The organism is Devosia sp. P3_B2 (genome assembly GCF_056402875.1).
On the sequence record NZ_JBFUGO010000019.1, the window covers coordinates 1 to 55,903 of the forward strand.

The following is a 55,903-nucleotide window of genomic DNA, read 5'->3' on the forward strand; positions in this document are numbered from 1 at the left end:
GCGGCTTGACCGGCGAACCGGTCCTTGCCGTGATGGTTTCCGCCTGAACTGCAGCGACCCGCAGCCCACCCGGTCTCCTCCGCACCAACCACTCGTCATGATCTCGCTTCGGTGCAGCGGATGGGTGGGAGAATCGCATGGTGGCGGAGCGGGGGGATAGATCGGCGCAAGATTCTCTTAGTGCATTGAGATCATTGGCATCGTGGCCAAAGTGCCCTGGGTCGAGATCGTGCCCCGCAACGTCCCCCCTCTTGGAATTTCTAAGGCTTAGCGAAGGGCTAAGCCCAATAAATTCATTCTCCCCCGCAAGGGGGGAGATGGGCATCGAGCTTGTGGCCGGATGGCTCAGATCACCTCGAGATAGTCGCGGCCCGGCAGGGCCTCGAACGGGGCGGTGGGGAGGGTCTGGTACCAGAACGCCACCGAGGCGATGTCGTCTTGCAGCGGCAGGTAGCGCCGCGAGTTGCGGTTCTCCGTCCGCCAGCCGAGCGCCTGGATGGTGACCTTGAGATCGCTTTCGAAGCGGATCGGGTCGCTGAGGTGCCAGCGGTACATGCCGAAGCGGGTCTGGCTGCGATAGGTGCCGTCGGGGCGCAGCACTTGCGGCAGGCCGGAATAGGGCGTCGAGAACTCGCGGTAGCGGCTGTCCATGGTGTCGTCGACCACGCCGCCGTCGAAGTTGTAGGCGCCGCAGAAATAGTCCTCGGTGCCGGTGCCGCAGATGGTGGGGAACTCCTTGTCCCCATCCATGAAGAACTTGATCTCGCCTTCGCCCCACCAACCGGAGTTGTTGACGCCCCAGGCCATGTAGGTGCCGACATAGTGCCCGCGGCCCTTGATGCCATCGAGGATGGTGTAGTCGGTGCCATAGGGCAGGGGGTTGGTGCGGCGGAACTTGGCGTGGAAGTAGGCCGCGTCCTCCGGCACCTCGGTCAGGGCGTAGTTGATCTGGTAGTAGATGATGCCGAAATCGTCGGGGTCGGTGTTCTCGATCTCGATGCGCGCGGCCTTGCGGAACGGCATCTCCCAGTAGCAGTTGAAGGCGCGGCCGGGGTTCACGCACACGGCGAGCGAGTTGATCTGCGCGAACTGGCCCCACCCCGAGCAGAAGAAATCGCCGAGCGGCGCTTCGACCGAGGGGTTCTCCTGGTCGTCCCACCACATGCGGATGATGAGGCTGCGCCAGCGCAGGTTCGCGGTGGTCAGCCAGATCTGCTGGATCGCGCCCATGCCCTTGATGTCGGCGAGGACGCGCGTTTCGCCCGGCTCGATGCGGATCGAGGGCGAGACCTTCCAGCCCTGGCCGCTGCCGTTGGGGCCGAGCCCCTTGGCGTGCACGGCGCCGGTGCCTTCGGTGGCCGTGCCGCCCTTGCCCTTTTCGCCAGTGAAGTTCTCGGGCGAGATGGAGCGGGTCTTGGCGGGGGACAGCCGGTAGAGGTTAGAGAGGTTGACGCCGAGGCCATTGAAAGAAGTCATGTTGGGATCCGTTGGAACAGAGGGTTTGGTCTCAGCCTTTGAGGCCTGAAGTCTTGATGGAATCCATGATCTGCCGCTGGAAGATCACGAACAGGACGAGCATCGGCACCGCGACGATGGTCGAGGCGGCCATGGTGTAGTTCCAGCTGGCGGCGTACTGGCTCTTGAAGTTGGCGATGGCCACCTGCACGACCCAGAGGTTCGGGTCCGAGGCGACCGTGAGCGGCCACAGGAAGCTGTTCCAGTTGGCGAGGAAGAACAGGATCGCCAGCGCCGCGATGATCGGCCGGCTCAGCGGCAGGATGACGCTGGTGTAAATGCGCCAGTAGCCGGCGCCGTCGATGACGGCGGCTTCCTCCAGCTCCTTGGGCAGCGACAGGTAGTATTGCCGCAGCAGGAAGATGCCGAAGGCGTTGAAGATCGCCGGGATGATGAGCCCGGCATAGGAGTTCAGCATGCCCATCGAGCGCACCAGGATGAACAGCGGAACGATGATGACCGGGAGCGACACGAGGAAGGTCGAGAACATGGCGAGGAACACCACTTCGCGCCCCGGGAACTTCAGCCGTGCCAGGGCGTAGCCGGCCATGGTGTGGAAGAACAGCGCCACCACAGTCACCACCGCCGAGATGACGAAGGTGTTGAGGAGGTAGCGCCAGAACGGCACCTCGGTCAGCACGTAGACGAAGTTATCGAGCACGGGCTTGGTTGGGATCAAGTTGGACTTGAACACCTCGGTCGGGCCCTTGAAGGCGATCGACAGCATGTAGAGCAGCGGGAAGATCGCCATTACGGCGAGCACCACCGTCACCAGCATCCAGACTAGCCGGACGACGTTCGCCTGCGAACGGGAAAGGCTTGCGCTACTCATAGTCGAACCGTCCGCCGCGGGTGAGAAGGAAGAAGAACACCGTGACCACCATCAGCAGAACGACCAGCAGCGTTGCCAGCGCCGCGGCATAGCCGAAGGCGGAGTACTGGAAGGCCTGCTGGTAGATGTAGCTGATCAGCAGAGAGGTCGAGTTGGCCGGCCCGCCCTTGGTCATCACGTAGATCAGGTCGAAGGCCTGCGCGCCGGTGATGGCGGCGACCGCCGAGACCAGCAGCACGAAGAAGCTGGTGGGGCGAAGCAAGGGCAGGGTGATGAACCAGAAGCTTTGAGTGGCGCCGGCTCCGTCCATGCGTGCGGCCTCGTAATACTCCTTGGGGATGTCCTGCAGGCCGCCGAGGAAGATCAGCATGTAGAAGCCCATCAGGAACCACACCGCCGCGAGCGTCACCGTGAACAGCGCGAGGTTTGGATCGCCGAGGAATGAGATGCCGCCGAGCCCGATCGACGCGGCGAAGCGGGTGAGCACGCCGAGCTTGTCGACCACCATCAGCTGCCAGACCAGCGCCACGACGACGAGGCTGACCATCTGCGGCGCGAAGAACATCGAGCGCATGACGGTGTTGAACTTGCTGGTCCGTTGCACCAGCAACGCGAGACCGAGCCCGGTGACGTAGAGCAGGGGCACCAGCATGACGGTGAACTGCGCGGTGACGCGCAGCGACGACCAGAACAGGGGATCGATCCACATCTTGGTGTAGTTGGCGAACCCGACGAACTTGAAGCCGCCGAAGCCGTCGACCTCGAACACCGAAATGCCGAGCGCCAGGAGCATCGGCAGGCCGATGAACAGCGCCAGCCCGATGGCATCGGGCGCGACGAACAGCACGCCGGCAATTGCCTCGCGCTGCTTTGTGGTGAGCCGGATGGCAGCGGGCTTTTCGCCCGCCGCCGTGGTTGTGATGTCGGTCACTGGTCTGCCTTCAGAGGATCGGTGCGCCGGTGTAGGACGCGAGGAAGGCATCGAGCTGCTGGCTGGCAGCAGTCGCCGTCGCCTGCGGATCGGCACCGCCGAGCTGGGTCTGCTGGATGGCGTCGGAGATGATCTTGTAGACCTCCGGCGGCACCCGCGGCTCGGCCCGGGTTCCCGGATGGATCTGCGTGCCGAAGATCCCCATGTTGCCCTTGCTAAAGGCGTCGCCGCCGGCAGCCAGCGCCGAGTTGCGGGGCGGCATGTCGGACTTCGCTACGGTGCACCAATCGACCACGCGCTGCACCGAATCCGGCGCCATCGAGGCCAGCGCCCAGGCGATGAACTTCGCCGCAGCTTCCGGGTTCTTGCCCTTGGAGTTGGCAACGAAGGCCCAGCCGCCGCCGACGGTCACATACTTGCCGCCGGTCGGGACCGGGAGCTTGAAGATGCCGTACGGAACGTCGGGGGCGTTGTTGTCCATCGCCGAGATGCCCCAGATGCCGACGTTCTGCATGGCGCAGTAGCCGGAGCCGAGGTTGGCGACGATATCGCCGCCGCCACCGCCGAGCATCTGGCGCGGGGCAGCGCCGGAGTTGACCGCGTCCTGCCAGAGCTTCAGCGCCGCGACGGTCGCCGGCGAGTCGAAGGCGGACTTGCCTTCAGCCGACTGGAACTCGCCGCCGCCCTGCCACATGAACGGGTACCAGGTGAAGTTCTGGTAGTAGCCCGGGTTGGTCTCGAACAGCACGCCATAGCGCTCGGCCGTGGTCAGCTTCTTGCCCACTTCGAGCAGCTGGTCCCAGGTCTGGGGCACGTCGTTCTCGTTGAGGCCGGCGTCCTCGAAGGCCTTGATCGAGTAGTAGAAGGCCATCGGCTCGACTTCCATCGGCACGCCGAAGATCTTGCCGTCGACCATGCGGTTGGCGATGACGCTCTCGGGGAAATCGGCACGCGCCGCTTCCTCGATTGCCGGCGTCAGGTCCTGCAGCACGCCGCCATTGTAGTAGCGCAGGAAATCGCCGGGCGAGATGATGAAGATATCCGGGCCCTGGCCCGAGGCGAACGAGGTCGCGAGCTTGGTGCCGCCGATGTACTCGGAGCCCACCACGTAGTCGAGGGCGACCTGCTCGGACTGGGTGGCGTTCCAGTCGGCCACCATCTTCACGAACCAGTCGACCTGCGGCTTTACATCGCCGCCGGGGGCATAGAACTGCCAGAAGCTGAGCGTGTTGTCCTGGGCGAACGCCTTGCCGGCGAACGGCAGGGTTAGGCCGGCAGCGCCGAGTGCGGCGCCACCCTTGAGGATGGACCGGCGGGACCATCCCGACGGCATGTTGGACGTATTAGTCATCTCACTCCTCCCTGGAGCTTTCGTGTTGTCGTCCGGACGCGGCCACCTCCCCCGAAACGGCCGCGCTTACTGTTTCTCCGGTCGGCTAGGCTGACTCGAAGATGCGCAGCGCACAGGGGATGACCTCGGTGCGCGGCGGGCCGTCGAACTTTCCGTTGATGCGTTCGAGCAGCATTTCGACGGCGCGTCTTGCGAGCGCGGCTGGATTCTCGCCGGCCCGGGTGAGGTTCGGCCTCACGTATTCGAGCTGCGGCAGGTCGCCGAAGATGGCGACCGCGATGTCGTCCGGGATGCGGATGCCCCGGTCGTGGAACTCGGCCAGCGCGCCGGTGGCCATCAGGTAATTGCCGATGAACACGGCGGTCGGGCGCTGGTCGCCGGTGAGGCTGGCGATCCACTCGACCGCCTCGCGGCCGGAGGGCGGCAGGTAGGTGCCTTCGTGGCGCTGGGTCAGCCGGTCGAAGGCGACGCCGTGGTCGGCCAGCGCCTTCTCGAAGCCGTCGGCTCGCGCCATGGCGCTTTCGAAGTTGTTGGGGCCGGTGATCTGCACCACGCGCTTGTGGCCGCGCTCGGCGAAGTGCTTGCCCACCATGTAGCCGCCGCCGAAATCATCGACCTTGATGCTGTCGACGGCGTGGCTCGCGAGCTGGCCGATGAACACCACCGGGGTGTCGAGCTTCTGCAGCTCCTCGTTGATGCCATGCAGCGCGAAATCACCCACCAGCAAGCCATCGACGCGCTTCTTGTTGAGCTGGCGCAGGTAGTCGCGGCCATGCGTCTGCCAGTTCCCGCCCGGCACGTCGGTATTGTAGATCAGCGCGTCGAGCCCGGCTTCCTCGAGCGCCGCCTGCGCCGCCTTCACCATCTCGGTGTAGAACGGGTTGCCGATATCGGGGATCAGCATCGCGATCAGGTTGGTGCGGCCGGTGCGGAGGCTCTTGGCCTGCGGGTTGGGCGAATAGCCGAGCTCGTCGATCGCCGCCTGCACCTTTTCGCGCAGCGGCTTCGATACGCGATTGGCGTGGTTGATGACGTGCGAGACCGTGGTCCGGGACACGCCTGCCCGTTCGGCAACTTTTGAGATCGTGCTCATGGCGGCAACGGCTAGCACCAAACGAAAGGCGCATGCAAATGGATTTGTGAATGCATTTGCAAATCCATTCACAGCTGTTACGTTCGGTCTCGCCAGAAGACGGGGATAACCCCGCGACGGGAGAAATATCTGAACTATCACAATAGCTTAATCAGCTCACCCTGAAGTCGGACGCCGGTTTTTGGCGGTTTTCCGGGTGTGGATGGCATTTTCAACAGGGGACGCGGCAAAAACCCGCGATCCAGCACCGGCGAAGCTTTGTCGAAACGCCGGACAGAGGAGGGACGAGATGAAGAAATTACTGGCGGCTCTGCTGCTTACGGCGGGGCTGGTGTCGCCCGCGCTGGCCCAGTCGGACGAGGCGGGCAAGCTCCGCCTGATGACCTTCGGCGGCGAGGCGCAGCTCAAGTCGACGCAGGACGCGGTGGCGCGCTTCAACGCCAAGTACCCCAATGTCGAGGTCGAGATCGGCGTCGATCCGATCAGCGGCGGGTGGGGCGATTTCGTGTCGCGGGTGCTGCAGCAGTACAATGCCGGCGAGCAGTACGACGTGTATCACACGGCGGTCGAGACGCTGCAGAGCTTCGCGGCGCGCGACCTGTTCATCCCGCTCGACGACTACATCGCCACCGGCGACTTCTCGGACTTCGACGCGAAGCTGTTCGACCTGACCAAGTACAAGGGGAAGACCTACTTCATCCCCTCGACCTGGAACAACATCATGACGAACTACAACCGGACTCTGTTCGCAGAGGCCGGTATCGAAGCGCCCAGCAAGACCTGGACGTGGGACGAGTTCGCCGCGATCGCCGAAAAGCTGACCAAGCGCGACGCCAACGGCAACGTCACCCAGTTCGGCTACGAGGTCCCAGCGTTCTTCTTCGGCCTGATGCCGTGGTTCCTCTCGAACGGCACCTCGCCGGTGACCGAGGACTGGTCGGCTTCCAACATGAAGGACCCCAAGGTCGCCGAGACCCTGCAGTTCCTCTACGACCTGATCCACACCAAGAAGGTCTCGCCGGTGCCGGGACAGGAGGGCGTTGAGAACCAGTTCTTCGCCGGCCAGATCGCCATGATCTCTCGCGGCCACTGGATCGTGCAGAACGCGATTGCGTCGAAGCTCGACATGGATATCGCGGTGCAGCCGGGCAAGGTGAGCAACGACACGGTCATCGGCTTCGGTGCCTATGGCATCTCGTCCAAGGCGCAGAACCCGGAACTGGCGAAGGCGCTGGTCACGGAGCTGTTGTCCTACGAGACGCAGGTTGCCGAGGGTGATCTCGGCGGCGCGGTGCCGGGCCGCAAGTCGGCGGCCGAGACCGAGAATTTCCTGAAGTTCCCGCCGTCGGCGCCGCTCTACTACGAGACGCTGCCGACCACCCATGCGGTGCCGTCGCCGGCCAATTTCCAGGAAGTCGACCAGATTTTCATGCGTTACTTCAACGCCATCATGACCGACGAAATGACCATCCCTGATGCCGTCGCCAAGGCGGACCAGGAACTGACCCGCTCGTTCGAGCGCATCAAGCGCGTCACCCAGTAGTCCTCCCCCGGACTGCCCGCGCCGAACCCTCGGGTCCGGCGCGGGCACTTGATCTCTCTCCGGCCCGAGATGGTTATGGCGAAGCGACGACTATCCGACCTCCGCAAAGCGCAGATGCAGGCAGGCTACATCTTCGTCTTGCCCTCGATCCTGCTCTACGCAGCCTTCGTGCTGGCACCCGTCGTCATCACCATCATCCTCAGCTTCACCTATTACGACATCAGCTTCGGCGCCGACTGGGTGGGGTTCGAGAACTATGTGCGCTTCCTCACCGAGCCGCGCTCGCTCGAGATTTTCTGGAACACGCTGCGCTTCGCCTTCCTCGCGGTCACCTTCAACGTCGCGGTGGGGCTGATCCTGGCGCTGGCGCTGAACCGGGCGATGCCCAAATTCCTGCTCTACTTCTTCCGCCTCGCCTTCTTCCTGCCGGTGATCATCTCGGCGGCGTTCGTCGCGGTGGTGTGGAGCTATTTCTACAGCTTCGATTTCGGCGTGCTGAACTACTATCTGCAGCAGATCGGCATCCCGGCGGTGCCGTGGGTTTCGTCGTCGAAGGTGGCGATGACCTCGATCGTCATCATGGACGTGTGGAAGAACACCGGCTTCTTCATGATCATCCTGATCGCGGCGCTGCAGGGCGTGCCCAAGCCGATCATGGATGCGGCGTCGATGGACGGCGCGTCACCGTGGCGGCGCTTCAGCCGGATCACGCTGCCCTACATCTCGCCGGTGCTGTTCTTCTGCATCGTGTTCGCCTCGATCGGCGCGCTGCAGGTGTTCGAGTCGATCATGATCCTCACCGGCGGCGGCCCCGGCGACTCCACGCGGTCGCTGTCGATCTACCTCGTCGACGAGGCGTTCGGCAGCTTTGAGCTCGGCTACGCGGCCGCGGTCAGCGTCATCATGATGATCCTCGTCCTCATCATCACCATTATCCAGATCATCGGCTCGCGCCGCTGGGTGCGGGAGTAGCCGCCAATGAGAACCAAGACCATGCAGACGCGCGAAGCCAAGAAGTGGGTCGATCGCGCCATCATCGCGGTGCTGCTGCTGATGGGCATCGCGATGCTGATGCCGTTCTTCTGGCTGTTCTCGATGTCGTTCCGGCCAGCGGCCGAAGCCTACAAGATGCCGCCGAGCTTCTTTCCGCCGAGCTTCGATCTCACCAACTACCAGACGGTGCTCGACTCCTCGGTGCCGTTCCTGAGGATTTACTGGAACAGCCTCTATGTCGCCGTGCTGGTGACCATCGGCCAGCTCATCACCTGCACGCTTGCCGCCTTCGCCTATGCGCGGCTCCGGTTCCCCGGTCGCGACAGCCTGTTCTTCGTCATGCTGATCGGGCTGATGTTCCCGGCGCAGGTGACGATCCTCCCCATCTATCTCGGCTACGCCAAGCTTGGGCTGCTCAACAACCCGCTTGGGCTCGTGCTGATGGGGCTCACCTCAAGCTTCGGCGTGTTCATGCTGCGCCAGTTCCTACGCTCGCAACCGAAAGAGCTGGAGGAGGCCGCGCTGATGGATGGCGCCGGCTACTTCAAGATCTTCTGGCGCATCTCGCTGCCGCAATTGATGCCGGCGCTCGGGGCACTCGCCATCATCACCTTCACCGGGGCGTGGAACTCCTACTTCCAGCCGCGCGCACTGATCGAGTCGCAGGCGTCGATGACCCTGCCGATCGCGATGGACCTGCTGCGCGGCTACATGAGCCAGGGGAACCTCTCGGTGGTCATGGCCGCCATGAGCATGGCCATCCTCCCCGTCGTCCTCCTCTTCCTCGTCGCCCAGAGAATGGTGATCGAGGGCGTCACTTTCTCGGGCATCCGGGCCTGACCAATGGATTTTCAGATGACCAAGACCGATCCGCGTTTCATCTACGAAGGCGACCGCACGCGCCACATCGCCTTCCCGCTCGGCGGCATCGGCGCCGGTGGTCTCGCACTTTCCGGCAGCGGCCGGCTGGTCGACTGGTCGATCCGCAACCGCCCGGGGCTGCAGAGCTTCAACGGCTACAGCCACTTCGCCATCAAGGCGGAGGCTGGCGGCGAACTGCTCGATGCCCGCGTGCTCAACGGCCCCTATGAGGGCCTCCCCACCGGCTCGCCGACCACCCGGAAATTCTTCGACGGCTTCGGCTGGGGCGCCAATCGCAACACTCTGGCCGGCGTGCCGCACTTCGAGTCGACCACCTTCACCGGGCAGTTCCCCGTGGCCGAGGTGGCGTTCCACGACGCGACCTTCCCGGGAAAGGTGATGCTCACGGCCTGGAGCCCGTTCATCCCGACCAACGAGCGCGATTCCTCGTTGCCGGCGGCGATGTTCGAGATCGAAGTCACCAACACCGGCGGCGCGCCAGTCGACTACACCATCGGCGGCACGGTGGGGAACCACGGTTGCCAGAACGGCAGGCACAGCTATGCGGAGCAGGGCGGGGTGAAGTCGCTACTGCTCTCCGCCGCCGATGAACTGCCGGATTGGCAGTCGGGCGACGTGTCGATTGCCACCGATGCCGCCGACGTCGACCACATGGACTACCATTTCCGCGGCCAGTGGTTCGATGACCTCAACCTGTTCTGGCGCGAGTTCGCCCGGCCGGGTCGGCTGCCCGAGCGGCACTACGACAAGCCGCGGCTCAACAAGAACATGTTCGACCAGCCCGAGCACGGCACCATCGCCGCGCGCGTCACCGTCGCGCCGGGCGAGACCAAAACCATCCGCTTCGCCATCAGCTGGCATTTTCCAGTCGGGCAGGTCTACTGGCGGCAGGGGCAGCTGAACGGCGAAACCGGCACCTGGCGCAACTACTACGCCAGCCAGTGGGCCGACAGCCGCGCCGTGCTCGCCGAAGCCTTCGCGCGCTGGGATGAACTCCGCGCCCCGACCTTTGCCTTCCGCGATACGCTGTTCGGCACCTCGCTGCCGGTCGATATCGTCGACGCGGTGCAGGGTACGATGAGCATCCTCCGCACCGCCACGGTGATGCGGCTCGAGAACGGCGAGCTCTGGGCCTGGGAGGGCCAGTTCACCAACGAGGGCAGTTGCGAGGGCAGCTGCACGCATGTCTGGAACTATCAGCAGACGCTGCCCTACCTGTTCCCGGGCCTCGAGCGGACGCTGCGCGAGACCGACTACACCTACAACCAGCTGCCCAATGGCGGCCTCACCTTCCGGCAGATCATCCCGCTCGGCTCGGGCTTCTTCCCGCTCAACCCCTGCGCCGACGGCCAGTTCGGCTCGATTATCAAGACTTTTCGCGATTGGAGGATTTCCGGCGATACCGAGTGGCTGAAGGGTCTTTGGCCGAAGGTGAAGGCAGCGCTGGAGTATGCTTGGTCGACCGACAACCCGGACCAGTGGGACCCCGAGCGGACCGGCATCCTGTGGGGCCGCCAGCACCATACGCTGGACATGGAGCTGTTCGGGCCGAACTCCTGGCTGTCGACCATGTATGTCGCGGCGCTCAAGGCGGGCGCCGAGATGGGCCGGGCCGCCGGCGATACGGCGTTCGCTGCCGAGCTCGACCGCATGGGGCAGGCGGGCGCCGACTACCTCAACCTCGAGTTGTTCAACGGGCAGTACTTCATCCAGAAGACCGACCTCGGCGACAAGGCGCTGATCGAGAAGTTCGACAAGGCCTCGGGCAAGGTCGGCGTCATCGCCGACGGCTTCATGGAGACGTACTGGTCCGACGAGTACGCAGAGATAAAGTACCAGTTCAACGATGGCTGTGCGACCGACCAGATCCTCGGCCAGTGGCATGCCGACCTAGCTGGGCTCGGCAGCTTCCTCGACCCGGACAAGGTGAAGACCGCGCTGGCGTCGGCCTATCGCCACAACTACCGCGCCGAGTTGAAGGGCCACTTCAACCCCTGCCGCGTCTATGCCTATGAGGACGAGGGCGGGGTGCTGGTTGCGACGTGGCCGGAGGGCACCACCAAGCCGGCAGTCCCGGCGCCCTATTCGGAGGAAGTGTGGACCGGGCTCGAATACATGCTCGCCTCGCACCTGATCTTCCGCGGCCTCACCGACGAGGGGCTGTCCATCGTCCGCACGGCGCGCGCCCGGCATGACGGTTATCGCCGCAACCCGTGGAACGAGATCGAGTGCGGCAGCTATTACGCGCGCTCGATGTCGAGTTTCGCGCTGGTCAACGCCTGGTCCGGCTTCAGCTACGACCTGACCAAGGGGGCTATCGGCTTCGCGCCGCAGGACAAGGGCGACGGCAGCTGGTTCTGGTCGGTGGGCGAGGGCTGGGGCGTCGTCAGCCGCACCGGCAACCTCGTCCGCCTCGAGGTCCGCTACGGCAGCCTCGACCTGACCGATCTCACCTTCGCCGGCACCACCGCCCGCGTCGGCCGCAAGCTCGCGGCCGGCGACACCGCTGACCTGACCCTCGGAGGCTGATGATGGCCGAACTGCAGCTGCGGCAGGTCCGCAAGAGTTTCCAGACCCTCGAGGTCATCCACGGCATCGATTTGACCGTCGATGATGGCAGCTTCACCGTGTTCGTCGGCCCGTCCGGCTGCGGCAAGTCCACGCTGCTGCGGATGATCTCCGGGCTTGAGGAAACCTCCGACGGCGAGATCTGGCTCGATGGCACCCGCTGCGACCACCTGCTGCCGTCGGCGCGCGGCATGGCCATGGTGTTCCAGTCCTACGCGCTCTACCCGCACATGAGCGTCGAGGAGAACCTCCGTTTCGGGCTCGAAAACCAGAGGCTCGCGAAGTCTGAGATAGCGACCCGCGTCGACAAGGCCGCGGACATCCTGCAGATCAAGCATCTGCTGAAGCGCCGGCCAAACCAGCTTTCGGGCGGCCAGAGCCAGCGCGTCGCCATCGGCCGCGCGATCGTCAAGGAGCCGAAGGTGTTCCTCTTCGACGAACCGCTCTCGAACCTCGATGCCGAGCTGCGGGTGAAGATGCGGTCCGAGATTTCGGCGCTGCATCACCGGCTCGGCACCACCATGATCTACGTCACCCACGACCAGGTCGAGGCCATGACCATGGCCGACCGCATCGTGGTGCTGCGGGAGGGTGTGATCGAGCAAACCGGCGCGCCGGTGGAGCTCTACGCCCGGCCGCGCAACCAGTTCGTCGCGGGCTTCCTCGGGGCGCCGCAGATGAACTTCTTTGCCGCAAAGGTCACCGAGGCGGGTGAACGCCTCACCGTCGCCTTCAACACGGGCGGCCCCACCCTCAGCCTTGCCCGCCGCGAGGGGGCAGTGAAAGCCGGCGATGCCGTGACCATCGGCATTCGCCCCGAGCACCTGGTCCTCACCGCCAACGGATCGCTCGCCGTCGAGGTGGTCTCGACCGAAGTGCTGGGCGCCGAAACGGTGCTGCACGGCAAGACCCCCGGCGGCGAGCCGGTCACCGCCACGATGCGCGGCATCCTCGCCACGCAACGTGGCGACACGCTGCGCTTCGAGATCGCCGACGCCTTCACCCACGTGTTCGACTCCAACGGGCTGACCCTGCAGCCCACCCGCGCCTGGACCGACGACTACATGAAGAAGATCGCCTGATGCGCCTCCTAACCCTCGCCGTCGCCGCCCTCCTCGCCGCCAGCCCGGCCTTCGCCACCGACCACAGCGTCACTTCGGAAAAGGTGAAGGCGCTCACCGGCCCCAACGCGCTGGCGCCGATGAAAGGGCCGGACATCTGCGGCACCGACCTCGGCACCATGGCCGAGATCGACGGCAGGATCGTCATGGCCTTCGGCGACACCTTCGGCTGGAACGAGAACGCCTGCGTCCGGTTCGGGCCGAACTGGCGCTCCAATGTCCTCGCCTTCACCTCGGACCTCGATGCCTCCGATGGCATCGTCATCGACGACTGGGTGACCGGCGAGGACGGCAAGGCCGTGGAGATCGCCAGGGGCGCGCACCAGGATGCGTTCAAGGGCGAGCAGACCAAGATCCCGACGGCCATGGTGGCGGTCGGCGACAGGCTGTACCTCCACTACATGTCGGTGAATGGCTTCTCCTCGATGGGCGGCGTCTGGCTCTGCAACTGGTCGCGCTTCATCTCGTCGACCGATGGTGGCAAGACCTGGAGCCCAGGGCCCGAGGAGTTCGGCAGCTTCAAGTCGAGCTTCAACATGCTGGCGCTGTCGGCCCAGCCGGGCGCGGGCAATGAGGACGGCAAGTACGTCTATGCGGTCGGCACGCCGTGCGGTCGCTTCTCCGGCGCCCGCGTCGGCCGCGTCGCGGCGGATAAAGTGCTGGAGACCAAGGCCTGGGAATACTTCGACGGCACCGCCTGGGTCGCCGACCAGGCGCAGGCCGCCGAAGTGATCAAGCCCGGCGCCGGCGAGGGCTCGCTGGTCTGGAACCCCGGCATCAAGCTCTGGATGTACACGACGCTCAACGAACTCTCCGAAGCGATCGAACTGCGCTTCGCCGAGCGGCCGGAGGGCCCGTGGTCGGCGCCCGAGGTGCTGGCCCGCGGTTCGGACTACGCCCAGGCCTATGGCGCCTACATGACCCCGTCGTGGATTTCCGAGGATGGGCTGAGCTTCTGGTTCGTGATGAGCCAGTTCGGGCCGTACAACACCTACGTGATGAAGGCGACGCTGACGCCGCGCTGAGGCTCAGAGCACCATCTTCTCGATGGCCTCTTTCGACAGGCCGTGGCCGAAGCCGGGCTCGTCGCTGACGACGACAAAGCCATCCTTGGGAACGGCCATGCCGGGGTAGTTGTTGGTCTGCTTCAGCGGAATGCCGGGGGCGCCGCCGACGAAGTACTCGCCCCAGCGCGAGTTGGGCGCCGAGTAGTTGAAGTGCTGGCCGTAGGGCGTGTTCATGCCGGCGTGGCAGATCACTTCGAGGCCCGAGGCATCGGCGATGGCGGTGATCTTCTGCACCGCAGTGAAGCCGCCGACCCAGTTGATGTCGGGCTGGAAGATGTCGACGACACGATCCTTGGCCGCCTCGAAGAAGGTGTAGGGCGTGTACCAGTGCTCGCCGGTGGCCAGCGTCTGCCACGGTAGGCGTTCGCGCAGCGCCTTGTGCGAGGTATGGTCCTCGGGGATCAGGCAGTCTTCCATCCACTTGAGGTTGAACGGCTTCAGCCGGTGGGCGAGGCGCACCGCGAACTCGACATCGAAGGCCATCCAGCAGTCGAGCATCAGCTCGACATGCGGGCCGATCAACTCGCGCGCCTTGCCGACGAAGGCCTCGTTCTTGTCGAGGGCTTCGAGGCCGTCAGCGGTGCCGTAGGGGCAGGCGAGCTTGGTCGCCTTGAAGCCCAGCTCCATGTGCCAGTCGGTATCGTTGCCGGTGGCGTAGCAGAACTGCTTGTCGCGGGCGGCGCCGCCGGCGAGTTCGTATACCGGCAGCTTCAGCACCTTGCCCTTCAAATCCCAGAGCGCGAGGTCGATGCCGCTAATGGCGTAGGAGGCGAGGCCGGACGAGGAGTAGGGCGACGTGATGCGCATCATCATGTCCCACAGCTTCTCGGTGGCGAGGGCGTTCTCCTCGTGCAGCAGCGGGCCGATATGGTCGTTGATCAGGCTAATGGTCGGCTGGCCGTAGCCGGTGACGCCAAAGCCCCACGAACCGTCATCGGCGGTGACCAGCACGCCGACCGCCGGGAAGGCGTTGTTCCAGCTCGAGCGCAGCGCCTTGTAGCGCGGGTAGCGCGACATCGGGCTGGCGACTTCCGCGTCCTTGGTCCAGGGCGGCCGGCGCGCAGTGCTGGTTTCCTTGTCCTTGTCGTAGTTGCCGCCGGCAATCGGGTTGGTGATGGCAAAGGCTTCAATAGTTTTGATTTTCACGAACAATCTCCTGGTCGCCGTATGTCGAGGCGGACAGCTGCGCCGTCAGAAATCAGCTGGGAATGCGGTAGAACTTCCTCGAATTGTCGCGGAATAGCGCAGCCTTTTCGGCCTCCGATGCGCCCTCGGTGATCTTGGCGAATGCCTTCCACAGGGTCGGGAAATCGCTGGTCAGCTTGTCGACCGGGAAGTTGGAGGCGAACATCGCCCGCTCGGTGCCGAAGATCTCCAGCGTCTCCAGCACCAGCGGGCGGAAGCTCTCGGTGGTCCACGCCTTGTCGAGCATGCCGAGGCCGCTGATCTTCACCGCGATGTTCGGTCGTGACGCGAGCTCGCGCATCCCGGCCTTCCAGGCTTTCCAGCCGGCGAGGTCGCGGTCGGCCCACATGCCGGCGTGGTTGAGGATGATCTGGGTGTTCGAGGCGTCGGCGGCTAGCTTGGCCGCCTGGGCCATCTGGTGCGGGTAAAGCTGCAGGTCGAACGAGAGGCCGCGGCGGCCCAATTCCTTCAGCCCGCCGACCCAGCCCGGCTCATCCATCAAGTCGCGGGCGATGTAGTTGAGCTTGGGGTCGGCGTGGCGGTTCACCACCTGCCGGATGCCGCGGAAGATCGGGAAAGTCGCGTGGCGGTCGAGTAAGGCTGGGAAGTCCGGCGACGCAAGGTCGCCGTGCGCCACCAGGACGATCGGCACCGGGCTGCGATCGGCGACGGCCTGCAGCGTCTCCGATTCCTTCACCGGGTCGGTGGGGAAGGCCTCGACATGCACCGCGCCGGCGATCTCGATCTCGTTGCCGCCTTCTTCGAGGTACTCCTCGAGAAGGTAGCTGCGCGAGATCGCGGCATTGGCTCCGCCTTTGCCGGGCTTTTCGAAATGCGGGTAGATACGGGTCCAGAGGTCCCACAGGTGGATGTGCGGATCGATGACTTTCAGCATTTCGCCCTCAATGCAGCCAACATTTCTTCGACCGGCCAGGATTTCAGCCGGGCGTCGGGATGGGTCTCCATGGGGGACTCCATCCAGGTCCGTGGGTGGAATGTGGGCGTCGGAATAATGAACGCCCACACCAGAAGTGAGTCAACGGAGCAGCGGCTACAACTTACGTCTCGATGGAGCTAAATGTTTGTATTTATTGTATTACGTGCGGCCGAGCCGGACTGCCATTCGGCCATGTGGAACGCTTGCCGGATAAGTGACTTGCCGTCAAAGACGGTTGGTCAGGTTGCGACACCGATACATGCGAAGTACGGGACCAGCGCAGTCTGGACCTGGGCGTAGATCAGTGCGCGAGCCCAATCGGGCGACCGGGCTTCGAGGCGCTCGGCACGGGCGATCACCTCGGGCGCGAAGTACTGCTCGAGCAGCGGGGCTGCCGGCTTGGCGGTGGCGAGGCTGGCCAGCAGTTGTTCCACGGCTTCCACCGCGCGAGGCTGCGCCCAGTAGTAGCGGATGCGGTCGGCGTAGCTGAAGTGGCGCAGGAGCTTCAGGGTCGCGGCGTCGCCGGCGTAGTGCTTGGCCCAGTTCCTGGGATTCTCCAGCATCAGCGCCTCCATCACCGGGGCGATGGGCTTGCGCGGTGCATCGGGTGCGAGCCATGTCGCCACGCTGTCCAGCGCGTAGACCGCCCGGCGATAGGCGAAGGTGAGGGCGGGGCCGACTTTCAGCACGGCGAAGTGCCGCCGGGCGAGGGCCGGGAAGACGTCGGAGTACTGGTAGTCGGTCGAGTGGGCCTCGAAGCTCAGGCCGTCGTGGCCTTCAAGGACCGGGGAGAGCAGGTCGGGGGCGGCGAGGTCGAAGCGGTGGATGTGGTCGGGGGCGAATTCCAGGCCGGGTTGGACAACGAGGCCCACGGCGCGTTGCCAGGCGGTGTGATCGAGGCCTTGGGCGGCGAAGGCATCGTGGTGGGCGGCGATGGTAGCGCGGGCGTTGGCGGGCTCGGTGGGGGCGATGCCGATCGGGCCTTCCTCGGCGCGGGCGCCGCCGGGCGGGGGGACTTCGGTGCCGAACATGTAGCTTAGGGATGACGGATCGGCGGTTGCGGCCTCGCAGACGGCGGCGAGATCGGCGGCGCGGGCGGCACTGATGGTGTCGCCGACGGCTGCGGGCTCGCCGGCGCAACCCTCTGAACAATCGAGGTGAATCTTGGTGAAGCCGGCTTTGACGTAGGCCGCGACGAGGTCGCGGGCGTTGGCCATGGCGATCTCGGCGGGCTGGTCGCGCCAGACTTGTGGGCCGAGGTGATCGCCGCCGAAGAGGACGCGGTTGGGGCTGACGCCGGTCTGGGCGCAGAGGCCGTGGACGAAGGCGATGAAGTCGGGCGGGGTCATGCCGGTGTAGCCGCCGAACTGGTTGACCTGGTTGCTGGTGGCTTCGATCAGCAGGGGGACGTCCCACTCGTCGGCCAGCAAAAGCGAGGCGGCGACGACGTCTGGATGGGCCGAACAGACCGAGGGCAGGGCCTCTCCGGAGCCTTTGCGGTTGCGGGCGATGAGGTCGCGGAGCTGCTTCATTTGGTGCCTCGGGTGACCAGCATGGCGGCGCCGCGAACGCCGCTGGCGTCGCCGAAACGGGCGGTGGCGAAGGCTGGCTGGCGCACACCTTTGAGCATTCGCGGGGTGAAAGTCCGGGAAAGATTGGGCGCTAGACCATGAATGTTTGACAGTCCACCGCCGATAACCACGCAATCGGCGTCGATGGTGAGCTGGATGGTGTGGATGAGCTCGGCGAGGATGTCGAACCAGATGTCGAGCACCTTGCCCATCGCGACGTCGCCGGCTGCTGCCTGGGCGACGATGGCGGCCGAGTCGACTTCGGCGCCGGTGAGGTGTTTGGCGATGCGCGCCATGCCGGGGCCGGAGAGCAGGGTCTCGTAGCAGCCAATTCGGCCGCAGCCGCAGGCGAGGATGGGGAGGTTGTGACGGCGGACCAGTTCGGCGGGGAGGCCGAAGTGGCCGACTTCGCCGGGGAGGCCGTTGTGGCCGACCACCAGCTGGCCGTCGATGCATACGCCGCCGCCGACGCCGGTGCCGAGGATCAGGCCGAAGACGGTGCGGTAGCCCTCGCCGGCGCCGCCGTTGGCTTCGGACAGGGCGAAGCACTTGCAGTCGTTCTCGACCGGGATTGAGCGGCCGATGCGGGCCGAGAGGTCGGCGCTGAGGGTGTGGCCGGTGGCGGGGACGTTGGAGGTCATCGAGATGCCGGTGGCAGGGTCGATCAGGCCGGGCAGGCCGACGCCGAGGGTGACCTTCGCGCCAGCGGTCTCGTCGAGCCAGGTGACGGCGCCCTCGATGGCGTGCAGCAGGTCGTCATAGCTGCCCTTGGCGGTGGGGACGCGGCGGCGCTCGAGGACTTCGAGCTTGTTGTTGAACAGGCAGGCTTCGATCTTGGTGCCGCCGACGTCGATGGCGCCGAACACTTGCGGGCCGGTTTCGGGCAGGGGGTAGAGTTTTACGCCGGCGACGACGCGGGTGAGGTTGCCCGAGGCGAAGGGGTTGTCGACGGTCATGCCGAGGCGGTGGGACCAGATGACGGCGAGTAGCTGCGCCACCATGACGTAGAGCACGGAGGACCAGGCGTCGTTGCCGATAGAGGGGATGGCGATGTCGGCGCCAGCAGCCGGGTCGCCGAGCCGCGAGACGATGTCGGCGCCGAACTGCGCCGCGACTTCGGTGGCGAGGTCGGTGTCGTAGCGGTGGGTGTGCGGGTCGGAGGAGAGGAAGACGAAGACGCGGGTCTTGCTGTTGGTGATGGCCTTGGGGCCGTGGCGGAAGCCGAGGGTCGAATCCCAGGAGGTGGGGATCTGGCCGGCCGCGAGCTCCAGCACCTTCAGCGCGCTCTCGCGCGACGAGCCGGTGAGGGGGCCGGAGCCGAGGAAGACGGCGCGCTCGGGGATCGGCAAGGCGATGAGCTTGTCTAGCTGGCCAGAGATGAGCTGTTCGGCACCGTCGGCGAGCCGTGCCAGCAGATCAGTCACCGGCGCCGGCGGGGTGGGGTCGAAGCAGGCGAGCGCGGTCAGCAGCATCGTGGTGTAGCTCGACGTCATGGCGAAGCCGCTGTCGTCGGTTTCGGGCGGGAGCACGATGTTGCGCAGCTCGCCGGGGCCGGCGTTGTCGGTGCGGGCGAGGGCGCTGTTGGCGTTGCAGGTGATGTGCAGGCGATCGGCCTCGGGGGCGTGCGCCGCCAGGAGGTCGAGCGTACCGATCGACTCGGAGCTGTTGCCGCTGCGGCCGAACGAGACCACCAGCAGCTTGATGCCCGGGCGGAGGAAGTTGCGGGGTGCGGCGATCAGGTCGGTGGTGGGGATGGCACGGAAGCGGGCGGGGCCCGCGGCCTGGTTCAGGTAGGCGGCCAGCGTTTCGCCGATGAAGGCTGAAGTGCCGGCGCCGGTGAACCAGATCTCGTCGGGACGGCGGGCGGCGACCCAGGCGCGGATCTCGGCGGCTATGCCTTCGAGCCTGGCGCCGAAGCTGCGCCAGATGTCGGGCTGGCGCTTGATCTCGCCGGTGGTGGCCCAGCGGTCGAGGTCGGCGGGATTGAGGTATGCGTCGGTCATCAGTTGTTTCCTTCCGGCTCGACCCGGTGAACGGTGACGCCGCGTTGTTCGAGCATTTCGGCGGTTTCGTCGGGCAGGCCGGTATCCGTAATCACAGCGTGGATGCGATCGGGCTCGCAGATGCGATGCAGGGCCGGAGCGCGGAACTTGGTGGAGTCGGCGAGGACGATCACGCGCTGGCTGACGCCGACCATGGCGGCATTCTGATGGGCTTCCGCCTCGTTGAAGGTGCTGAGGCCGAGCACCGGGTCGATCGAGTCGGCGCCCAAGTAGATGGCGTCGAAGCGCATGCCGGCCAACGTGCTTTCGACCATGCGGCCGGAGAGCGAGTTGGACTCGAAGCGCACGGTGCCGCCGGGCAGCATGACGGTGTGCTGGGTGGCGCCCCGGAAGGCTTCGACGATGTTGAGGCCGGTGGTCATGATGACGAGGCCTGGGGCAGCGCGGAGATTTTCGGCGAATAGCTGGGTGGTGGAGCCGGAGTCGATGATAATCGAGCGGTCGCCACCCGCCAGCGTCATGGCGAAGCGTGCGATCGCCCGCTTGGCGCCGAGGTTGACGACGGCCTTGTCGGTCACTGCCGGTTCGACGAACGGGCTCTGGCCGGCATCGCGGGCCAGCGACATGGCCAGGGCGATGCGGAAATCCGGCAGCCCCTTGTATCCGAAGTGGCGGCAGAACCGCAGCACGGTCGGCTCGCTGACGCCGGCGGCGCGGGAGATTTCCTGCAGTGGCTCGCGGATGAAGGCCTCGGGTGAGGCGACGAGGTAGGCGCCGACCAGCTGGAAAGCCTTGTTGAAGCCGGACAGCTCCTGCGAGATGCTCTGCATCAGCGAGGTGGCGGGGCGCGGCGCCGCCGCGTTCGACACTTATCGACCCCCGGCTTCGTCGGCGGCCCGCATGCGGAAATTGAGGTGTGCGGGCACCGGATATTGCTTCAGCCGTTCGGCAAGTTCGGCGGGTGAGGGCGCGCGGCCGAGCGCCTGCTGCAGCCGGCCGCGCTGCAGCGCCACCCAGAGCTCGTCGAGGAGGTTCTCGCCTTCGCGCACCGTGGCGAAATGGCGATCGAGCAGCCGTTCGAGGAGGTTTAGGTCGCCTTCGCCGGCCGCGACCATGGCGCGGCCCAGGTGAACCCGTTCGTCGGTCAGGGCCGAGGCCGGCAGGGCGGAGGCGAAGGCACGCAGCCGCTCGAGCCGGCCGTGCTTGACGAGCAGCGTGACTATTTCAGCGGCCAGCGCCGGCGGCGCGTCGCCGCCCGCCCAGGCCGCGAGGTAGTCGCTGTCGGCTGCGTCGGGATCGGTGGTGACGAGAGCTCGCTGGCGCCGGCCGAGCCAGGTCGGCCGCAGGGCGATGGAGCGGTCGAACAGGGTTCGCGCCGTCTCGCGGTCTTCACGGTCGAGCGCGGCAATGCCGAGCAGCAGGGCATGGAGCCAGGTATCGCCGGACTTGTCGCGGCTCGCTTCAAGCGCCTCGACCCAGGCGGGCGAGACGGCGATGTCGGCAGGTACGCGCTTGAGGCTTGCCTCGGAGAAGCGTCCGGTAGTGACCAGTTCGTCCCAGCAATCGGTTGGATGCTGCACGGCAAAATCGAGGCCCGGGGCCAGCGGCGTGCCGGTCAGCTTCTCCTGCCGGCCGCCCCAGGGCGAGCCGCCGGCGAGGCGCTGCGTCACCGGACAGCGCGACACTTCGGTGAGGAATGCGTCGACGCTCGCGAGTTCGGCGGCGGGGAAGCGCGTATTGACGGCCCTGGCCGCGGCGCCGACTGCCTGCTGGTAATCGGTGGCATGCGCTAGAGCGGGATCGACGCTCAGCGCGCCGTAGACCTCGGTCCAGTGCACTTCGCTGTTGGGTGCGAGTTCGAAGCGCTGGTTCTGCGTGGGGGCGATGCCGCTCTGGATCTCGATGTAGTCGCCTTCGGCGGGGCGGGCGAGGTAATCCATCCATTGCTGGCCGCCGGCGCCGGTGCCGAAATAGAAGAACTTGCGGCCTTTGAGGGTGGCGGTTGCGGTCTGCGCCAGGCCGACGCCGTCGGTGTCGAGGGCGGCGATGAACAGCCGGTCGGCTTCGGGCTTCCGGAAGAACACGGAGGTCGAGTCGCGCCAGCGGTCGGGGTAGGAGCCGTCGAAGCGGGTCGGATCGGGGAACTCGAAGCGGGCCAGCTCATTGCCGGGCAGCACATGCTCGATCGAATAGTCGGCGGGGCTCAGCACGCGCATGCCCTTCGACATCGGCGCCGCGACGTTGGTCCACCAGTAGGCGAGCTTGGTCGCCTCGGTGCTGTTGACGATGCGGCCGTGGACGAACAGGCGATCGTCGTCGTTGGGCAGCAACAGGTCGATCTGCCAGGTCGCCTCGACGATGCGGTCGAACTCGTAGAGCCGCAATACGGGACCGCGCTCGGTTTCGACGATGCCGGCGAAGACCGGGGCGGAGGTGAACGGCGTGTGCCCGGGAATGAGCCCGTTCCACTCGATGCCGCCGGAGAACCAGGCGTTCAGCGCCGCTAGATTGGCCGGCTGGAACACCGGATTGCGGAAGACCAGGTCGCGGCCGAGCTTCAGGTCGCGCATTTCCATGAGCCGGCCGCCGAACTGCGGGGCGACGGAGACGCGCAGCCGGCCGTTCTCGATGGTCACCAGTTGCATCTCGCCGGGCGCCTGGGAGCGGTCGTAGTCGTCGTAAACCTGGTAGGGGAGGATCGAATCCTTGCCCCACTGGAAGCCGTGCGAGCTTTCCTCGGGGCTCAGGTCGCGGTTGGGTGGGGTGTTCTTGTCGAGCGTCGGCTGTTGCCAGCGGAAGCGAGGCAGGGTGCTGGGGCCGCCGAGCCGGGACATCGGCATCTGGCGGGACGTGGTGGCGATCCGTGTCGCTCCCGTGTTGATCTTGTTCATTTTCCCCTCCCTTGGCCGCAGCGGCGGGGCGAAAGTACACGGCGGCTGTAGTTTTGCAACATGGATGTTTGTGAAACTACATTGCGCGCTCAGCGATCGTCCCCCTCCACGCGGGGGAGGGGCCGGTGCATCCCACCACGGGACTGGCTTTTTCTTGAAAGCGCTCTAGGCTCGACCGTGCATTTCTTGAGGGGGAAATAATGTCTGCAGCGCGTGACGGGACCGCGACGTCCCGGCTGCCGGTGACGCTGAGCGTCAATGGCGAGATCAGGACGCTTGCGCTCGATCCGCGGGTGACGCTGCTCGACGCGCTGCGCGAGCACATGCTGCTGACGGGGACCAAGAAGGGCTGCGACCAGGGGCAGTGCGGGGCGTGCACGGTGCTGGTGAACGGGCGCCGGATAAACAGTTGCCTGACGCTGGCGGTGATGCACGAGGGCGACGAGATCTCGACCATCGAGGGGCTGGGGACGCCGGAGGCGCTGCATCCGATGCAAGCGGCATTCGTGAAGCACGACGGGTTCCAGTGCGGCTATTGCACGCCGGGACAGATCCTCTCCTCGTTGGCGGTGCTCGAGGAGATCCGAGCGGGGGTGCCGAGCCATGTGACTGGTGATCTCGAGGCGGCGATACCGCTGAGCGACGAGGAGATTCGCGAGCGGATGAGCGGGAACCTCTGCCGCTGCGCCGCCTACCCCAACATCATCGCGGCGATCCGCGACGTGGCGGGGGACGACGCATGAGGCCGTTCAGCTATGAGCGCGTGACGACAGCTGCGGAGGCGGTGGAGGCGGCCGCTGCGACACCGAATGCACGGTTCATCGCCGGTGGCACGAACCTGCTCGACCTGATGAAACTGGGGATCGAGGCGCCGGCGCACCTGATCGACATCAACCGGCTGGGGCTGGACCGGATCGAGCCGACGGCCGAGGGCGGGTTGCGGATCGGGGCACTGGTGCGCAATGCCGACCTTGCCGCGGACCTGCGGGTGCGGCGGGACTATGCGTTGCTGGCGCGGGCGCTGCTCGCCGGGGCTTCGGGGCAGCTGCGCAACAAGGCGACGACGGCGGGCAACCTGATGCAGCGGACGCGTTGCCCGTATTTCTACAACACCGACATGCCCTGCAATAAGCGGAAGCCCGGCTCGGGGTGCGCGGCGATCGGCGGGTTGAGCCACAACCTGGCGGTGCTCGGGGCGAGTGACGCATGCATCGCCACGAACCCGTCGGACATGTGCGTGGCACTGCGGGCGCTTGATGCGACGGTGGAGACGGTTGGCGCGGGTGGGCGGGTGCGGTCGATCCCGATCGCGGAGTTTCATCGGTTGCCAGGCGATACGCCGGATATCGAGACGGCGCTGGAGGCGGGTGAGCTGATTACGGCGGTGACGTTGCCGCGGCCGGTCGGCGGGGTACAGCTTTACCGCAAGGTGCGGGAGCGGGCGTCGTATGCGTTCGCCAATGTGACGGTGGCGCTAGTGGCGCGGCCGGATGGGGCGATCGACAGGCTGGCGTTCGGCGGGCTGGCGCATAGGCCGTGGCGGGTGGAGGGGGCGGAGGGTGGCCTCGATGTCGATGCCGCCGCCGATGTGGCGCTGGCTGGTGCGAGGCCGACTGCCGACAACGCATACAAGCTGCCGCTGGCGCGGCGGACGCTGGCCGCGACGCTGGCGCAGGCGGGAGTTGCACCGTGATCGGCGAGGGGATCAGCCGCACCGATGGGCCGGTGAAGGTGACCGGACGGGCCGCCTATTCGTACGAGCGGCAGGACGCAGGGCCGGCGCTCTACGGTTACATCGTTGGGGCGGGCATTGCTAAGGGTCGGGTTGCCCGGATCGAGACGGCGGCCGCAGAGGCAGCGCCGGGGGTGCGGCTGGTGTGGACGCATAAGAACGCGCCGGACCAGGGGCCGGCCGAGGGCATCGACGGCGACATGATGGACCGGGCCCGGCCGGAGTTGGCGAGCGATCGTGTCGGCTACTATGGGGCGCCGGTGGCGTTCGTGGTGGCGGAGAGTTTTGAGGAAGCGCGGTCGGCGGCGGGGCTGATCGAGATCGGGTACGAGGTGGAGGCCGGGGCGTTCGAGCTCGGCGATTTCGGGCCGGATACGCGGTGGCGGCGGCCGTCGCAGGCGGGCGATGTCGATGCGGCGATGCGCGAGGGGCCGGTGACGGTCGATGAGACCTACACCACGCCCTACCACTTCTCGCAGCCGATGGAGCTGCACGCCTGCCTCGCCGACTGGAAGGACGGGCACCTCAACCTCTACCTCACGGCGCAGATGCTGAACCAGCTGATCGTCGGGCTGGCGGCGACGCTGAAGCTGGAGGTGAAGGACATCACGATCGACAGCGCCTTTGTCGGCGGCGGGTTCGGCTCGAAGATCGTGCTGCATGCCGAGGCGGTGCTGGCATCGCTGGCGACGATGGCGCTGGGCCAGCCGGTCAAGGTGATGATGACGCGGCGGCAGGTGTTCACGCTGGTTGGGCACCGGCCGGCATCGGTCAGCCGGGTGCGGCTGGCGGCGACGCCGGATGGCCGGCTGACGGCGCTGGGGCATGAGGCGCTCATCCAGGTGACGGCGGACGAGGCGTGGGACGAGGGGGTTTCCTCGGTGGGCAAGGCGCTCTACGCGGCGCCGAACCGGTTGACGCGGCAGGCGCACAAGGCGCTCGATTTGCGGGCGGGCGAGCCGGTGCGCGGGCCGGGCGAGTTGCCGGGGCTGATGGTGCTCGAGTCGGCGATGGACGAGCTGGCGGAGAAGCTCGGCATAGATCCGGTGGAGCTGCGGCTGAGGAACGACACGGACATGGATCCGGACAAGCGGCTGCCGCTGAGCGGCAGGCGGTTGGCGGACTGCCTGCGCGAGGGGGCGGAGCGGTTCGGCTGGCGGGATCGGCCGACGCGAGCGGCGAGCAGGCGGGATGGGCGATGGCTGGTGGGCTATGGTGTCGCGTCGTCGATGCGGGGGCATTTCCAGACATCGGCCGAGGTGCTGGTGCGGATCGACCCGGATGGCTGGGTGATCGTGCGCTCCGACATGACCGATATCGGCACCGGCACATACACCATCGTGGCGCAGGTGGCGGCGGAGGCGCTGGGCGTGCCGATGAGCCAGGTGAGGGTGGAGCTGGCGCGGACCGACCACCCCAAGGGCAATGGGGCGGGTGGATCGTGGGGAGCGGCCAATACCACGGTCGCCACCGATCGGGCCTGCAAGGCTTTGCGCGAGCGGATCGGTGCGGTGGCGGGGACGAGCTACAACGATCTGTTCGCCGAGGTGCGGCGGCATTTTCCGGATGGAGTCGAGGAGTTGGGCAAGACGCTCGATAACAAGCACGACCCGAACTACCAGAACTTCGCGCAGTACACTTATGGCGCGTCGTTCGCCGAAGTCGGGGTCGATGTGGACACCGGCGAGGTGCGGTTGCGGCGGATGCTCGGGGTGTTCGCGGCCGGGCGAATACTCAACGCCAAGACGGCGCGCTCACAGTTGATCGGTGGGATGATCTGGGGTGTCAGCGCAGCGCTGCACGAGGCAGGCCTGGTGGATCCGCGGCATGGCAGCTGGGTGAACGGCGATTTCGCCGAGTACCTGATCCCGACGCATGCCGATATCCCCGATATCGACGCCATCATGCTCGAGGATTTCGACGAGCGGGCGAACCATCTGGGGGTGAAGGGGATCGGCGAGCTAGGAGCCGGTGGGACCGGCGGCTCGGTGGCGAATGCGGTCTACAATGCGACTGGAGTGCGGATCCGCGATTTCCCGATCACGCTGGCGAAGCTGCTCCCGGGGTTGCCGACGCGCTGACTGGCTATTGGCCGGCGCCGCGCCCGGCGACGAGGTGGTCGGCGCGCCGCTTGGGCTTGGTCTGCATGTAGAGTTCGACGCTGGGCAGGAACAGTTCGCGCCATTCGTGTTCCCAGTCGGCGACGCCGCGGGCCAACGAGGCCGTCAGCGTCGTCGCTACATCGCTCTCGACCCAGAGACGCAGGTTGTAGAGTGGCGCCAGCTCGGGGTGGAGGGACGATACGCCCTCGACGATCACCGGGCCATCCGGGCGGATCTCGCGGTGGTCGTCGCCGACCCGGCCGCTGCTCCAGTCGTAGAGTGGGATGCGGATCGTCTCGCCGCGGGCAAGGGTTCGCACGGCGTCGAGGAATTCGTCGTAGCGGATGTAGCTGAACGGGAAGGCGGGAACGGCCTGGCCGCGCCACTCGGCTTCCGGCCTGACGAAATCGTCGAGATTGAGGCATTGGGCGCCGAGCGCTGTCTCGAAGCGGTCGGCGAGGGTCGACTTGCCGGAGACCGGCAGCCCATCGATGGCAATGAGGCGCGTGTCAGGGCGGCTGGCGATCGCCACGGCTTGGTCGAAGTCGATCATGTCCGGGTGAAATCCTCCGGCGTGTCGAAGTCCTGGGCCAGTTCGGGCGGCGCCTCGATCAGGGTGGCTTGCGCGACGAGGTGGCGGGCGCCGTGGTCGCCGGAGAGCGCTGCCAGTTCGGCGAATAGCCGGCGGGTGAAGATCGCGGGTGGGCTGCGGGTGCCGGCGAAGACCGTTGCGGCAGTGTCGCTGGTTGCCGCTGCTGCGATCAGGCGCAGCAGGTGGTCGCCGGTGACGTTGGGCATGTCGGCGAGGCAGACGAGGAGGCCGTCGGCCCCGAGGTCGATGGCGCGCTGGGCGCCGAGCGCCAGGGACGAGGCCATGCCGCGCTGCGGCTCGGGGTTGGGGATGAGTTCGAAGCCGCGGGCGCGGAACAGGTCGGCGCGCGCCGATGGTTCGGGTGGGCAGACGGCGAGGCGATACGCCAGGGGCATCGCAGCGAGGGCGTCGGCGATGTGTGCTGCAAGCGGCTTGCCGGCGAGCGGATGCAGCAGCTTGTCGCTGCCGAAGCGGCTCGAGAGGCCGGCGGCAAGGACGACCACGGCGATGGTGCTATTGCCGGTCAAGCTGGGCGCGGATGGCTGAGATTTCGGAGAGCACCGAGAGCGCCAGCATCCCCGGATCGCGGGCGCGATCGATGAGCCCGATCGGGCCGCGGATGCGGTCGATCGCCGACGGTGGCACACCCATCGCGGCGAGCCGCTCGCGGCGCATCTGGTGGGTGCGCACGCTGCCAAGGGCGCCCAGGTAGAACCCGCCGGCAGTGGCAGAGCGCGCCAGGATGGCGTTTTCCCATTCGTGCTCGTGGAACAGCAGCACTGTTGCCGTCCATGGATCGATCGGCAATTCCATTGGTTGGCTCGGGGTCTTGAGCAGCTCGACCGGCACATCGAGGCTGGCGAGTGCCAGTGCCGAACTCTCGTCGGGGGTGACGAGGTGGAGGTCGAACTCCGCGGCCGTGCTGACGCGGGCCATGACCTCGAACTCGGGGCCGCGGCCGACGAGCAGCAGACGAGTGCGGGGCTGGTAGCGGCGAATGAAAAGGCCGTCGTGCCAGCCGGTGGGCGCGGCGCTTTCGAAGATCGCGGCGCTGGATCGGGGCGGGTCGAACGCGATGGAGAAGGCCTCGCGGCGTTCGAAGCGCTGCAGTGCAGCGGCCAGCAGCTCATCGGACGGGGAGGCGTGCAGCAGCAGGTCGACGCCGCCGCCGCACGGGAAGCGGATATCGATGAAGCGGGAGCCCTTGCCGAAGCGGAATACCTGGTCCTTGCCGGCCGCAACCAGCGGGGCGAACTCGGCGGCGATGGCCGGCTCGACGCAGCCGCCCGAGACATGGCCGAGATGCCGGCCATCGGCCAGCACTGCCATGTTGGTGCCGATCGCCTTGGGCGCGCCGCCGTCAATGGCGGAAATGCTGACCAGGGCGCCGGGAATGCCCAGCGCGCGGGCGCGGGCCAGAAAGACGAACGGCGCCATCTCGCGGTTCATCCCCGCGAAGGCAGCGGGCGCGAGAGTCGTTTCGGCAGAGACCTCCTCGGCCAGCATTCGCTCCTCCAAGCGTCAAGGCGCGCAGTCTAGGCCGAGATGGGCTCGCGGGCCAGACGCTGGTGGAGCGCGGTTCGACGGCGCGGGTGAAAGTCGATAACATCTGAGCATGCGTAACGAGTACTCCACCGATGTCGAAGGCGGCGCCCCCGTGAGCCGGCGCTATGCGATCAGCGGCCGGATGGAGGTTGCGGCCTATCTCGAGTTCGTGGCGGAGCGGGCGCGCTGGCTCGATATCCGGGGCTGGGTGAGCGCCGATGGTTCGGATGTGACGCTGGTGGCGGCGGGGCCGGAAGCCCTGGTCGGTGCGCTGGAGATGGCGTGTACGCTCGGGCCGCTCGATGCGTTGGTCGAGACGATCGATGCGGTGGACGAGGCAGGGCCGGTGGGGAACGGGTTTCAGGTTCGGCGTTAGCGCTCAGAAGTAATCCGGGATGCCGGGCATGCCGACGAAGCCGGGGAGTTTCCTGACCTGGCGCTGCCAGAGGTTGATCGCCGGATAATCCTCGTGGCCGATGCCGGCGTCGTGGCTCAGCGCGACATAGGGGAACATGGCGATGTCGGCGATGGTCGGGTGGTCGCCGACGATCCACAGCTTGCCGGTCTGCGCGCGGTCGGCGAGGTGATCGTCGAGAAGGCGGAGGGCGGCGCGGCCTTTGGCCTTCAAGGTGGCGAGGTCGCCGGGATAGTTCAGCATACCGATCGTGCGAGCGGCGGAGACGGCCATCAGCTCGCCGCCGGCGAAGCTCATCCACATCATTATTGGGCCGAAGCGGTCGTCGCGGGGCAGCCATTGTCCTGAGGTGTCGTACTTGTTGGCGAGGTGGGCGAGGATGGCCTGGGCGTCGCAGAGGATTAGGCCATCGTCCTCGAACACCGGGAGTTGGCCGAGCGGGTTCAGGGCAATGAATTCGGGGCGCTTGTGCTGGAGGCCGGGGAAGAAGTCGATGGCTTCGACCTCGTGGGCGACGCCGAGCATGCTGAGCAGCAGGCGCACTTTGTAGCAGCTGCCCGAGAGCACGTAGTCGTAGAGTTTAGGCATACGCGATGTCTGTCCGGGGTTCGGTGCCGAAGCGGAGCTGCTTCTCCTTGAGCCAGCGGCGATAGAGCACCGAGCTGAGGTCGGCGCGGGTCGGGGTTTCGCGGCCCGGCTGCAGCGGCAGCAGCGACGGGCGCTGGTTTTCGAGCACGATCTTGTCCTGCACGAAGATCATCTGCTGGAAGGCGCTGAGTTCGGCGTCCGTGCTGGTTTCGTCGATCACCAGCATGAAGGCGTGGGCGACGGACACGGCCTCATCCACCGGCTGGACGAACAGGGCGATGACGTCCCAGCGGTTGGGCGCGGTGGGCGGGGTCTTGTAGAGCATGACGTTGAACGGGCTGACCACGCGGTACATGTACTTGCTGATCTGGCCCTCGTCGGAGGCGGCCGCGGCCTTGGGCTGATAGAACTCGCACTTGGTGGCCCAGAGCTCGTCGACGTCGCGGCGCTGCTCGACATCGTACTTGGCGACTTCCGGGTGCTCTTCGGAGCCGAGGATGTCGGTATGGACATAGGGGAAGTGGGCGAGGTCGAGGAAGTTCTCGACCAGCCGCAGGCCGGAGGCGCGGACCCGGACCGGGCCGCAATAGATGCGGCGGCGGTCGGGTTCGAGGCTTTCGGGCAGTTCGAACAGGCCGCGTTCGGGGGTGCCGAAGCTGCTCCACAGGTGGTCGTAGTCGGTGCGGACCGGCAGGGTGCGGCCGGCAGCGCGGACTTCGACGCCATCGGCGAGGCGGCGGACAGTGAGGTCTTCACCGAGTAGGCGCGAGGGGACTTCGGCGCCCATGGGGAAATCCTGCAGCGCGCCGAGCGTGTACCACTGGTCGAGCGCGGCCTGATCGTCGGTGAGGCTCATGCGGCGGCTCCCTGTTCGACACTGTTGCGGAGGGCGCGGAGGTGCGCCGTAGCGGCGGCGATGTCGGCGGCGCTGGTGATGGCGGCATGGAGCATGGTCTTGTTGGCGTGCACCCGGTGCCAGCCTATGTGCAGGGTTTCGCCTGCGAGCGGGATGGTGACCACTGGGGCTGCGTCGGTGCCGGCGAGGGCTCCGAGGACGGCTGCCGGGGCGGCTTCGACGGCGAGGCTGACCACGGGAGCCAGCTCGGGCAGGGCGGGGGGCACATCGGCGGTGTCCGCGCTCATCCAGATCATGCCACCGGTTTCGGCTGCGGCGTAGGCGTTGGCGCGGATGGTGGGCGGTACCGTCAGGTCGGGGTGGGCGGGGATGCGGAGGCATTGCGAGCCAGAGCCGTATTGCCAGCCGTGGTAGAGGCAGTTCAGCGCGTTGTCGCGCACGAAGCCGAGGCTCAGGCGCATCCCGCGGTGCGGGCAGCGATCCTCCCAGACATGGGCTACGCCATCGGCGCCGCGCCAGATGACGACCTCTCGGTCGTCCACGATGACGGCGCGGGTGACGCCGATCGGCACGTCGCGACCCAGGGCAATCGGTATCCAGGCGGCCATGGTTCGAAACGAGCCTCGTTAGCAGTTATCAACGCATTGTATGCAACACGCCGGCGCATGCCTAAATCGTAGGCAACTGCGAACGCGATGCGAAGTCATTAAGCATTCATCCCTGCCGCCGGGCAAGCCGAATATTGGGCCGGTTCTGCCCAACCAGCTGAAATTGCTGGCTGAAAATCTTCGGCGCGCGGCGATCTCGCCTTGGCACATGGTTTGCATTGACTCCCTCGGATACCGGCGCTGGGCCGCGAGGCGGCGCCCAAAGGTGCAATCCAGGGGAAGACGTCATGACATTCAACGCTATCTCTCGCCGCACACTGCTCAAAGCCGGCGCAGCCGGTTTTGCCGCGTCGGCGCTGCCGTTCGGGATCGCCAAAGCACAGACCAGTGTCGTGCTCGGCATCGTCTATGTCGGGCCGAAGGACGATTTCGGCTGGAACCAGGCGCACGCCGTTTCGGTGGAGTCGCTGAAGGCACTGCCGGGCATCACGGTGGTGGAAGAAGAGAACGTGCCCGAAACCGACGCCGTGGCCAAGTCCATGGAGTCGATGATCAACCTCGATGGCGCCAACCTGATCCTCGCCACCTCGTTCGGCTATTACAACCCGTTCGTCGTCGACATGGCGAAGAAGTATCCGGATGTGACCTTCCGGCATGCGGCGCCGCTGTGGAACAAGGACGCCGACCCGAAGAACGCCGGCTCGTATTTCCCGTACCTCAACCAAGCGCACTATGTGAACGGCGTCGCTGCCGGCTTGTCGTCGGGCGGGAAGATCGGGTTTGTGGCGGCGAAGCCCATTCCGTCGGTGCTGTCCAACATCAACTCGGTGCTGCTCGGCGCGCGGTCGGTGAACCCGAACGCTACGGTGCAGGTGATCTTCACCGGCGAGTGGAGCCTGCCAGTGCGCGAGGCGGAAGCCACCAACGCGCTGGTCGATGCCGGCTGCGAAGTCATCACCTGCCACGTGGATAGCCCCAAGGTGGTGATCGAGACCGCCGAGGGCCGCGGCGTGAAGACCGCCGGCCACAACGCCTCGCAGGCGCCGCTGGCGCCGAAGGGCTTCATCACCGGCGCCGAGTACAAGTGGGAGACGATCTACAAATCCTACGCCGACGACATCGCGGCCGGCAAAACCCCGCCGAACTTCCTCGTCGGTGGCTACAACAACGACATGTTGCGCAACACACCCTATGGCGCAGGCGCGACGCCCGAGGCCATCGCGGCGGCCGATGCGGCGATCGCGGCGCTGGTCGCGGGTGCGCCGATCTACAAGGGCACGCTCAAGGACAATGCCGGCCACGTCGTGGTCGACAAGGACTACGACAATTACGACCCGTATCTCGACGGCATGAACTGGCTGCTCGAGGGCGTGCAGGGTTCGATCACCTGAGGCTCCAGATCGGAGCGTGTGGCTTACCCCCACCCGAGCTCCGCTGGGCCGCGTTGCGGCTAGCTGCGCTACCCTCCCCACAAGGGGGAGGGAGGCGCAAGAGCCGGGAGATAAGGCACTCCGAAGCAGCAGTCGTCTCCCTCCCCCTTGTGGGGAGGGATCAAGGGTGGGGGTGGCCCCACCCTCCGGCCAACGGAGCAGTGCATGACCGTTCAGACCGCCGACACCACAGCCATCCCGGCCAAGACCGGATCGAACATGCAGTTGCTCCGCTTCGCGGAGTCCCTCGCCATTCCGGTTGGTGCGGTGATCGTCTCCGGGCTGATCTTCGCGGTGTTCCTGCTGATCATCGGCAAGGATCCGCTGACGCTGTACGGGCTGATCTGGACCGGTGGGTTCGGTTCCTCGTTTTCCATCCAGAATTCGCTGCAGCGCGCTGCGCCGCTGATCCTGACGGGGCTCGCGTTCGCCATTCCGGCGCGGATCGGGCTGACCATGATCGGTGGCGAGGGCGCGCTGGTGCTGGGCGGGTTCACGGCGGCGGCGATTGCCATTCCGCTGGTTGCGAACGCCGTGCCGGTGCCGGTGACGCTGCTGATCATGGCGGCGACCGGCATGCTGACCGGCGGGCTGTGGGTCGGGTTCACCGGCTGGCTCAAATACTCGCGCGGGGTCAACGAGACCATCGCCTCGCTGCTGATGAGCTACATCGCCATCGCCATCATGAACTTCTTCGTCGAGGGGGCGCTGCGCGACCCGGCTTCGGCCAACAAGCCTTCGACGATGCCGATCGGCGATGCTTATCGGATCGGATCGATCCCCGGCACCGATGTGCACTGGGGCTTTGCGGCGGGTGTTGTCCTCGCGATCCTGCTGTGGGTGCTGATGAGCCGCACGACGTTCGGCTTTGCCGCGCGGATGACCGGCGGCAACCTCAGGGCGGCACGGGCACAAGGTCTGCCCGTAGGCTGGCTGATGGTGATCTGTTGCGCCATTGCGGGGGCTTGCGCGGGGCTCGCCGGCTTCTTCGAGGTGGCGGCGATCCATGGGCAGGCCAATGCCTCGCTGGTCGCAGGGTATGGCTTCACCGGTATCCTCGTTGCCTTTCTCGCGCGGCAGAATCCCCTCGCGGTGATCCCGGTCGCCATCCTGTTCGGCGCGCTGGCGGCGGCAGGCGGGGTGATCCAGCGCCGCATGGGGATGCCGGATGCGACGATCCTGGTGCTGCAGGGCATTATGTTCGTGGTGCTGCTGGTGTCCGAGACGTTCTACGGCCGCTTCAAGCTGTTTCAGCCCAAGGCAACGGGGGATCGCACCTGATGGACAACGCGCTGGTCACCGTCCTCATCGCCATGCTCGGCGGCGCCATCCGGGTTTCGACCCCCTTCATGTTCGTGGCGCTGGGCGAGACGCTCACCGAGAAATCCGGCCGTATCAACCTGGGGCTCGAGGGTAACCTCGTGCTCGGCGCGATGGTCGCCTATGCGGTGTCCTATCTCACCGGCAATGCCTGGCTGGGCGTGCTGGCGGCCGGCGGCTCCGGCCTCTTCCTCGGGGCGCTGCATGGCTATATCTGCAAGCTGCCTAAGGTGAACGACATCGCCGTCGGCATCGCCATGATGAGTTTCGGCACCGGCATCGCCTTCTTCTTCGGCAAGCCGTTCATCCAGCCTACCGCGCCGCGGCTCGACGCCATTCCGCTCGGCGATTGGACCGGCAATCCCGCTCTGGCGCAGGCGCTGCAGGTCAACCCGCTGTTCTTCGTCGGCATCGCGCTGGCGGTGTTCATGTTCTGGGCGTTCAAGAACACCAAGTGGGGCCTGATCGTGCGGATGACCGGCGACAGCGCCGCGTCGGCCAAGGCGATGGGTGTGTCGGTCGATCTGGTGCGGTTTCTCGCGACGGCGGCGGGCGGGTTCCTCGCCGGCATCGGTGGCGCGTTCCTGTCGCTGTACTATCCGGGCAGCTGGAACCAGGGGCTCAGTTCCGGGCAGGGGCTGATGGCTGTGGCGCTGGTGATCTTTGCGCGCTGGGACCCGATCAAGTGCATATTTGCGGCGCTGCTGTTCGGCGCCGCCGGCGCGATTGGCCCGTCGCTGCAATCGATCGGCATCTCGCAGGGCTACTACTTCTTCAACGCCGCCCCCTACATCCTGACGCTGATCATCATGATCATTTCCGCCGGCTCCAAGGCCTCGGCGAGGGATGTGCCGGGCGAACTGTCGATCACCAAATAGGAGCGTCACGATGAGCGGCCTGGGCGGTCTCAACAAATCCGACAATGGCGTGGTGATCGGGCTGGTGCAGCTGCACCTGCCGGTGGTGGTGACGCCGGCGGATCTCGCGGCGCAGACGCAGCGTATCGTCGACATGGTCGGCAAGGCGCGGCGCAATCTGGGCACCACGGACCTCGTGGTGTTCCCCGAATACGCGCTGCACGGGCTGTCGATGGACACCAACCCGGCGATCATGTGCACGCTGGATGGGCCGGAAGTCGCTGCGTTCAAGGCGGCGTGCAAGGCCAACGCCATCTGGGGGTGCTTCTCCATCATGGAGCTGAACCCGGGCGGCAACCCCTACAATTCCGGGCTGATCATCGACGATCAGGGCGAGCTGAAGCTCTACTACCGCAAGCTCCATCCGTGGGTGCCAGTCGAGCCATGGGAGCCGGGTGATCTCGGCATCCCCGTCATCGACGGGCCGAAGGGTTCGAAGCTCTCGCTCATCATCTGCCATGATGGGATGTTCCCCGAGATGGCGCGCGAGGCGGCATACAAGGGGGCCGAGGTCATGCTCCGCACCGCGGGCTACACCGCGCCGATCCGGCAGGCCTGGCGCTTCACCAACCAGGCCAATTCGTTCCACAACCTGATGGTGACGGCGAACGTCTGCATGTGCGGGTCGGACGGCACGTTCGACTCGATGGGCGAGGCGATGATCGTCGATTTCGACGGCACAATCATCGCCGAGGGCGTGACGGGCCGGGCTGACGAGATCATCACCGCCGAGGTGCGGCCCGACCTGGTGCGCGAGGCGCGCGCCAACTGGGGCGTCGAGAACAACATCTACCAGCTCGGCCACCGCGGCTTCACCGCCGTCGAAGGCGGCGCGCAGGACTGCCCGTACACCTTCATGCACGATCTCGTTGCCGGGCAGTACCGGCTGCCGTGGGAAGCGAGCGTCAAGGTCACGGACGGGACGCCCTCCGGCTTTGCCAAGCCCACACGCCGCTACGGCGAGAAATTCCAGGAGGCCGCAGAATGAGCCTTGCCGACGAACGGATCGACGCTGCCTTCCTGCCCGGTGGCAAGACCATCGCCTCGACGCCCTATCCGTGGCCCTATGACGGGGATCTGAGGCCCGACAACACGGTGCTTGTTGTCATCGACATGCAGACCGACTTCTGCGGACCCGGTGGCTATGTCGACTCCATGGGCTACGACATCTCGCTGACCCGTGCGCCGATCGAACCGCTGAAGCGGCTGTTCGAGGCCTTTCGGGCCAAGGGTTACCCGATCATCCACACCCGCGAGGGACATAAGCCCGACCTTTCGGACCTGCCCGCCAACAAGCGCTGGCGCTCGCAGCGGATCGGGGCTGGCATCGGCGATCAGGGGCCGCAGGGGCGCATCCTGGTGCGTGGCGAGCCGGGCTGGGAGATCATCCCCGAGCTCGCGCCGCTGCCGGGCGAGGCGATCATCGACAAGCCGGGGAAGGGCTCGTTTGCCTCCACCGATCTCGAGCTGATCCTGAGGCTCAAGGGTATTCGCAACATCGTGCTCACGGGGATCACTACCGATGTGTGCGTCCACACCACGATGCGCGAAGCGAACGATCGTGGCTTCGAGTGTGTGCTGCTCGAGGATTGTTGTGCCGCGACCAAGTACGACAACCACCTCGCCGCCATCGACATGATCAAGATGCAGGGCGGGGTGTTCGGCGCTGTTTCGACCTCTACCGCGCTGATGGAGGTGCTGTGATGGAAGGTCGCGCTCCGTCGCTCGAAGCTATCGGGATGACCAAGATCTTCGGGCCGCTGGTGGCGCTCGACGATGTGTCGATCAAGGTCGAGGCGGGGTCGTTCCATGCGCTGCTCGGCGAGAATGGTGCCGGCAAGTCGACCTTGGTGAAGTGCATCATGGGCTTCTACAGCGCCGACAAGGGGCAGGTGACGCTCGACGGCAGGGAGGTCTCGATCAAGTCGCCGCGTGACGCGCGAGCCAATGGAATCGGCATGGTCTACCAGCAGTTCACGCTGGTGCCGTGCCTGACCGGGGCGGAGAACCTCGTGATTTCGCGCGCCGATGCGCCTGCGATCATCGACTGGGCGAAAGAGAGGAAGCACCTCGACGCCTTCATGGAGCAGATGCCGTTCCGGGTGCCGATGAACACGCAGACCAGCCAGCTGTCGGCGGGTGAGAAGCAGAAGCTCGAGATCCTGAAGCTGCTCTATCTCGACCAGCGCTTCATGATTTTGGACGAGCCGACCTCGGTGCTGACGCCGGGCGAGGCCGACGAGATGCTGGGGCTGCTCGGCGGCATGGCGGATCGGAAGGAGATCACCGTGCTGATGATCTCGCACAAGTTCCGCGAGGTGAAAGCGTTCTGTGACCACTTCACCGTGCTGCGGCGGGGCCGCTTCACCGGCGCGGGTGACGCCAAGGTGGTGAGCGTGCCCGACATGAGCAACATGATGATCGGCGACACCACGATCCTCGAGCGCGCGGCGCGGAAGAAGCACAATGAGGGGGCCGACCGGCTGGAGCTGGCCGGACTGTTCGCCGAGGACAATGACGGGTTGCCGGCGATCAAGGCGGTGAACCTCAAGGTGAAATCGGGCGAGATCGTCGGCATCGCGGGGGTCTCGGGCAACGGGCAATCGGCGCTGGTCGAGGCGCTCTCGGGGCAGCGGCCGCTATCGGATGGCGCGATCTTCATCAACGGCGAGCAGTTCCAGCCGAAGCGCGGTTCGTTCGATCGCTACAAGGTGTTCGGGTTGCCCGAGGAGCCGCTGAAGAACGCCACGGTGCCGCGGATGAGCGTGGCCGAAAACCTGGCGTTCCGCTCGTTCGACAAGCCGCCGGTGGCCAAGCTCGGCTGGTGGATGTCGCCGGGGCCGATGCGTGAGAAGGCGAAAGAGCTGATCGCCAAGTACCGGGTGAAAACGCAGGGGCCGGATGCACCGATCGAGACGCTGTCGGGCGGCAACGTGCAGCGCGCGGTGCTGGCGCGGGAGCTCAGCGGCGATGTCGATGTGCTGATCGTCGCCAACCCCTGCTTCGGGCTGGATTTCGCTTCGGTGGCGGACATCCGCAGCCAGATCATGGAGCAACGCAACCGCGGCGCGGCGGTGCTGCTGGTGAGCGAGGACCTCGACGAGATTCTCGAACTCGCCGACCGGGTGGCGGTGATGAGTGGCGGCACGATCAACTACGTGTCGCGCATCGAGGACACCGACCGGAATACCATCGGTCAACACATGGCGGGACACTGAGATGGACGCTGTAGCCGCGACAGGGCAGACGAAACCTCGGGTTTGGGGCGGAAGCTGGCGGCGTGCAGCGCCGGGTGAGGGGGCCTTCAATTGGGTCCGTGGCAGGGTGCGAGGCCCCCTCACCATACTGTTTGGCGGGACGGAGCGCACCAGCCTCTCACCGCACCGCCAGTGGCACGTCGGCCCCCCCGACTACCTGGCCATCCATATCCCCTGCCGCGGCTCCTTCATCGTCAGCGTCCGCCAATGATCTCTGTTCCATCGCGGCCCTATCCCTACGAGCTCGACCCGGCGCACACCGCGCTGGTGGTGATCGATATGCAGCGCGATTTCATCGAGCGGGGTGGGTTCGGGGATTCGCTCGGCAACGACGTGGCGCGGCTCGAGGCGATTATCCCGACGACGGCGGCGCTGATCGGGCTGTTCCGCCGGCGGGGCTGGTTGGTGATCCACACACGCGAGGCGCACAAGCCGGATCTCAGCGACTGCCCGCCCTCGAAGATCCGGCGGGGCAACCCGCGCCTTCATATCGGGGAGACCGGGGCCATGGGGCGGCTGCTGGTGGCGGGGGAGCCGGGGAACCAGATCGTCGAGGCGCTGGCGCCGGTGGATGGGGAGATCGTTATCGATAAGCCGGGGAAGGGGATGTTCTGGGCTACCGGCATCCACGAGCGCCTGCAGGAACTCGGAGTTACGCACCTGGTGTTTGCGGGGGTGACGACGGAGGTCTGCGTGCAGACCTCGATGCGCGAGGCCAACGATCGCGGCTACGAGTGCCTGCTGATCGAGGATGCGACAGAGAGCTATTTCCCCGAGTTCAAGGCGGCAACGCTGGCGATGATTGCGGCGCAGGGCGGCATTGTCGGCTGGGTGACGTCGCTGGCGGCGTTGCGGGATGCGGTCTCGGCGTGATGATCATCAACGATCCGGCTGTCGTTGCCGAGGTGGAGGCGGTGTTCGCGCGCTATGAGGCGGCGCTGGTGAGCAATGACGTGGCGGTGCTCGACGAACTGTTCCTCGATAGCCCGGTGACCATCCGCTACGGCATCGGCGAGAACCTTTATGGCATCGAGGCGATCCGGGAGTTCCGGCTGTCGCGGCCATCGGCGGGGCTGTCGCGGCGGCTCGAGGAGACGGTCATCACCACCTATGGCCGGGACGTGGCCACGGCCTCGACGTTGTTTTACCGCGACGATGCGCCCGGCAGGGTTGGACGGCAGATGCAGACGTGGATACGGATGCCGGATGGCTGGCGTGTCGCCGCGGCGCATGTCAGCGTCATCGACGACTAGAGCGCTTTCAGGAAGAGTTGCAGACTTTTCCGGTTCGGAAGCGCGCCAAGAAGTGACTGAGACTAGAGGGGACTATGCTGAAACGCACCTCCGGCGAGGAAATTCGCCGCGTGCTGGCGAGCCGCATCATTGCCGGCGAGCTGGAGCCGGGCACACCACTGGACGAGACGCTGCTGGCCGGTGAGTTCGCGGTGTCGCGCACGCCGGTGCGCGACGCGTTGCGGCTGCTGGCGGCGAGCGGGCTGGTGGACCAGAAGCCGCATGCGCGGGCGCTGGTGGCGAAGCCGGCGCCGGCGGAACTGGCCGGGATGTTCGAGGTGATGGGGTATCTCGAGGCGCTGTGCGCCGGGCTCTGCGCCGTGATGATGACGGCTGCGGAACGGGACGCGCTCGATGCACAGCACAGCGCGATGGCCGGTATCGTCCGGGCCGGCGACGCGACGGGCTATGCCGAGGCGAACGACGCGTTCCACACGGCGATCTATGACGGGGCGCACAATGGCTACCTGCGCGAGATCACCGTTTCGACGCGGCAGCGGTTGCAGCCGTTCCGGCGGGCGCAGTTCGGCGCGCGTGGGCGGCTGGCGCAGTCGCATACCGAGCACGGGCTGATCGTCGAGGCGATCTTGCGCGGGGATCGGGGTGAGGCCGAGGCGGCGATGCGGCAGCATATTGCGATCGTCGGCGATGCTTATGAGCGGTTGAGCCGGGGATAGTGCAGAACAGCCACAGCGGTGTGGGAGCGCCTTCTCCCCTTGTGGGAGAAGATGCCCGAAGGGCGGATGAGGGGGTGTCTCCGCGCACACCGTCGTTCGTCGCTACGCTCCGATCGCCCAACCTCAGGTTGCGGACCCCTCATCCGGCGCTGCGCGCCACCTTCTCCCACAAGGGGAGAAGGTAGACCGGTGGGTCACCGCTAGACTGAGGCCTTGGCCAGGAACTTCCGCCAGCCGCCGAATTCCGAGATATCGCGTGCACCGTTGACCGCCTCGGCTTCGACGAGGAAGCCTTTGGCGGTGGTGCCGTCGGCGAAGCGCAGGGTGCCGATGCCGAGGGGGGCGGGGATTTTGGCGACGAAGGCGCCGAAACCGGCGGGGTCGAGCGACCAAACTTCGGTGGCGATGGCAGTGCCGGTACCGGCGGCGACGCGGAGGAGGCCGGGTTTTGGCGGGGTGGTGCCGGGAAGGGCGAACAGGCGGTAGTCGGGTGCGGTGTCGGCGGTGCGGATGAAGCCGCCGCCCAGCGCGGTCAGTTCGCCGTTGAGGGGTAGGCCGGAGAGATGGGCGCCGACCACCGCGATTTCGATGCGGCCGGGGTTGGCGCGGGCGGGAGCGGCGGCGGCTTCGCCGATCAGCGCAGCGCCGAGACCGGCGAGGTGGCCGTCGCTGTTGGCGCGGCCGATCAGCGTGATGCTGCCGCGCAGGCCGTCACTGCGGGTGCCGGTCGGCACGGCGATGGCGGCCATGTCGAGCAGGTTCACGAAATTGGTGTAGCTGCCGAGATTGGAGTTGAGGGTGATGGGGTCGGCGTTGAGCTCGGCGACGGTATAGGCGCGCGGCACGGTGGGCACGGCGAGGCAATCGAGGTTGGCGAGGAGCGGCTCCACGGCGCGCTTCAGGTCCATCAGCTTGTAGGTGGCCTCGAAGGCGGAGACCGCGGTGAGGCCGCGCGCGCCTTCGATGATCGTTCGCGTCACTGGGTGGAAGGAGACGGGGCTGGTTTCGAGCAGGCGCTTGGTGGCGGCATAGCGCTCGGCCACCCACGGGCCTTCGTAGAGCAGGCGGGCGACGGCGTGCAGCGGCTCGAAATCGAGCTCGATGATCTCGGCGCCGAGGGCGGCGAGGCGCTGCAGGTCTTCGGCATAGGAGGCCTCGGCGGCGGAATCGCCAAAGAACTTGCGCTGGGCCGGGATCGGCACGCCGATGCGCGGGTGGGGCGACCGCGCCGACAGCGTGGGGGCCGGCAGCTGCCGCGAGTAGGCGTCGGCGGCGTCGTAGCCGGCCGCGACTTCGGCAACGCGCATGGCCATGGCGATGTCGCGGGCGAAGATCGAGATGGTGTCGAGGGTACGGCAGGCGGGGACCATGCCGGTCGCGGACAACAGGCCGAGGGTCGGTTTCAGCCCGACGATGCCGTTCATGCCGGCGGGGATGCGGCCGGAGCCCGCGGTGTCGGTGCCGAGGGAGAAATCGACGATGCCAGCGGCGACGGCGACGGCTGAGCCGGAGCTCGAGCCGCCGGGGATGAGATCGGGGCGCTGCACGTTGCGCGGCACGCCGTAGGGCGAGCGCACGCCGACGAGGCCGGTGGCGAACTGATCGAGATTGGTCTTGCCGAGGACGATGGCGCCGGCTGCCTCGAGCCGGGCGACGACGAAGGCGGAACGCTCGGGCGAGTAGGTGAAATCGGGGCAGGCGGCGGTGGTCGGGAGGCCGGCGGCGTCGATGTTGTCCTTGACGGCGAAGACCAGGCCGAACAGCGGCTTGCCGGCAGGGCCGGCGGCTTCGAGTGCCTGGGCTTCGGCGAGAGCGCTGGCCTCGGATTTGAGGCCGATGAACAGCGCGCTGTCATCGTGTTCACGCAGTGCCGCAAAGGCACGCTGCACTGCTGCGACGGGAGAGATCTGCTGCAAGGGGTGGTCCTCGATGCTCGTCCAAACATCATGCACAGATTTGGAGCGTCGCCCACCCAGATGTGTGCATTGATGTCGGCGTAGCGACATTTATGCGCAGGATTGGCGCGTGGGCACAGAATGCCCTCGATATGAGCACAGTCGAGCGATTGACGAAGCGGCGGGCACTCGCGAGCCGGCTGGCGAGATCTGACCGGCGAAACTGTAGGATCCGGGTGGGACTGGGTTGGCGGGCGTGGTAGCTTCGCACCCGCCCCATCTGGCGGCGGGATCGGGCGCCGCTGGGCGCAATCAAAGGGATACGGATGCGGGATAGCGAGGCCAGCCGGTTGTTGCAGAGTCTGGGGTGGTCGGAGTTCTTTGACGAGCAGATCGAGGCTGACGAAACCGCGCTGATGCCGCGGCGCATCGCGTCGGTGCATCGTACCGAACTCGAGGTGATGCTGGAGGGTGGGTCGGGCGCGCTGGGACTGCCGCCGCGCACCAATACCGGGGATTTCGCGGTCGGGGATTGGGTGCTGGTTGACCCGCTGAGCGGGTTGCTGACGCGTCGCCTCGAGCGCAGGACATTGCTGCAGCGGACCGGTCAGGGGCGGAGGGTGCCACAGCTGGCGGCTGCCAATGTCGATAGCTTGTTCATCGTGACCTCGTGCAATGCCGATTTCAACGTTGCGCGGCTCGAGCGCTACCTTGCGTTCGCCAACGAGGCCGGGACGGCGCCGGTGATCGTGCTGACAAAAGCCGACGTCGCGGACGATCCGGCCGAGTATCAGCGGCAGGCGGCCGAGTTGCAGCGCGACCTGCCGGTGGTGACGCTGAACCCGCGGCTTGCCGGTGCAGCGAGCATCCTGTCGGAATGGTGCGGGCCGGGGCAGACCGTGGCGGTGGTCGGCTCGTCCGGCGTGGGCAAGTCGACGCTGGTGAACTCGCTGGTCGGACGAGGTGCGGTGCAGGAGACCGGCGCGGTTCGCGAGCATGACGCCAAGGGGCGACACACCACCACGTCGCGCTCGATGCATCCGATTGCGGGTGGGGGCTGGGTGATCGACACGCCCGGCATACGCTCGCTGCAACTGAGCGACGTGGCCAGCGGCATCGGCACGCTGTTCGCCGAGATCACCGAGCTGGCGCCGCTGTGCAAGTTCCGCAACTGCACGCACAGCCATGAACCGGGCTGCGCGGTACAGGCGGCGATCGCGGCGGGAACGCTGGACGCCGATCGGCTGGCGCGCTGGCGGAAGCTGCAGACTGAAAACAGCGGCAACTCAGGGTCGCAGGCGGGATCGGTGTCGGGACGCGGCAGGCGTTGAGGGCGGCCGTGGCGGTGTTCCAGCCGGCACGGGTCAGGGGCTCGTCTCGCCCTCGGCGAGCGCGGCCTCGGCTGTGCGGAAGGCTTGCTGCAGTTCTGCATGCACGGAGCGGGTGGTGGCGGGGGCGCCGAGGTGGAGGTGGCGCAGCTCGGCCATGAAGTCGGCCCACATCGGCGGTCCGCCCTGTTCGAGGGCGATCGAGCGGGCCGCGAACAGCGGTGATGCGGGCAGGAACTGCGTGCCCCAGGTGCCGAGCGCCGCCATTACCGGCACCAGCGCGATCGATTTCTCGGTGAGGCTGTAGATGGTGCGCTGCTTGTGGCCCGGATCGGCCGCGGCGGTGATCATGCCCTCCTCAGTCAGGCGCTTCAGGCGATCGGCGAGGATGTTGGTGGCGATACCCTCGAGGGAGTTGCCGTGCAGCTCACCATAGGTGCGCAGGTTGCCGAACATCATGTCGCGCAGCACCACAAGGCTCCAGCGGTCCCCGAGCACCTCGACGGATAGGTTGATGGGGCATCCCGATCGCAAATCCACAGCTGCTCTGCTCCGACTTATCCGCTTGCAGTTTACAAGCAGTTTTGATCTGGGTATACCACTTGCACAATACAAGTGGTTGTGAAGCCGACCGCCTGCGGTGGTGTCGATACGAAATTGTCAGCCGTATGTCGAAACGCTCGCCTGCCATTCGTCTAGATGGCAGAGTCGTCCGGAGGAACCGAGAATGAACAGTCGTTATGGTTGGGTCATCGTCGCTGCGGGAGCGGTGATCACCTGTGTGGCGATGGGCGCGATGTTCGCTCTGCCCGTCTATCTGCAACCCATTGCAGAAGAGACCGGCTGGAGCCGTGCCGGTATTTCCGGCGCGATGACCATCGGCTTTATCGTGATGGGCGTAGCGGGGTTTGGCTGGGGGACGCTCAGCGATCGCATCGGCGCGCGGCCGGTGGTGCTGATGGCCGCGGCGCTGCTCGGGCTGGGGCTCGTCATCGCCAGCAACGCCAGGGAGTTGTGGGTGTTCCAGTTCGCCTATGGTGGGTTGGTCGGCGCTTCGGGTGGGGCGTTCTTTGCGCCGATCATTTCGACCACGCTGGGTTGGTTCGACAAGAACCGCAGCCTTGCGGTGTCGCTGGTTTCGGTGGGCGGCGGCGTAGCGCCGATGGTGATCACCCCGTTCGCGGGCTTCCTCACCGAGGGCTATGGCTGGCGCAGCGCCATGCTGTGGATCGCGATGGGCGCGCTGATCGTGATGATTCCGGCGACGTTGCTGATCCGCCGGCCGCCAGCGGTTCTCGATGCTCCGGTTCCCGCCGCTGGTGGGGCAGCGCCGCGCAAGCAGTCGGCGGCCTGGTCGGCGCTCAAGACGCCGCAGTTCATCGTCCTCGCCGGGACCTTCTTTCTCTGCTGCGCCGCCCATTCGGGGCCAATCTTCCACACTGTCAGCTATGCGATGATTTGTGGCGCGTCGCTGGGCGCGGCGACGCTCATCTACTCGGTCGAGGGGATCGCCGGGCTGTTCGGGCGGCTGTTGTTCGGCACGCTGGCGGACCGGATCGGGGTGCGCAAGGTGATCGTGGGCGGCCTTGCGCTGCAGGCGGCCGGCATTTTCGCGTACATCTACCTCAGGGAAGTGTCGCAGTTCTACATGCTGGCATCGGTGCTGGGTCTCGCCTATGGCGGCGTGATGCCGCTCTACTCGGTGCTGGCGCGTGAGTATTTCAGCCCGCGCGTCATGGGCACGGTGCTGGGCGCCGCGACCATGACGTCGAGCATCGGCATGGCCTTCGGCCCGGTGGGCGGCGGCTGGCTCTACGACACGTTCGGCACTTACCAGTGGCTCTACATCGCTTCGGCCGCCGTCGGCCTCGCCGCCGCCGGTATGGCGCTGGCCTTCCCGCCGGCCAAGAAGGCCGACGACCAGCAGGGCGATCTGCAGCCAGCCTGACCCTCAGGGCACGAACGGGCCCTCGTTCCCCCGTTCGTGCAACCCCCTACGTAGTTAACGAGGGGATAACGGCGGTTCCGACAGGGTAGCTGGGCAGCAGGACGGGGGCTCGGCAGCATGCAAGGATTGCGGTTCGTTATTTCTCCAGGTCGAGACACCTGGACGCTCAGCGTCGGGCGGACGGTGCTCGGCTATCACCGCAGTTCGGAGAAAGCGCTGCGGGCCGCGGTCGACATGGCCAAGCGCACGCGCGGCGAGAATTTCGTGATGCTAGAAACCCTAGACGGCAACCTGGAGCAGTGCTGGCCGGCGTGACACGCGCCGCCGGGACTGTCCGGTGAGGGCACGAATCTGCCAGCCGGGGAACAGGATCGCGAGCTTCATGGCGGTGGCAATCGAGGTTCGGATGATCCGCACTTCATGGCGAGGCGAAAGGCTGACGACCCGCAGCGCCGGCAGCGTGGTCAGGGCGTTGGCACTGAACATGGTCAGGCGCCAGGCGTCGCCCCTGGGCATGTGAATGATGTAGTCGCGCATCGCCGTCCTCCATACGACAACGGCGAGGGTAACCTGTCGCGCCTGAATGGCCGCTGACAGCGCAGCAAACGCGAGCGCCCAACGACGAGACGGTGCTCATCGTCGGAGGGCAGGGCCGCTACCGCGGCGGCCTGGCGGCTCAGTAGGCGGGCAGTTCCGGGCGGGTGGCGAGGGCGGTGTTGACGATGCCCTCGATGCGGGTGCGGTCGGCGCCGGAGATGGGCTTGCGGGGCAGGCGGACGCGCTCGTTGGAGCCGATCACCAGGGCCTCGACCAGCTTGATGTTCTGCACCAGGTAGGTCGACACATCGAGGTCGAGCAGCGGGCGGAACCAGCGATAGATCGCCAGCGCCTCGGCCTGGCGGCCCTGCTGCATCAGCTTGTAGATGGCCACGGTTTCCTTGGGGAAAGCCACGACGAGGCCGGCGATCCAGCCGACTGCGCCGACGGCCAGGGCCTCGAAGGCGTAGTTATCGACGCCGGTGAACACCGCCATCTTGCCCTGCAGCTTCACCACCGCGTCGGTGGTGCGGCGCAGGTCGTCGGAGCTCTCCTTGACGGCGACGAAGCGGCGGTCTTCGGCCAGCTCGAGCAGCATGTCGTTGGTGACGTCGACGCGGTAGGCCAGCCGGTTCGAGTAGACCATGATCGGCAGGTCGGAGGCCTCGGCCACGGCACGGAGCGAGGCGAGGGTCTCGTCGCGGTTGGTGTGGTAGACGGTCGAGGGCACCACCATCAGGCCGGACGCGCCGGCCTTGGCGCCGCGCTCGGCCAGAATGCAGGCTTCGCGGGTGCCGGCTTCGGCGACGGTGAGCAGGGCGGGGCGGCCGGCGGCCGATTGCTGCACGGCGCGGAAGACGTCGAGCCGCTCGTCGTGGCTTAGCATCGGGCCTTCGCCGAGCGAACCGCAGGCGATCAGCCCGTCAACGCCGGCATCGATCTGCAGCTTGAAGCAGCGCTCCATCTCCTTGAAGTCGAGCGCGCCCGATTCGGTGAATTTGGTGGTGACTGCCGGGAGTATGCCTTGCCACATGATCGCTGGGTTCCGTTGGGACTGGCGAGGGTGTTAGCAAAGATTATGCAGTTTGTCGACAATCACTGTACAACGCAAACTGCGACGTCTGCGCGCGGCAGATTGGCTCGGGATCAGGGCTCGTAGGTGACGCTCAGATCGGCGGAGTTGCGCTCGCTCATGTAGCGCAGGAAGCGCTGGTGCACTTCCTCGGCGTGCTCGTGCGCCAGCCGCTCAGCGAGCGCCTCGTCGCGCGCAGCGATGGCGGCGATCTGCTCGTCGTGGGCGTCGCGGAGGCTCTCGGGCAGGCTGTCGCCGTAGGAGCGGAAGTAGAGCCGCAGGGTGCGGCGGCCCTCATCAAGAATGCGGCGGTAGGTGTCGGTGAGGATGCGATTGCGGCCGGCCGCGGCCATGGCGAGGTGCAGCTTGGCGTTCTGGGTGATCATGCCGAGTGCGTCGTTGGCGATGACGCGGCGACGGAACTCCTCGTTGGCGGCGCGGATGGTGACGAGGTCTTCCTCGGTGCGGAAGCGGGCGGCGAGGCGGAACACGGCGCGCTGGATCAGGTCGAGCGCGTCGACATAGTTCGGGAACTCGTCGAGGTTCAGCGGCGTCACCACGGTGCCCTTGTTGGGGACGGTCTGCACGAGGCCATCGGCCGCGAGCCGCACCAGCGCTTCGCGCACCGGCGATCGGGAGACGTTGAAGCGCTCGGCGAGGTTGGCTTCGTCGATCAGCTGGCCGGGGCGCAGCTCCAGGGACAGGATCTCGTCGCGCAGGCGCTCGAACACCAGGATGGCGCCGAAGCCGTGCGCCGGTTCGCCGGGGGTAGGGGCCTTGATCCTCTTGGTCCGCTTGGTGGCCATTGCACTCAGTCCTTGTCTCCGGCCGCCGCGACGAGGCGCGCCGCAGCCAAATCCTCTATCGCTGCACCTACCGATTTGAACAGGGTGATTTCATCTGCCCGGGTGCGACCGGGGTGGGCGCCGGTCACCAGCGCCGCGAGGTCGGCGGCGACGTCGGTCCAGGCGAAGCGGGCTTCGGTTATGGCGTGGAGCAGGTCGCCTGCCTCGGCCTGCGCGCCGCCCAGCGTATCGATGAAGACCGTGGAGCGGGCGACCGCCACCGAATCGGTTTCGCGCATCAGCGGCGTGAAGGCGCCGACGAGGTCCAGATGAGTCCCCGGGCGCAGCCTCGCGCCGCGGATCAGTGGTTCACGCGAGAGGGTGGCCACGGAGACGATGTCGGCCACGCCGAGCGCCTCGTCGAGATCGTCGACCACCTGCGCGCCGGTTTCGGCGGCGAGGGCGCTGGCCTGTTCCGGCCGGCGGGCCCAGATCAGCACGCGCTCGATCGGGCGCACGGTGCGGTGCGCCTCGATCAGCAAATGAGCGAGGCGACCGGCGCCGACCATCAGCAGGGTCGCGCTATCGGGGCGCGAAAGCTTCGCCGACGCCAGCGCCGAGCTGGCGGCAGTGCGGCGGGCGGTGAGCGTGCCGCCGTCGATGAGCGCCAGCATCTGCCCGGTGCGGCCATCGAACAGGACGTAGGCGGCACTGACGGCGGGCAATCCGAGCGTGCCGTTGGAGGGGAAGATGTTAGCGAGCTTCACCCCGTAATGCTCGCCTTCGATCCATGCCGGCATGATCAGGCCGGTGCCATCCATGGCGCCCGGAACAGCGATCGTGTGGATGTGGCGGTCGGGCGCGACATGCGGCGAAGCGAAGGCTTTTTCCAATGCTTCCAGCAGCTTGGCCCAGGGGGTTGCTGCCGTAACTGCCGCTGCGTCGAAGCTGCGAAACGTCATGAAATCCCGCCTGTCGAGGGTAGCTTGCCACATTGCATACAGTTTGCCTACTATGTCGCATGGATGCCGGCAATCCTGCCGACCCTCATCCTAGAGGAACTGGGGAGTTAACGAATGAAGTGGACACCGCTGGTTGCGACAGCAGCCTTCCTGACCATGCTCACGGTACCGCCGGCCTTTGCCGACAAGCTCGACGACATCATCGCTTCGGGCGTGCTGCGCTGCGCCATCGTGCTGGATTTCCCGCCGATGGGGTCGCGCGATGCGAGCAACAACCCGATCGGCTTCGACGTCGATACCTGCAACGATCTGGCCAAGGCGCTCGGGGTCACGGCCGAATATGTCGAGACACCGTTCCCGGACCGCATCCCGGCGCTGGTCTCCGGTCGTGCCGACGTCGGCGTCGCCTCGACCTCCGATACGCTCGAGCGTGGCAAGACCATCGGCTTCTCGATTCCGTACTTCGCCTTCACCTTCAACGTGGTGACGCGCAAGGATGCCGGGATCGACTCGTATGACAGCCTCAAGGGCCACAAGGTCGGCTCGACCTCGGGCACCTACGAGGCGATCCGCCTCGAGGACGACGTGAAGAACTGGGCCGATCCGGCGGGCACCTTCCAGGCCTTCCAGTCGCAGGCCGACGTGTTCCTGGCGCTGTCGCAGGGCGCGATCGACGGTACCGCGGTGACCTCGACGGTTGCCTATGCCACTGCCAACGACCCGAACTTCTCCAACCTGATGGTCGGCGGCGCGGCTCCCTATGCGATCGACTACGTGTCGCTGATCTCGCTGCGCGAAGAGTATGGGCTGATCAACTACCTCAACCTGTTCGTGAACCAGCAGATCCGCACCGGCCGCTACAAGGAGCTCTACAACAAGTGGATCGGGCCGGGCGAGCCGCCGAACCTGTTGATCCCGGGCGTCTACTACTAAGCGCGCGATCGTGACCAGGGGGGCGCCCGAGGCGCTCCCCTTTTGGTCGCGAGAGTGATTTGATCAGCACGAACTCGGGGTTGGGAGCGATGTTCAAGTACACCTTCCATTGGCGACCGGCGTTCCAGGTGTTGCCGCAGCTGCTCGAGGGAGCGCTCGTCACGCTGCAACTGGCTGTGCTCTCGATGCTGATCGGCGTGGCGCTCGGGGTGGCGCTGGCGTTGATGCGCAACTCGAAGAGCAGGGTGCTCAATTTCGTCGGCGCTGCCTGGGTGGAGATCGCCCGCAATACGCCGGCGCTGTTCCAGATCTACATGGCGTATTTCGGCCTCGGCCAGCTCGGCATCCATGTCTCCAGTTTCGCGGCGCTGCTCGCCGGCATCACTTTCAACAATGCCGGATACCTCGCCGAGACGTTCCGCGGCGGCTTGCGCGCTGTGCCGCAGACGCAGGAGCGCGCCGCCCGTTCGCTGGGCTTTTCGGCGCCCGCGGCATTCCGGCTGATCGTTTTGCCGCAGATGTTCCGAGTGGTGTTCTATCCGATGACCAACCAGGCGGTATGGGCGATCCTGATGACCTCGCTGGGAGTCGTCGTCGGGCTCAACAGCGACCTCACCGGGGTGACGCAGGAGCTCAATGTCCGCACCTTCCGGACCTTCGAGTATTTCGCCATCGCGGCGATGCTCTACTACCTGATCGCCAAGATCGTGACCCTCGGTGCCCGCCTGATCGGCTGGCGGCTGTTCCGGTACTAGGAGGGCGCGATGGGCTTCAAGACGGCAATCACGCTCCCCGATCTCCTGTTCCTCGCGCAAGGCGCGGGCTGGACGCTGCTGATCACGCTGATCGCGGTGGGTGCCGGCTCGATCCTCGGCGTCATCTTCGGGGTGTTTCGCGCCAGCGTGCCCTGGTGGGCGAGCGTTTGGCTGGGGTTCCTGCTCGATATCTTCCGCTCAGTGCCGCTGCTGATCCAGCTGGTGCTGGTCAACTCGTTCGTGCCGATGTTCGGGCTGAAGTTCACGCCGTTCACGGTGAGCTGCCTGGTGCTGGCGATCTACACCTCGGCCTACTGCTCCGAGATTGCCCGGGCCGGCGTGCTGGCGGTGCCGATCACCACGCGCCGCGCGGCGCGTTCGCTGGGGATGACCTGGTGGCAGGACATGACGCAGATCGTCTACCCGATCGGGCTCAGGATCATGCTGCCGAGCTGGATCGGGCTGGCGCTGGGCGTGATGAAGGACACGGCACTGGTGGGCTGGATCGGGGTGATCGAGCTGCTGAAGAGCTCGCAGATCCTCATCACCCGGATGCAGAACGAGCCGCTGTTCATCCTCTTCATCGCCGGGCTGATCTACTTCCTCATCAGCTTCCCGATATCACGCTGGGGCGCCAGGCTCGAGCAGAGGTTCCGCGAAAATGATTGAGATCGAAAACGTCACCAAGACCTTCGGCAGCCTGACGGTGCTCGACGGCGTCAGCCTCACCGTCAACAAGGGCGAGGTGGTGTCGATCATCGGCGGCTCGGGTTCGGGCAAATCGACGCTGCTGATGTGCATCAACGGGCTGGAGCCGATCCAGGGTGGGCGCATCGTCGTCGATGGGACGGAAGTTCATGCGCGCGGCACCGACCTCAACAAGCTCAGGCAGAAGATCGGCATCGTCTTCCAGCAGTGGAACGCCTTCCCGCATCTGACGGTGCTGGAGAACGTCACGCTGGCGCTGCGCAAGGTGCTCGGCAAATCGCGCGACGAGGCCGATGGGATCGCCAAGAAGCAGCTCGAGCACGTGGGGCTCGGCGAGAAGTTCAACGTCTATCCGAGCAAGCTGTCGGGCGGCCAGCAGCAGCGCATGGCGATCGCCCGGGCGCTGGCAATGGAGCCGCAATACATGCTGTTCGACGAGGTGACCTCGGCCCTCGATCCGCAGCTGGTGGGTGAGGTGCTCGACACGATGCGACTGCTCGCGCGGGAGGGGATGACGATGATCCTCGTCACGCACGAGATGAATTTCGCCCGTGAAGTGTCGGATCGCGTGGCGTTCTTCAAGTCGGGCAAGATCCATGAGATCGGCAGTCCGCAGCAGATCTTCGATGCGCCGCAGACGCCTGAGACCAAGGCGTTCCTCAACTCCGTCCTCTAGGCTTTCCATGCGTTCCAGCAAGCTCGTGCATATCGTTTCCGCCCACGCCGAGGGCGAGGTCGGCGATGTCATCGTCGGCGGGGTGGCGCCGCCGCCCGGGGCTACGGTGTGGGAGCAGCGCAACTTCATCGCCAGCGACGAAACGCTGCGCAACTTCGTGCTGAACGAGCCGCGGGGTGGAGTATTTCGCCACGTGAGCCTGCTGGTGCCGCCGAAGAACCCGGCGGCGCAGATGGGCTGGATCGTGATGGAGCCGCAGGATACGCCGCCGATGTCGGGGTCGAACTCGATGTGCGTTTCGACCGTGCTGCTCGATACCGGCATCCTGCCGATGACGGAGCCGGTCACCAAGCTGGTGCTGGAAGCGCCGGGCGGGCTGATCGAGGTCATGGCGGAGTGCCGCGATGGCAAGGCCGAGCGCATCCACGTCACCAACCACCCGTCCTTTGTCGACAAGCTCGATGCGATGATCGAGGTGGAGGGGATAGGCTCGCTGCGCGTCGACACCGCCTATGGCAGCGACAGCTTCGTGTTCGTATCGGCGGCGCGGCTCGGCTTCTCGCTGACCCCGGACGAGGCGCGCGATCTTGCCACCACCGGGATGAAGATCACCAGGGCGGCCAATGAGCAGCTGGGGTTTGTTCATCCCGAGAATGCGGGCTGGGACCATATCTCGTTCTGCCAGATCACCGCGCCGGTGGAGCGTGGCCCCAATGGGATATTGAGCGGCAAGAATGCGGTGGCCATTCGGCCGGGCAAGATCGATCGCTCGCCCTGCGGCACCGGTTGCTCGGCCCGCATGGCGGTGCTGCATGCGCGCGGCGAGATGCAGGTCGGCGAGCGCTTCATCGGGCGCTCGATTATCGATTCCGAGTTCCATTGCCGGATCGAGCGGGAGGTCCAGGTCGGGGGCAGGCCCGGCATCGTTCCGGTGATTTCCGGCCGGGCCTGGATCACCGGGACGCGGCAGGAAATGCTCGATCCCGCGGATCCGTGGCCGGCGGGCTATCGCCTCTCCGACACCTGGCCGCTCGAAGGACGCTTCTGATGAAGATCACCGCGATCAAGTACTGGCAGGTCGACCTGCCGCTACGCGAGGGCCGCTACAAGTGGAGCGGCGGCAACTTCATCGACGTGTTCGACTCGACCGTGGTGGCGGTGGAAACCGATGCGGGGGTCACCGGCTATGCCGAATGCTGCCCGCTCGGCTCGGCCTACCTGCCGGCTTATGCCAAAGGGGTGCGGGCCGGGCTCGAGGAGATCGGGCCCAAGGTGATCGGCATGGACCCCACTGCGCTCGGGCCGCTCAACCGGCACATGGACGCGGTTCTGCGCGGGCATCCTTATGTGAAGGCGCCGATAGACATTGCCTGCTGGGACATTCTGGGCAAGGTCGCCGGACTGCCGGTGAAGACGCTGCTGGGCGGGGCGGAGCAGGAGAGCATCAAGCTCTACCGTGCCATCAGCCAGGAAGATGCTGGTGTCATGGCCGAGAAGATCGCGGGCTACCGGGCCGAGGGCTATACGAAGTTTCAGCTGAAGGTCGGGGGTGACGCCAATGACGACATCGCGCGGATCAAGGCCTGCCGTGCTATCCTGAAGCCGACCGATATCCTCGTCTGCGACGCCAATACCGGCTGGACCATGGCCGATGCGGCGCGCGTGGTGAACGCGGTGCGCGATCTCGACGTCTATATCGAGCAGCCCTGCATGAGCTACGACGAGAGCGTTTCGATCCGCCGCCGCACGGCCCTGCCGTTCGTTCTCGACGAGAATATCGACGGGGTGGGGATGCTGCAGAAGGGCCTCGCCGAGGACGCCTTCGACGTCATCAACCTCAAGATCTCCAAGGTCGGCGGGCTGACCAAGGCCAGGCAAATGCGGGACCTCTGCGTTGCCAACCGCATCCCGATGACCATCGAGGACACCTGGGGCGGCGACATCGTCACCGCAACCATCGCGCACCTGGCGCAATCGACGCCGGAAAGCCTCTGCTTCTCCGCCACCGACTTCAACTCGTACGGCACGGTGGACATCGCCGATGGCGCACCCAAGCGCGTCAACGGCACGATGAAAGCCTCGGATGCGCCGGGGCTGGGCGTGACGCCGAAGTTCGAGGTGCTGGGCGCTGCGACCTCGATCGGCGGCTAGTCGCGGGTTCGGTTCTCCGGCCCGGCCGTCTCAGGTTTCTGCGGCGCCTTTGATGCCATGGGCATCGCTTTCGCCGGCGACCAGTTCCATGGGCCAGAGGCGCTGGACCAGCCCCTGGGGGTAGATTTCCTCGTAGGCGGGCATCGAGGCGAGCAGGGATTCTCCCAGGGCCACACCGAGGTCGCGCAGCGACAGGCGGAAGCTGGTGAGCGTGGGCGAAAGAAAGCGCGATAGCGGCGACTCGCGGAAACCGATCACGGCGATGTCTCGGCCCGGACGCAGACCCCCCTCGTTCAGGCGTCGATAGAGACCGATGGCCATCTGCTCGTAGATCAGCACGACGGCTGTTGGCCGGTCCGGCATGGCCAGCAGTTCGTGCGCGATCTGGTAGCCGCCCTGCTCGGACGACGCTGCCCTGATGACGATGCCGGGTTCGAAGTCTATGCCGTGGCGGGCGAGGGCGGCCTTGTAGCCGTCGAGGTAAACGAAGCCTAGATTGATGTCGTTGCTGGGCACGCCCACGGCTATGCGGCGATGGCCTGCTGCCACCAACCGATCCACGGCCCGGTTGACCACGTCCTCGAAATCCAGGTCGAGCCAGGGATAGTCGCCGTTGGTGCCGGAGCGGCCAAGTGCAACAAAGGGTATGCGGGCCTTGTTGAGAAACTCGATGCGCGCGTCCCTGCGGTGCGTCGCGGAAATGATCAGTGCGTCGACCAGGCGCCGGGCCACGATACGCTGCACATACTGCGCTGGATCCTCCTCGGTCGGGCAGGGGAGCACGACGAGATCGAGGTGGTGGCGGCTCAACACGCTTTGTACGCCGTCGACCACGCCGAGAAAGAAGTTGTCGCCGTTATCGCCGGCGTTTCCGGATTCGATCATGAAGCCGATGGCGTTCGTCGTGCCTTGGCGAAGGCTGCGGCCGGACTGGTTGGGGACATAGCCGAACTCGGCGGCAGCCTCGAGCACGCGCTTGCGTGTCTCCTCATTGACATCCGGCCGACCGTTCAGGGCGCGCGAGACAGTGCCGATGGAGATGTCTAGCCGCTCGGCTAGCTGCCTGATCCCCTTCATGTTTCCCCCATTTTTCCCCAGCCGAGACGGCGACTGGAAACGTTTACGAAAATCTATTGACACGGAAGTGATGCCGAATATAGCGTCGTAAACGTTTACGGAACACCGTTGGCGAGAACGCGACAACGCGCCGCCGACATCCCGTTGGGAGGAATCAACTTGTCATTTCGTGCCGTTTTGGCCGGGTGCGGAGCTATGTCCAGGGGTTGGCTCAAGGCGATTGCCGAGACGCCGGCCCTCAAGGACCGCATCACCATCGTCGGGCTCAACGACCTCAACACCGACGCGGCCGCCAGGCTGGCGACGGAGTTCGGGCTCAACCGCGCGGCGATCGAGAGCGATCTCGAGGCGCTGCTCAACGGCACCAAGCCCGACCTGATCTTCGATGTGGTCATTCCCGGAGCGCGACACGACGTGGTCGCTACCGGTCTGCGCCACGGCTGCCACGTGCTTTCCGAAAAGCCCATGGCGACCTCGATGGCCGAGGCACGCGAGCTGGTGGCGCTCGCCGCCGAAGCGAAACGGGTTCACGCCGTGGTGCAGAACCGGCGCTTCAACGAAGGCGTGCGCCGTATCCGCGCCACCATTGAAAGCGGGGCACTCGGCACGCTCAACGCCATCCATTGCGATTTCTTCGTCGGGGCGCATTTCGGTGGCTTCCGCGAAGAGATGGAGCATGTGCTGCTGGTCGACATGGCGATCCATACGCTGGATGCCGCCCGCTACATTTCCGGCAAGCAGCCGCTCGCCGTTTATTGCCACGAGGCCAACCCGAAAAGCTCGTGGTACGCGCATGGCTCGGTGGCCAACGCCATCTTTGAGTTCTCCGACGACGTGCTCTTCACGTATCGCGGCTCGTGGAGCGCCGAGGGCGCCAATACCAGCTGGGACTCGTCGTGGCGGATCGTCGGCTCGAAGGGGACGCTGCTGTGGGACGGCGCGGACAAGTTCGAGGCCAACATCGTTGCCGGCAGCGAGGGCTTCTTCCGCCCGCTCGAGACGCTGCAGGTCGCAGCGCCTGCCGACCCCGACGAGACCCGCGGCCACGCGAGCGTCCTGCTCGATTTCATCGACGCCATCGAAGCGGGCAGGGCGCCCGAGACGGTGAGTTCGGACAACATCAACAGCCTCGCCATGGTGTTCGCCGCCATCGAGAGCGCCAAGACGCGCCAGCGCGTCGCCATTGCAGCCTGAGGATACTGAATTGACCGACCCCGCAAAGGCCATCCGCATCGGCACCATGATCTCCGCTTCGGCGGGCC

At 66.2% G+C, this 55,903-nt stretch carries 52 protein-coding genes; 28 read left to right on the plus strand and 24 right to left on the minus strand.

Annotated features, from left to right (window positions below):
* Window positions 1-345: 345 nt before the first annotated feature.
* From AC1DV8_RS21760 to AC1DV8_RS21780, 5 genes are all read right to left on the minus strand, one after another.
* A complete protein-coding gene (locus AC1DV8_RS21760) occupies window positions 346-1,476 on the minus strand; it encodes a glycoside hydrolase family 172 protein (protein WP_477158892.1) in 1,131 nt (376 codons plus the stop codon).
* Window positions 1,477-1,507: 31 nt separating this feature from the next.
* Window positions 1,508-2,347, minus strand: a complete 840-nt coding sequence (locus tag AC1DV8_RS21765; RefSeq protein WP_477158893.1) for a carbohydrate ABC transporter permease — start codon at window positions 2,345-2,347, stop codon at window positions 1,508-1,510.
* Window positions 2,340-3,278: a carbohydrate ABC transporter permease gene (locus tag AC1DV8_RS21770; protein WP_477158894.1), complete on the minus strand. Its 939-nt coding sequence runs from the start codon at window positions 3,276-3,278 to the stop codon at window positions 2,340-2,342. Before AC1DV8_RS21770 ends, AC1DV8_RS21765 begins: the two co-directional genes overlap by 8 nt.
* Window positions 3,279-3,288: 10 nt before the next feature.
* Window positions 3,289-4,629 (minus strand): ABC transporter substrate-binding protein, encoded by a 1,341-nt coding sequence (locus tag AC1DV8_RS21775; RefSeq protein WP_477158895.1) that lies wholly within the window; start codon window positions 4,627-4,629, stop codon window positions 3,289-3,291.
* An 85-nt stretch (window positions 4,630-4,714) separates the two neighbouring features.
* On the minus strand, window positions 4,715-5,722 hold the full coding sequence (locus tag AC1DV8_RS21780) for a LacI family DNA-binding transcriptional regulator (protein WP_477158896.1): 1,008 nt from the start codon (window positions 5,720-5,722) through the stop codon (window positions 4,715-4,717).
* 289 nt (window positions 5,723-6,011) lie between these two features.
* Here AC1DV8_RS21780 and AC1DV8_RS21785 point away from each other — a divergent pair, with 289 nt between their 5' ends.
* The 6 genes from AC1DV8_RS21785 to AC1DV8_RS21810 all read left to right on the plus strand — a co-directional run bounded on the left by AC1DV8_RS21785 (window position 6,012) and on the right by AC1DV8_RS21810 (window position 13,854).
* Complete coding sequence (locus AC1DV8_RS21785) at window positions 6,012-7,265, plus strand: ABC transporter substrate-binding protein (protein ID WP_477158897.1); 1,254 nt, start codon at window positions 6,012-6,014, stop codon at window positions 7,263-7,265.
* Window positions 7,266-7,340: 75 nt separating this feature from the next.
* Complete coding sequence (locus tag AC1DV8_RS21790) at window positions 7,341-8,237, plus strand: carbohydrate ABC transporter permease (RefSeq protein ID WP_477158898.1); 897 nt, start codon at window positions 7,341-7,343, stop codon at window positions 8,235-8,237.
* Window positions 8,238-8,243: 6 nt separating this feature from the next.
* On the plus strand, window positions 8,244-9,098 hold the full coding sequence (locus tag AC1DV8_RS21795) for a carbohydrate ABC transporter permease (protein WP_477158899.1): 855 nt from the start codon (window positions 8,244-8,246) through the stop codon (window positions 9,096-9,098).
* A 15-nt stretch (window positions 9,099-9,113) separates the two neighbouring features.
* Complete coding sequence (locus tag AC1DV8_RS21800; protein WP_477158900.1) at window positions 9,114-11,669, plus strand: GH116 family glycosyl-hydrolase; 2,556 nt, start codon at window positions 9,114-9,116, stop codon at window positions 11,667-11,669.
* Window positions 11,669-12,790 carry an ABC transporter ATP-binding protein gene (locus AC1DV8_RS21805; RefSeq protein ID WP_477158901.1) on the plus strand — a complete coding sequence of 374 codons (1,122 nt, stop codon included), beginning with the start codon at window positions 11,669-11,671 and terminating at the stop codon, window positions 12,788-12,790. The genes AC1DV8_RS21800 and AC1DV8_RS21805 overlap by 1 nt, the downstream gene beginning before the upstream one ends.
* A complete protein-coding gene (locus tag AC1DV8_RS21810; protein ID WP_477158902.1) occupies window positions 12,790-13,854 on the plus strand; it encodes a DUF4185 domain-containing protein in 1,065 nt (354 codons plus the stop codon). Before AC1DV8_RS21805 ends, AC1DV8_RS21810 begins: the two co-directional genes overlap by 1 nt.
* A gap of 3 nt (window positions 13,855-13,857) precedes the next feature.
* Here the strand turns inward: AC1DV8_RS21810 and AC1DV8_RS21815 are convergent, their stop codons facing one another.
* The 6 genes from AC1DV8_RS21815 to AC1DV8_RS21840 form a co-directional block, all read right to left on the minus strand.
* Complete coding sequence (locus AC1DV8_RS21815) at window positions 13,858-15,042, minus strand: enolase C-terminal domain-like protein (RefSeq protein ID WP_477158903.1); 1,185 nt, start codon at window positions 15,040-15,042, stop codon at window positions 13,858-13,860.
* A 52-nt stretch (window positions 15,043-15,094) separates the two neighbouring features.
* Window positions 15,095-15,976 (minus strand): amidohydrolase family protein, encoded by an 882-nt coding sequence (locus tag AC1DV8_RS21820; protein ID WP_477158904.1) that lies wholly within the window; start codon window positions 15,974-15,976, stop codon window positions 15,095-15,097.
* 281 nt (window positions 15,977-16,257) lie between these two features.
* The gene (locus AC1DV8_RS21825) at window positions 16,258-17,550 is read right to left on the minus strand and encodes a class II D-tagatose-bisphosphate aldolase non-catalytic subunit (protein ID WP_477158905.1); all 1,293 of its coding nucleotides are present in this window, start codon (window positions 17,548-17,550) and stop codon (window positions 16,258-16,260) included.
* Window positions 17,547-19,592: an ROK family protein gene (locus tag AC1DV8_RS21830; RefSeq protein ID WP_477158906.1), complete on the minus strand. Its 2,046-nt coding sequence runs from the start codon at window positions 19,590-19,592 to the stop codon at window positions 17,547-17,549. Before AC1DV8_RS21830 ends, AC1DV8_RS21825 begins: the two co-directional genes overlap by 4 nt.
* Window positions 19,592-20,461, minus strand: coding sequence for a transcriptional regulator (locus tag AC1DV8_RS21835; RefSeq protein ID WP_477158907.1), 870 nt, complete (start codon window positions 20,459-20,461; stop codon window positions 19,592-19,594). The genes AC1DV8_RS21830 and AC1DV8_RS21835 overlap by 1 nt, the downstream gene beginning before the upstream one ends.
* The gene (locus AC1DV8_RS21840) at window positions 20,462-22,483 is read right to left on the minus strand and encodes a DUF5107 domain-containing protein (RefSeq protein ID WP_477158908.1); all 2,022 of its coding nucleotides are present in this window, start codon (window positions 22,481-22,483) and stop codon (window positions 20,462-20,464) included.
* Between the two features lie 200 nt (window positions 22,484-22,683).
* On the opposite strand from AC1DV8_RS21840, the gene AC1DV8_RS21845 reads away from it, so the two are divergent.
* Genes AC1DV8_RS21845 through AC1DV8_RS21855 form a run of 3 tightly spaced genes read left to right on the plus strand, consistent with a single transcriptional unit; the run spans window position 22,684 to window position 26,296 of the window.
* On the plus strand, window positions 22,684-23,226 hold the full coding sequence (locus tag AC1DV8_RS21845) for a 2Fe-2S iron-sulfur cluster-binding protein (protein WP_477158909.1): 543 nt from the start codon (window positions 22,684-22,686) through the stop codon (window positions 23,224-23,226).
* Window positions 23,223-24,176 carry an FAD binding domain-containing protein gene (locus AC1DV8_RS21850; RefSeq protein WP_477158910.1) on the plus strand — a complete coding sequence of 318 codons (954 nt, stop codon included), beginning with the start codon at window positions 23,223-23,225 and terminating at the stop codon, window positions 24,174-24,176. Before AC1DV8_RS21845 ends, AC1DV8_RS21850 begins: the two co-directional genes overlap by 4 nt.
* A complete protein-coding gene (locus tag AC1DV8_RS21855) occupies window positions 24,173-26,296 on the plus strand; it encodes a molybdopterin cofactor-binding domain-containing protein (protein ID WP_477158911.1) in 2,124 nt (707 codons plus the stop codon). Before AC1DV8_RS21850 ends, AC1DV8_RS21855 begins: the two co-directional genes overlap by 4 nt.
* Before the next feature lie 4 nt (window positions 26,297-26,300).
* On the opposite strand, the gene AC1DV8_RS21860 is transcribed toward AC1DV8_RS21855, so the two are convergent.
* From AC1DV8_RS21860 to AC1DV8_RS21870, 3 genes are read right to left on the minus strand one after another with little or no spacing between them, the layout of a single operon-like run.
* Window positions 26,301-26,870: a uridine kinase family protein gene (locus tag AC1DV8_RS21860; protein ID WP_477158912.1), complete on the minus strand. Its 570-nt coding sequence runs from the start codon at window positions 26,868-26,870 to the stop codon at window positions 26,301-26,303.
* Complete coding sequence (locus tag AC1DV8_RS21865) at window positions 26,867-27,436, minus strand: nucleotidyltransferase family protein (RefSeq protein WP_477158913.1); 570 nt, start codon at window positions 27,434-27,436, stop codon at window positions 26,867-26,869. Before AC1DV8_RS21865 ends, AC1DV8_RS21860 begins: the two co-directional genes overlap by 4 nt.
* Window positions 27,423-28,415 carry an XdhC family protein gene (locus AC1DV8_RS21870; RefSeq protein WP_477158914.1) on the minus strand — a complete coding sequence of 331 codons (993 nt, stop codon included), beginning with the start codon at window positions 28,413-28,415 and terminating at the stop codon, window positions 27,423-27,425. The genes AC1DV8_RS21865 and AC1DV8_RS21870 overlap by 14 nt, the downstream gene beginning before the upstream one ends.
* Before the next feature lie 109 nt (window positions 28,416-28,524).
* On the opposite strand from AC1DV8_RS21870, the gene AC1DV8_RS21875 reads away from it, so the two are divergent.
* A complete protein-coding gene (locus AC1DV8_RS21875; RefSeq protein WP_477152176.1) occupies window positions 28,525-28,830 on the plus strand; it encodes an acylphosphatase in 306 nt (101 codons plus the stop codon).
* Between the two features lie 3 nt (window positions 28,831-28,833).
* On the opposite strand, the gene AC1DV8_RS21880 is transcribed toward AC1DV8_RS21875, so the two are convergent.
* From AC1DV8_RS21880 to AC1DV8_RS21890, 3 genes are read right to left on the minus strand one after another with little or no spacing between them, the layout of a single operon-like run.
* Window positions 28,834-29,457 (minus strand): glutathione S-transferase family protein, encoded by a 624-nt coding sequence (locus tag AC1DV8_RS21880; RefSeq protein ID WP_477158915.1) that lies wholly within the window; start codon window positions 29,455-29,457, stop codon window positions 28,834-28,836.
* Entirely contained in the window at window positions 29,450-30,313 is an 864-nt protein-coding gene (locus tag AC1DV8_RS21885; protein ID WP_477158916.1) for an aromatic ring-hydroxylating dioxygenase subunit alpha, read from the minus strand. The genes AC1DV8_RS21880 and AC1DV8_RS21885 overlap by 8 nt, the downstream gene beginning before the upstream one ends.
* On the minus strand, window positions 30,310-30,921 hold the full coding sequence (locus AC1DV8_RS21890) for a Rieske 2Fe-2S domain-containing protein (RefSeq protein ID WP_477152179.1): 612 nt from the start codon (window positions 30,919-30,921) through the stop codon (window positions 30,310-30,312). The genes AC1DV8_RS21885 and AC1DV8_RS21890 overlap by 4 nt, the downstream gene beginning before the upstream one ends.
* Before the next feature lie 287 nt (window positions 30,922-31,208).
* Here AC1DV8_RS21890 and AC1DV8_RS21895 point away from each other — a divergent pair, with 287 nt between their 5' ends.
* From AC1DV8_RS21895 to AC1DV8_RS21935, 9 genes are all read left to right on the plus strand, one after another.
* The gene (locus AC1DV8_RS21895; RefSeq protein WP_477158917.1) at window positions 31,209-32,312 is read left to right on the plus strand and encodes a BMP family ABC transporter substrate-binding protein; all 1,104 of its coding nucleotides are present in this window, start codon (window positions 31,209-31,211) and stop codon (window positions 32,310-32,312) included.
* A 204-nt stretch (window positions 32,313-32,516) separates the two neighbouring features.
* A complete protein-coding gene (locus tag AC1DV8_RS21900; RefSeq protein WP_477158918.1) occupies window positions 32,517-33,632 on the plus strand; it encodes an ABC transporter permease in 1,116 nt (371 codons plus the stop codon).
* Window positions 33,632-34,549 (plus strand): ABC transporter permease, encoded by a 918-nt coding sequence (locus tag AC1DV8_RS21905; protein WP_477158919.1) that lies wholly within the window; start codon window positions 33,632-33,634, stop codon window positions 34,547-34,549. Before AC1DV8_RS21900 ends, AC1DV8_RS21905 begins: the two co-directional genes overlap by 1 nt.
* Before the next feature lie 10 nt (window positions 34,550-34,559).
* Entirely contained in the window at window positions 34,560-35,576 is a 1,017-nt protein-coding gene (locus AC1DV8_RS21910; RefSeq protein ID WP_477158920.1) for a formamidase, read from the plus strand.
* Entirely contained in the window at window positions 35,573-36,292 is a 720-nt protein-coding gene (gene biuH / locus AC1DV8_RS21915; protein ID WP_477152184.1) for a biuret amidohydrolase, read from the plus strand. Before AC1DV8_RS21910 ends, biuH begins: the two co-directional genes overlap by 4 nt.
* Complete coding sequence (locus tag AC1DV8_RS21920; RefSeq protein WP_477158921.1) at window positions 36,292-37,806, plus strand: ABC transporter ATP-binding protein; 1,515 nt, start codon at window positions 36,292-36,294, stop codon at window positions 37,804-37,806. The genes biuH and AC1DV8_RS21920 overlap by 1 nt, the downstream gene beginning before the upstream one ends.
* Window positions 37,807-38,052: 246 nt before the next feature.
* Complete coding sequence (locus tag AC1DV8_RS21925) at window positions 38,053-38,718, plus strand: cysteine hydrolase family protein (RefSeq protein ID WP_477158922.1); 666 nt, start codon at window positions 38,053-38,055, stop codon at window positions 38,716-38,718.
* Window positions 38,718-39,098: an oxalurate catabolism protein HpxZ gene (gene hpxZ / locus AC1DV8_RS21930; protein ID WP_477152203.1), complete on the plus strand. Its 381-nt coding sequence runs from the start codon at window positions 38,718-38,720 to the stop codon at window positions 39,096-39,098. Before AC1DV8_RS21925 ends, hpxZ begins: the two co-directional genes overlap by 1 nt.
* Before the next feature lie 74 nt (window positions 39,099-39,172).
* A complete protein-coding gene (locus AC1DV8_RS21935; RefSeq protein ID WP_477152187.1) occupies window positions 39,173-39,814 on the plus strand; it encodes a GntR family transcriptional regulator in 642 nt (213 codons plus the stop codon).
* Between the two features lie 200 nt (window positions 39,815-40,014).
* On the opposite strand, the gene atzF is transcribed toward AC1DV8_RS21935, so the two are convergent.
* The gene (atzF, locus tag AC1DV8_RS21940; protein WP_477158923.1) at window positions 40,015-41,730 is read right to left on the minus strand and encodes an allophanate hydrolase; all 1,716 of its coding nucleotides are present in this window, start codon (window positions 41,728-41,730) and stop codon (window positions 40,015-40,017) included.
* 305 nt (window positions 41,731-42,035) lie between these two features.
* Between atzF and rsgA the strand changes: the two genes are divergently transcribed.
* Window positions 42,036-43,040 (plus strand): ribosome small subunit-dependent GTPase A, encoded by a 1,005-nt coding sequence (gene rsgA / locus AC1DV8_RS21945; RefSeq protein WP_477158924.1) that lies wholly within the window; start codon window positions 42,036-42,038, stop codon window positions 43,038-43,040.
* A gap of 33 nt (window positions 43,041-43,073) precedes the next feature.
* On the opposite strand, the gene AC1DV8_RS21950 is transcribed toward rsgA, so the two are convergent.
* Window positions 43,074-43,508: a winged helix-turn-helix transcriptional regulator gene (locus AC1DV8_RS21950; RefSeq protein WP_477158925.1), complete on the minus strand. Its 435-nt coding sequence runs from the start codon at window positions 43,506-43,508 to the stop codon at window positions 43,074-43,076.
* Between the two features lie 256 nt (window positions 43,509-43,764).
* Between AC1DV8_RS21950 and AC1DV8_RS21955 the strand changes: the two genes are divergently transcribed.
* Window positions 43,765-44,985 carry an MFS transporter gene (locus AC1DV8_RS21955; RefSeq protein WP_477158926.1) on the plus strand — a complete coding sequence of 407 codons (1,221 nt, stop codon included), beginning with the start codon at window positions 43,765-43,767 and terminating at the stop codon, window positions 44,983-44,985.
* 279 nt (window positions 44,986-45,264) lie between these two features.
* Here the strand turns inward: AC1DV8_RS21955 and AC1DV8_RS21960 are convergent, their stop codons facing one another.
* The 4 genes from AC1DV8_RS21960 to lhpI form a co-directional block, all read right to left on the minus strand.
* Entirely contained in the window at window positions 45,265-45,522 is a 258-nt protein-coding gene (locus AC1DV8_RS21960; protein WP_477158927.1) for a hypothetical protein, read from the minus strand.
* Between the two features lie 139 nt (window positions 45,523-45,661).
* Complete coding sequence (locus AC1DV8_RS21965; protein ID WP_477158928.1) at window positions 45,662-46,555, minus strand: dihydrodipicolinate synthase family protein; 894 nt, start codon at window positions 46,553-46,555, stop codon at window positions 45,662-45,664.
* A 113-nt stretch (window positions 46,556-46,668) separates the two neighbouring features.
* Window positions 46,669-47,400 (minus strand): GntR family transcriptional regulator, encoded by a 732-nt coding sequence (locus AC1DV8_RS21970; RefSeq protein WP_477158929.1) that lies wholly within the window; start codon window positions 47,398-47,400, stop codon window positions 46,669-46,671.
* Between the two features lie 5 nt (window positions 47,401-47,405).
* The gene (gene lhpI, locus AC1DV8_RS21975) at window positions 47,406-48,341 is read right to left on the minus strand and encodes a bifunctional Delta(1)-pyrroline-2-carboxylate/Delta(1)-piperideine-2-carboxylate reductase (RefSeq protein WP_477158930.1); all 936 of its coding nucleotides are present in this window, start codon (window positions 48,339-48,341) and stop codon (window positions 47,406-47,408) included.
* 114 nt (window positions 48,342-48,455) lie between these two features.
* Here lhpI and AC1DV8_RS21980 point away from each other — a divergent pair, with 114 nt between their 5' ends.
* From AC1DV8_RS21980 to AC1DV8_RS22005, 6 genes are all read left to right on the plus strand, one after another.
* A complete protein-coding gene (locus tag AC1DV8_RS21980) occupies window positions 48,456-49,274 on the plus strand; it encodes a transporter substrate-binding domain-containing protein (protein ID WP_477152196.1) in 819 nt (272 codons plus the stop codon).
* An 89-nt stretch (window positions 49,275-49,363) separates the two neighbouring features.
* On the plus strand, window positions 49,364-50,029 hold the full coding sequence (locus tag AC1DV8_RS21985; protein ID WP_477158935.1) for an amino acid ABC transporter permease: 666 nt from the start codon (window positions 49,364-49,366) through the stop codon (window positions 50,027-50,029).
* Window positions 50,030-50,038: 9 nt separating this feature from the next.
* The gene (locus tag AC1DV8_RS21990; protein WP_477152197.1) at window positions 50,039-50,698 is read left to right on the plus strand and encodes an amino acid ABC transporter permease; all 660 of its coding nucleotides are present in this window, start codon (window positions 50,039-50,041) and stop codon (window positions 50,696-50,698) included.
* A complete protein-coding gene (locus AC1DV8_RS21995; protein ID WP_477152198.1) occupies window positions 50,691-51,413 on the plus strand; it encodes an amino acid ABC transporter ATP-binding protein in 723 nt (240 codons plus the stop codon). Before AC1DV8_RS21990 ends, AC1DV8_RS21995 begins: the two co-directional genes overlap by 8 nt.
* 7 nt (window positions 51,414-51,420) lie before the next feature.
* Window positions 51,421-52,461: a trans-3-hydroxy-L-proline dehydratase gene (locus tag AC1DV8_RS22000; protein WP_477158931.1), complete on the plus strand. Its 1,041-nt coding sequence runs from the start codon at window positions 51,421-51,423 to the stop codon at window positions 52,459-52,461.
* A complete protein-coding gene (locus tag AC1DV8_RS22005; RefSeq protein ID WP_477158932.1) occupies window positions 52,461-53,564 on the plus strand; it encodes a cis-3-hydroxy-L-proline dehydratase in 1,104 nt (367 codons plus the stop codon). Before AC1DV8_RS22000 ends, AC1DV8_RS22005 begins: the two co-directional genes overlap by 1 nt.
* Before the next feature lie 30 nt (window positions 53,565-53,594).
* On the opposite strand, the gene AC1DV8_RS22010 is transcribed toward AC1DV8_RS22005, so the two are convergent.
* Window positions 53,595-54,641, minus strand: a complete 1,047-nt coding sequence (locus AC1DV8_RS22010; RefSeq protein WP_477158933.1) for a LacI family DNA-binding transcriptional regulator — start codon at window positions 54,639-54,641, stop codon at window positions 53,595-53,597.
* 159 nt (window positions 54,642-54,800) lie between these two features.
* Here AC1DV8_RS22010 and AC1DV8_RS22015 point away from each other — a divergent pair, with 159 nt between their 5' ends.
* Window positions 54,801-55,835, plus strand: coding sequence for a Gfo/Idh/MocA family protein (locus AC1DV8_RS22015; protein WP_477158934.1), 1,035 nt, complete (start codon window positions 54,801-54,803; stop codon window positions 55,833-55,835).
* Window positions 55,836-55,903: the final 68 nt, after the last annotated feature.

Excerpts from the sequence above, each read along its gene's own strand:
- AC1DV8_RS21760 (WP_477158892.1), bottom strand. The coding sequence starts at position 1,476 with ATGACTTCTTTCAATGGCCTCGGCGTCAACCTCTCTAACCTCTACCGG.
- AC1DV8_RS21765 (WP_477158893.1), bottom strand. The coding sequence starts at position 2,347 with ATGAGTAGCGCAAGCCTTTCCCGTTCGCAGGCGAACGTCGTCCGGCTA.
- AC1DV8_RS21775 (WP_477158895.1), bottom strand. The coding sequence starts at position 4,629 with ATGACTAATACGTCCAACATGCCGTCGGGATGGTCCCGCCGGTCCATC.
- AC1DV8_RS21780 (WP_477158896.1), bottom strand. The coding sequence starts at position 5,722 with ATGAGCACGATCTCAAAAGTTGCCGAACGGGCAGGCGTGTCCCGGACC.
- AC1DV8_RS21785 (WP_477158897.1), top strand. The coding sequence starts at position 6,012 with ATGAAGAAATTACTGGCGGCTCTGCTGCTTACGGCGGGGCTGGTGTCG.
- AC1DV8_RS21790 (WP_477158898.1), top strand. The coding sequence starts at position 7,341 with ATGGCGAAGCGACGACTATCCGACCTCCGCAAAGCGCAGATGCAGGCA.
- AC1DV8_RS21795 (WP_477158899.1), top strand. The coding sequence starts at position 8,244 with ATGAGAACCAAGACCATGCAGACGCGCGAAGCCAAGAAGTGGGTCGAT.
- AC1DV8_RS21800 (WP_477158900.1), top strand. The coding sequence starts at position 9,114 with ATGACCAAGACCGATCCGCGTTTCATCTACGAAGGCGACCGCACGCGC.
- AC1DV8_RS21805 (WP_477158901.1), top strand. The coding sequence starts at position 11,669 with ATGATGGCCGAACTGCAGCTGCGGCAGGTCCGCAAGAGTTTCCAGACC.
- AC1DV8_RS21810 (WP_477158902.1), top strand. The coding sequence starts at position 12,790 with ATGCGCCTCCTAACCCTCGCCGTCGCCGCCCTCCTCGCCGCCAGCCCG.
- AC1DV8_RS21820 (WP_477158904.1), bottom strand. The coding sequence starts at position 15,976 with ATGCTGAAAGTCATCGATCCGCACATCCACCTGTGGGACCTCTGGACC.
- AC1DV8_RS21825 (WP_477158905.1), bottom strand. The coding sequence starts at position 17,550 with ATGAAGCAGCTCCGCGACCTCATCGCCCGCAACCGCAAAGGCTCCGGA.
- AC1DV8_RS21830 (WP_477158906.1), bottom strand. The coding sequence starts at position 19,592 with ATGACCGACGCATACCTCAATCCCGCCGACCTCGACCGCTGGGCCACC.
- AC1DV8_RS21840 (WP_477158908.1), bottom strand. The coding sequence starts at position 22,483 with ATGAACAAGATCAACACGGGAGCGACACGGATCGCCACCACGTCCCGC.
- AC1DV8_RS21845 (WP_477158909.1), top strand. The coding sequence starts at position 22,684 with ATGTCTGCAGCGCGTGACGGGACCGCGACGTCCCGGCTGCCGGTGACG.
- AC1DV8_RS21850 (WP_477158910.1), top strand. The coding sequence starts at position 23,223 with ATGAGGCCGTTCAGCTATGAGCGCGTGACGACAGCTGCGGAGGCGGTG.
- AC1DV8_RS21860 (WP_477158912.1), bottom strand. The coding sequence starts at position 26,870 with ATGATCGACTTCGACCAAGCCGTGGCGATCGCCAGCCGCCCTGACACG.
- AC1DV8_RS21870 (WP_477158914.1), bottom strand. The coding sequence starts at position 28,415 with ATGCTGGCCGAGGAGGTCTCTGCCGAAACGACTCTCGCGCCCGCTGCC.
- AC1DV8_RS21875 (WP_477152176.1), top strand. The coding sequence starts at position 28,525 with ATGCGTAACGAGTACTCCACCGATGTCGAAGGCGGCGCCCCCGTGAGC.
- AC1DV8_RS21880 (WP_477158915.1), bottom strand. The coding sequence starts at position 29,457 with ATGCCTAAACTCTACGACTACGTGCTCTCGGGCAGCTGCTACAAAGTG.
- AC1DV8_RS21885 (WP_477158916.1), bottom strand. The coding sequence starts at position 30,313 with ATGAGCCTCACCGACGATCAGGCCGCGCTCGACCAGTGGTACACGCTC.
- AC1DV8_RS21890 (WP_477152179.1), bottom strand. The coding sequence starts at position 30,921 with ATGGCCGCCTGGATACCGATTGCCCTGGGTCGCGACGTGCCGATCGGC.
- AC1DV8_RS21895 (WP_477158917.1), top strand. The coding sequence starts at position 31,209 with ATGACATTCAACGCTATCTCTCGCCGCACACTGCTCAAAGCCGGCGCA.
- AC1DV8_RS21900 (WP_477158918.1), top strand. The coding sequence starts at position 32,517 with ATGACCGTTCAGACCGCCGACACCACAGCCATCCCGGCCAAGACCGGA.
- AC1DV8_RS21905 (WP_477158919.1), top strand. The coding sequence starts at position 33,632 with ATGGACAACGCGCTGGTCACCGTCCTCATCGCCATGCTCGGCGGCGCC.
- AC1DV8_RS21910 (WP_477158920.1), top strand. The coding sequence starts at position 34,560 with ATGAGCGGCCTGGGCGGTCTCAACAAATCCGACAATGGCGTGGTGATC.
- biuH (WP_477152184.1), top strand. The coding sequence starts at position 35,573 with ATGAGCCTTGCCGACGAACGGATCGACGCTGCCTTCCTGCCCGGTGGC.
- AC1DV8_RS21920 (WP_477158921.1), top strand. The coding sequence starts at position 36,292 with ATGGAAGGTCGCGCTCCGTCGCTCGAAGCTATCGGGATGACCAAGATC.
- AC1DV8_RS21925 (WP_477158922.1), top strand. The coding sequence starts at position 38,053 with ATGATCTCTGTTCCATCGCGGCCCTATCCCTACGAGCTCGACCCGGCG.
- hpxZ (WP_477152203.1), top strand. The coding sequence starts at position 38,718 with ATGATCATCAACGATCCGGCTGTCGTTGCCGAGGTGGAGGCGGTGTTC.
- AC1DV8_RS21935 (WP_477152187.1), top strand. The coding sequence starts at position 39,173 with ATGCTGAAACGCACCTCCGGCGAGGAAATTCGCCGCGTGCTGGCGAGC.
- rsgA (WP_477158924.1), top strand. The coding sequence starts at position 42,036 with ATGCGGGATAGCGAGGCCAGCCGGTTGTTGCAGAGTCTGGGGTGGTCG.
- AC1DV8_RS21955 (WP_477158926.1), top strand. The coding sequence starts at position 43,765 with ATGAACAGTCGTTATGGTTGGGTCATCGTCGCTGCGGGAGCGGTGATC.
- AC1DV8_RS21960 (WP_477158927.1), bottom strand. The coding sequence starts at position 45,522 with ATGCGCGACTACATCATTCACATGCCCAGGGGCGACGCCTGGCGCCTG.
- AC1DV8_RS21965 (WP_477158928.1), bottom strand. The coding sequence starts at position 46,555 with ATGTGGCAAGGCATACTCCCGGCAGTCACCACCAAATTCACCGAATCG.
- AC1DV8_RS21970 (WP_477158929.1), bottom strand. The coding sequence starts at position 47,400 with ATGGCCACCAAGCGGACCAAGAGGATCAAGGCCCCTACCCCCGGCGAA.
- lhpI (WP_477158930.1), bottom strand. The coding sequence starts at position 48,341 with ATGACGTTTCGCAGCTTCGACGCAGCGGCAGTTACGGCAGCAACCCCC.
- AC1DV8_RS21980 (WP_477152196.1), top strand. The coding sequence starts at position 48,456 with ATGAAGTGGACACCGCTGGTTGCGACAGCAGCCTTCCTGACCATGCTC.
- AC1DV8_RS21985 (WP_477158935.1), top strand. The coding sequence starts at position 49,364 with ATGTTCAAGTACACCTTCCATTGGCGACCGGCGTTCCAGGTGTTGCCG.
- AC1DV8_RS21990 (WP_477152197.1), top strand. The coding sequence starts at position 50,039 with ATGGGCTTCAAGACGGCAATCACGCTCCCCGATCTCCTGTTCCTCGCG.
- AC1DV8_RS21995 (WP_477152198.1), top strand. The coding sequence starts at position 50,691 with ATGATTGAGATCGAAAACGTCACCAAGACCTTCGGCAGCCTGACGGTG.
- AC1DV8_RS22000 (WP_477158931.1), top strand. The coding sequence starts at position 51,421 with ATGCGTTCCAGCAAGCTCGTGCATATCGTTTCCGCCCACGCCGAGGGC.
- AC1DV8_RS22005 (WP_477158932.1), top strand. The coding sequence starts at position 52,461 with ATGAAGATCACCGCGATCAAGTACTGGCAGGTCGACCTGCCGCTACGC.
- AC1DV8_RS22010 (WP_477158933.1), bottom strand. The coding sequence starts at position 54,641 with ATGAAGGGGATCAGGCAGCTAGCCGAGCGGCTAGACATCTCCATCGGC.